The sequence below is a fragment of the Mesorhizobium sp. CA15 genome (assembly GCF_020165215.1).
Taxonomy (GTDB): domain Bacteria; phylum Pseudomonadota; class Alphaproteobacteria; order Rhizobiales; family Rhizobiaceae; genus Mesorhizobium.
This window is the reverse complement of the sequence record NZ_JAIUHQ010000017.1, coordinates 54,210-104,157: the sequence shown is the minus strand read 5'-3', so window position 1 is coordinate 104,157 and position 49,948 is coordinate 54,210. Positions and strand designations below refer to the sequence as shown.

General features: G+C 64.7%; 50 protein-coding genes and 2 pseudogenes (1 of these 52 running past the window's edge). 20 read left to right on the top strand and 32 right to left on the bottom strand.

Annotation, left to right across the window (positions count from 1 at the left end; translation table 11 throughout):
* Positions 1-270 precede the first annotated feature (270 nt).
* The gene (gene rarD, locus LB515_RS23425; protein ID WP_224709108.1) at positions 271-1,200 is read left to right on the top strand and encodes an EamA family transporter RarD; all 930 of its coding nucleotides are present in this window, start codon (positions 271-273) and stop codon (positions 1,198-1,200) included.
* 63 nt (positions 1,201-1,263) lie between these two features.
* Positions 1,264-1,950: a glutathione S-transferase gene (locus LB515_RS23420; protein WP_224709107.1), complete on the top strand. Its 687-nt coding sequence runs from the start codon at positions 1,264-1,266 to the stop codon at positions 1,948-1,950.
* A 3-nt stretch (positions 1,951-1,953) separates the two neighbouring features.
* Here the strand turns inward: LB515_RS23420 and LB515_RS23415 are convergent, their stop codons facing one another.
* The gene (locus LB515_RS23415; RefSeq protein WP_224709106.1) at positions 1,954-2,949 is read right to left on the bottom strand and encodes a transporter; all 996 of its coding nucleotides are present in this window, start codon (positions 2,947-2,949) and stop codon (positions 1,954-1,956) included.
* Positions 2,950-3,146: 197 nt separating this feature from the next.
* Entirely contained in the window at positions 3,147-5,684 is a 2,538-nt protein-coding gene (locus tag LB515_RS23410) for an EAL domain-containing protein (RefSeq protein WP_224709110.1), read from the bottom strand.
* A gap of 422 nt (positions 5,685-6,106) precedes the next feature.
* Between LB515_RS23410 and LB515_RS23405 the strand changes: the two genes are divergently transcribed.
* The 4 genes and pseudogenes from LB515_RS23405 (at position 6,107) to LB515_RS23390 (ending at position 8,804) form a co-directional block, all read left to right on the top strand.
* The gene (locus tag LB515_RS23405; protein ID WP_224709105.1) at positions 6,107-6,328 is read left to right on the top strand and encodes a DUF680 domain-containing protein; all 222 of its coding nucleotides are present in this window, start codon (positions 6,107-6,109) and stop codon (positions 6,326-6,328) included.
* 355 nt (positions 6,329-6,683) lie between these two features.
* Positions 6,684-7,655 carry an MBL fold metallo-hydrolase gene (locus LB515_RS23400; protein WP_224709104.1) on the top strand — a complete coding sequence of 324 codons (972 nt, stop codon included), beginning with the start codon at positions 6,684-6,686 and terminating at the stop codon, positions 7,653-7,655.
* 31 nt (positions 7,656-7,686) lie between these two features.
* Complete coding sequence (locus LB515_RS23395; RefSeq protein ID WP_224627551.1) at positions 7,687-8,148, top strand: tetratricopeptide repeat protein; 462 nt, start codon at positions 7,687-7,689, stop codon at positions 8,146-8,148.
* 174 nt (positions 8,149-8,322) lie between these two features.
* Positions 8,323-8,804, top strand: a pseudogene (locus LB515_RS23390) (DoxX family protein).
* 29 nt (positions 8,805-8,833) lie between these two features.
* Here the strand turns inward: LB515_RS23390 and LB515_RS23385 are convergent.
* Positions 8,834-9,616 carry a glucose 1-dehydrogenase gene (locus LB515_RS23385; protein WP_224544109.1) on the bottom strand — a complete coding sequence of 261 codons (783 nt, stop codon included), beginning with the start codon at positions 9,614-9,616 and terminating at the stop codon, positions 8,834-8,836.
* Positions 9,603-9,746: a hypothetical protein gene (locus LB515_RS23380; RefSeq protein WP_224709111.1), complete on the bottom strand. Its 144-nt coding sequence runs from the start codon at positions 9,744-9,746 to the stop codon at positions 9,603-9,605. The genes LB515_RS23385 and LB515_RS23380 overlap by 14 nt, the downstream gene beginning before the upstream one ends.
* Between LB515_RS23380 and LB515_RS28360 the strand changes: the two are divergent.
* Positions 9,685-10,020 (top strand): annotated as a pseudogene (locus LB515_RS28360) (hypothetical protein); the annotation flags it as partial. The gene LB515_RS23380 and the pseudogene LB515_RS28360 overlap by 62 nt on opposite strands.
* 177 nt (positions 10,021-10,197) lie before the next feature.
* Here the strand turns inward: LB515_RS28360 and LB515_RS23370 are convergent.
* Together LB515_RS23370 and LB515_RS23365 are read right to left on the bottom strand one after the other, a co-directional pair.
* Positions 10,198-11,226 carry an isopenicillin N synthase family dioxygenase gene (locus tag LB515_RS23370; RefSeq protein WP_224709103.1) on the bottom strand — a complete coding sequence of 343 codons (1,029 nt, stop codon included), beginning with the start codon at positions 11,224-11,226 and terminating at the stop codon, positions 10,198-10,200.
* A gap of 199 nt (positions 11,227-11,425) precedes the next feature.
* Positions 11,426-12,196 (bottom strand): pyrroline-5-carboxylate reductase, encoded by a 771-nt coding sequence (locus LB515_RS23365; RefSeq protein ID WP_224709102.1) that lies wholly within the window; start codon positions 12,194-12,196, stop codon positions 11,426-11,428.
* Between the two features lie 152 nt (positions 12,197-12,348).
* Here LB515_RS23365 and LB515_RS23360 point away from each other — a divergent pair, with 152 nt between their 5' ends.
* Positions 12,349-12,729 (top strand): hypothetical protein, encoded by a 381-nt coding sequence (locus LB515_RS23360; protein ID WP_224709101.1) that lies wholly within the window; start codon positions 12,349-12,351, stop codon positions 12,727-12,729.
* Between the two features lie 67 nt (positions 12,730-12,796).
* Entirely contained in the window at positions 12,797-13,648 is an 852-nt protein-coding gene (locus LB515_RS23355; protein WP_224709100.1) for a hypothetical protein, read from the top strand.
* A 27-nt stretch (positions 13,649-13,675) separates the two neighbouring features.
* On the opposite strand, the gene LB515_RS23350 is transcribed toward LB515_RS23355, so the two are convergent.
* The gene (locus LB515_RS23350; protein ID WP_224709099.1) at positions 13,676-13,966 is read right to left on the bottom strand and encodes a muconolactone Delta-isomerase family protein; all 291 of its coding nucleotides are present in this window, start codon (positions 13,964-13,966) and stop codon (positions 13,676-13,678) included.
* A 112-nt stretch (positions 13,967-14,078) separates the two neighbouring features.
* Between LB515_RS23350 and LB515_RS23345 the strand changes: the two genes are divergently transcribed.
* Positions 14,079-14,963: a LysR family transcriptional regulator gene (locus tag LB515_RS23345; protein WP_224709098.1), complete on the top strand. Its 885-nt coding sequence runs from the start codon at positions 14,079-14,081 to the stop codon at positions 14,961-14,963.
* Between the two features lie 163 nt (positions 14,964-15,126).
* Positions 15,127-15,819, top strand: a complete 693-nt coding sequence (gene modA, locus LB515_RS23340; protein WP_224544102.1) for a molybdate ABC transporter substrate-binding protein — start codon at positions 15,127-15,129, stop codon at positions 15,817-15,819.
* 8 nt (positions 15,820-15,827) lie between these two features.
* Here modA and LB515_RS23335 read toward each other — a convergent pair whose 3' ends face one another.
* Positions 15,828-16,439 (bottom strand): TIGR00730 family Rossman fold protein, encoded by a 612-nt coding sequence (locus LB515_RS23335; protein WP_224709097.1) that lies wholly within the window; start codon positions 16,437-16,439, stop codon positions 15,828-15,830.
* Between the two features lie 120 nt (positions 16,440-16,559).
* Between LB515_RS23335 and LB515_RS23330 the strand changes: the two genes are divergently transcribed.
* From LB515_RS23330 to LB515_RS23315, 4 genes are all read left to right on the top strand, one after another.
* The gene (locus LB515_RS23330) at positions 16,560-18,050 is read left to right on the top strand and encodes a LysM peptidoglycan-binding domain-containing protein (protein ID WP_224709096.1); all 1,491 of its coding nucleotides are present in this window, start codon (positions 16,560-16,562) and stop codon (positions 18,048-18,050) included.
* A gap of 269 nt (positions 18,051-18,319) precedes the next feature.
* Positions 18,320-18,655 carry an ArsR/SmtB family transcription factor gene (locus LB515_RS23325; RefSeq protein WP_224525066.1) on the top strand — a complete coding sequence of 112 codons (336 nt, stop codon included), beginning with the start codon at positions 18,320-18,322 and terminating at the stop codon, positions 18,653-18,655.
* Positions 18,655-20,538, top strand: coding sequence for an ABCB family ABC transporter ATP-binding protein/permease (locus LB515_RS23320; protein WP_224709095.1), 1,884 nt, complete (start codon positions 18,655-18,657; stop codon positions 20,536-20,538). The genes LB515_RS23325 and LB515_RS23320 overlap by 1 nt, the downstream gene beginning before the upstream one ends.
* Before the next feature lie 288 nt (positions 20,539-20,826).
* The gene (locus LB515_RS23315) at positions 20,827-21,168 is read left to right on the top strand and encodes an antibiotic biosynthesis monooxygenase (RefSeq protein ID WP_224709094.1); all 342 of its coding nucleotides are present in this window, start codon (positions 20,827-20,829) and stop codon (positions 21,166-21,168) included.
* Here the strand turns inward: LB515_RS23315 and LB515_RS23310 are convergent.
* On the bottom strand, positions 21,144-22,016 hold the full coding sequence (locus LB515_RS23310) for an SMP-30/gluconolactonase/LRE family protein (RefSeq protein ID WP_224709093.1): 873 nt from the start codon (positions 22,014-22,016) through the stop codon (positions 21,144-21,146). The two genes, LB515_RS23315 and LB515_RS23310, sit on opposite strands and share 25 nt — an antisense overlap.
* Before the next feature lie 160 nt (positions 22,017-22,176).
* On the opposite strand from LB515_RS23310, the gene LB515_RS23305 reads away from it, so the two are divergent.
* Together LB515_RS23305 and LB515_RS23300 are read left to right on the top strand one after the other, a co-directional pair.
* Entirely contained in the window at positions 22,177-22,914 is a 738-nt protein-coding gene (locus LB515_RS23305; protein WP_318012644.1) for a phosphatidylserine decarboxylase, read from the top strand.
* Between the two features lie 3 nt (positions 22,915-22,917).
* Entirely contained in the window at positions 22,918-23,733 is an 816-nt protein-coding gene (locus LB515_RS23300) for a CDP-alcohol phosphatidyltransferase family protein (RefSeq protein ID WP_095766986.1), read from the top strand.
* A gap of 9 nt (positions 23,734-23,742) precedes the next feature.
* On the opposite strand, the gene LB515_RS23295 is transcribed toward LB515_RS23300, so the two are convergent.
* Together LB515_RS23295 and LB515_RS23290 are read right to left on the bottom strand one after the other, a co-directional pair.
* A complete protein-coding gene (locus tag LB515_RS23295; protein WP_224709092.1) occupies positions 23,743-25,965 on the bottom strand; it encodes an AMP-binding protein in 2,223 nt (740 codons plus the stop codon).
* A gap of 299 nt (positions 25,966-26,264) precedes the next feature.
* Positions 26,265-26,672 (bottom strand): tautomerase family protein, encoded by a 408-nt coding sequence (locus LB515_RS23290; protein WP_224709091.1) that lies wholly within the window; start codon positions 26,670-26,672, stop codon positions 26,265-26,267.
* Positions 26,673-26,783: 111 nt separating this feature from the next.
* Between LB515_RS23290 and LB515_RS23285 the strand changes: the two genes are divergently transcribed.
* Positions 26,784-27,638: a LysR substrate-binding domain-containing protein gene (locus tag LB515_RS23285; RefSeq protein ID WP_224709090.1), complete on the top strand. Its 855-nt coding sequence runs from the start codon at positions 26,784-26,786 to the stop codon at positions 27,636-27,638.
* Between the two features lie 145 nt (positions 27,639-27,783).
* Here LB515_RS23285 and LB515_RS23280 read toward each other — a convergent pair whose 3' ends face one another.
* The 3 genes from LB515_RS23280 to LB515_RS23270 all read right to left on the bottom strand — a co-directional run bounded on the left by LB515_RS23280 (position 27,784) and on the right by LB515_RS23270 (position 31,271).
* Positions 27,784-28,701, bottom strand: a complete 918-nt coding sequence (locus LB515_RS23280; RefSeq protein WP_224607247.1) for a DMT family transporter — start codon at positions 28,699-28,701, stop codon at positions 27,784-27,786.
* A 37-nt stretch (positions 28,702-28,738) separates the two neighbouring features.
* On the bottom strand, positions 28,739-29,635 hold the full coding sequence (locus LB515_RS23275) for a DMT family transporter (RefSeq protein WP_224709089.1): 897 nt from the start codon (positions 29,633-29,635) through the stop codon (positions 28,739-28,741).
* Positions 29,636-29,774: 139 nt separating this feature from the next.
* On the bottom strand, positions 29,775-31,271 hold the full coding sequence (locus LB515_RS23270) for a S10 family peptidase (RefSeq protein ID WP_224709088.1): 1,497 nt from the start codon (positions 31,269-31,271) through the stop codon (positions 29,775-29,777).
* 319 nt (positions 31,272-31,590) lie between these two features.
* On the opposite strand from LB515_RS23270, the gene LB515_RS23265 reads away from it, so the two are divergent.
* A complete protein-coding gene (locus LB515_RS23265) occupies positions 31,591-32,097 on the top strand; it encodes an OsmC family protein (protein ID WP_224709087.1) in 507 nt (168 codons plus the stop codon).
* 14 nt (positions 32,098-32,111) lie between these two features.
* Here the strand turns inward: LB515_RS23265 and LB515_RS23260 are convergent, their stop codons facing one another.
* From LB515_RS23260 to LB515_RS23175, 18 genes are all read right to left on the bottom strand, one after another.
* Entirely contained in the window at positions 32,112-32,336 is a 225-nt protein-coding gene (locus LB515_RS23260) for a hypothetical protein (RefSeq protein ID WP_041008353.1), read from the bottom strand.
* Between the two features lie 146 nt (positions 32,337-32,482).
* On the bottom strand, positions 32,483-33,226 hold the full coding sequence (locus tag LB515_RS23255; RefSeq protein ID WP_224709086.1) for an SDR family NAD(P)-dependent oxidoreductase: 744 nt from the start codon (positions 33,224-33,226) through the stop codon (positions 32,483-32,485).
* A 59-nt stretch (positions 33,227-33,285) separates the two neighbouring features.
* The gene (gene purF, locus LB515_RS23250) at positions 33,286-34,767 is read right to left on the bottom strand and encodes an amidophosphoribosyltransferase (RefSeq protein ID WP_224544086.1); all 1,482 of its coding nucleotides are present in this window, start codon (positions 34,765-34,767) and stop codon (positions 33,286-33,288) included.
* Positions 34,768-34,868: 101 nt separating this feature from the next.
* The gene (locus LB515_RS23245; protein WP_140636064.1) at positions 34,869-35,546 is read right to left on the bottom strand and encodes a CvpA family protein; all 678 of its coding nucleotides are present in this window, start codon (positions 35,544-35,546) and stop codon (positions 34,869-34,871) included.
* A 42-nt stretch (positions 35,547-35,588) separates the two neighbouring features.
* On the bottom strand, positions 35,589-36,992 hold the full coding sequence (gene radA / locus LB515_RS23240) for a DNA repair protein RadA (RefSeq protein WP_224605532.1): 1,404 nt from the start codon (positions 36,990-36,992) through the stop codon (positions 35,589-35,591).
* Positions 36,992-37,597 (bottom strand): hypothetical protein, encoded by a 606-nt coding sequence (locus LB515_RS23235; RefSeq protein WP_224709085.1) that lies wholly within the window; start codon positions 37,595-37,597, stop codon positions 36,992-36,994. The genes radA and LB515_RS23235 overlap by 1 nt, the downstream gene beginning before the upstream one ends.
* Before the next feature lie 22 nt (positions 37,598-37,619).
* Positions 37,620-39,110: a replicative DNA helicase gene (locus tag LB515_RS23230; RefSeq protein ID WP_095766996.1), complete on the bottom strand. Its 1,491-nt coding sequence runs from the start codon at positions 39,108-39,110 to the stop codon at positions 37,620-37,622.
* Positions 39,111-39,682: 572 nt separating this feature from the next.
* Positions 39,683-40,648, bottom strand: a complete 966-nt coding sequence (locus LB515_RS23225; protein ID WP_224709084.1) for a small ribosomal subunit Rsm22 family protein — start codon at positions 40,646-40,648, stop codon at positions 39,683-39,685.
* Position 40,649: 1 nt separating this feature from the next.
* A complete protein-coding gene (locus LB515_RS23220; protein ID WP_224709083.1) occupies positions 40,650-40,973 on the bottom strand; it encodes a YnfA family protein in 324 nt (107 codons plus the stop codon).
* Positions 40,974-41,041: 68 nt separating this feature from the next.
* Positions 41,042-42,328: an SAM-dependent methyltransferase gene (locus LB515_RS23215; protein WP_224709082.1), complete on the bottom strand. Its 1,287-nt coding sequence runs from the start codon at positions 42,326-42,328 to the stop codon at positions 41,042-41,044.
* Between the two features lie 231 nt (positions 42,329-42,559).
* Positions 42,560-43,144, bottom strand: a complete 585-nt coding sequence (gene rplI, locus LB515_RS23210) for a 50S ribosomal protein L9 (RefSeq protein WP_224709081.1) — start codon at positions 43,142-43,144, stop codon at positions 42,560-42,562.
* A 217-nt stretch (positions 43,145-43,361) separates the two neighbouring features.
* On the bottom strand, positions 43,362-43,610 hold the full coding sequence (rpsR, locus tag LB515_RS23205) for a 30S ribosomal protein S18 (RefSeq protein ID WP_006203718.1): 249 nt from the start codon (positions 43,608-43,610) through the stop codon (positions 43,362-43,364).
* Entirely contained in the window at positions 43,610-44,095 is a 486-nt protein-coding gene (gene rpsF, locus LB515_RS23200) for a 30S ribosomal protein S6 (protein WP_095767001.1), read from the bottom strand. Before rpsF ends, rpsR begins: the two co-directional genes overlap by 1 nt.
* Before the next feature lie 358 nt (positions 44,096-44,453).
* Positions 44,454-45,575: an ABC transporter permease gene (locus tag LB515_RS23195; protein ID WP_224709080.1), complete on the bottom strand. Its 1,122-nt coding sequence runs from the start codon at positions 45,573-45,575 to the stop codon at positions 44,454-44,456.
* Between the two features lie 3 nt (positions 45,576-45,578).
* Complete coding sequence (locus LB515_RS23190; protein WP_224709079.1) at positions 45,579-46,340, bottom strand: ABC transporter ATP-binding protein; 762 nt, start codon at positions 46,338-46,340, stop codon at positions 45,579-45,581.
* Positions 46,309-46,872, bottom strand: coding sequence for an ABC transporter substrate-binding protein (locus tag LB515_RS23185; protein WP_224551531.1), 564 nt, complete (start codon positions 46,870-46,872; stop codon positions 46,309-46,311). Before LB515_RS23185 ends, LB515_RS23190 begins: the two co-directional genes overlap by 32 nt.
* Before the next feature lie 60 nt (positions 46,873-46,932).
* Complete coding sequence (locus LB515_RS23180) at positions 46,933-48,150, bottom strand: sulfotransferase family protein (protein ID WP_224709078.1); 1,218 nt, start codon at positions 48,148-48,150, stop codon at positions 46,933-46,935.
* Entirely contained in the window at positions 48,150-49,166 is a 1,017-nt protein-coding gene (locus tag LB515_RS23175) for a type III polyketide synthase (protein ID WP_318012643.1), read from the bottom strand. Before LB515_RS23175 ends, LB515_RS23180 begins: the two co-directional genes overlap by 1 nt.
* Positions 49,167-49,500: 334 nt before the next feature.
* Here LB515_RS23175 and LB515_RS23170 point away from each other — a divergent pair, with 334 nt between their 5' ends.
* Positions 49,501-49,948: the 5' portion of a class I SAM-dependent methyltransferase gene (locus LB515_RS23170; protein WP_224709076.1), read on the top strand. 257 nt of this gene lie beyond the right edge of the window; the window shows 448 of its 705 coding nt (coding positions 1-448); the start codon lies at positions 49,501-49,503; its stop codon lies beyond the right edge, outside the window.

Sequence of the window (49,948 nt, the reverse complement as noted above, 5' to 3'; positions counted from 1 at the left end):
GGCGCCTTTCCTCTACCCCGTCGATCGGGGGAGAGGTGGCTCGGCGAAGCCGAGACGGAGTGGGGGTCGACCAGCGCCACATTGGACAATGCATGCGCCAAGCTGCCATGCACGGCATCGCCAAGGCCAGCCGTTTGGAAATGTGTGCATGTCGTAGGCTAGGTGGGGCGAGGAACTTGCGCAGCCCGTTTGAACCATCACCAAAACTCCGTTGATCCATCATAATTTTGTGATGGTCTTGGGCGCTCCGCTGGGCCATAGCGTTAGGCCATGGTCACCGCTACAGCCGATCTCGATCAGGATGCCAAAGGCCGCCGCGGCTTCCTCCTGGCGCTTGGCGCCTATTTCCTTTGGGGGCTCTTGCCCTTCTACATGAAGGCGGTGGCGCATCTGCCGCTTGCAGAGGTGATCGCTAACCGCGTCGTCTGGTCGGTGCCGATCGCGGCGGCGGTGCTCATCTGGGCCGGCCGCACCGCCGACTTCAAGGCGGCGATCCGCTCGCCGAAGAGCCTTGCGATGGCGGCGCTGACAGCGGTGCTGATCTCGGTCAACTGGGGCATCTATGTCTGGGCGATCGCGGTCGACCGCACCGTCGAGACGGCGCTCGGCTATTACATCAACCCGCTGGTCAGCGTCGTCGTCGGCGCCGTTCTGCTCGGCGAACGGCTCGACAGGCTGCAGATCGCCGCGGTGGCGCTCGCCACGATCGCGGTGACGGTGCTCACAGTCGAGGCCGGCAAATTGCCATGGGTATCGCTGGCGCTCGCCTTCTCCTTTGCCGCCTATGGCTTTTTCCGCAAGACGCTGCCGATCGGCCCGAGCCAGGGCTTCCTGCTCGAAGTGCTTTTGCTTTCGGTGCCGGCGCTTTGCTACATCGTCTACCTGATCGCCACCGGCCAGGATCATTTCATCTCCAGCACCGGTGCCGACACCGCATTGCTGATCGGCTGCGGTCCGGTCACCGCAGTGCCGCTGCTGCTCTTTGCCTTCGGCGCCAGGCTGCTGCGCCTGTCCACCATCGGCATCATGCAATACATCGCGCCGACCATGGTGTTCCTGATCGCCGTGCTGATCTTCGATGAACCGTTCGGCACCACCCAGGCCATCGCCTTCGCGCTGATCTGGACGGCGCTGGCGATGTATTCATGGTCGATGTTCAGGGGCCGCGAGGTCCGCCAGCCGGCGCCCGCGATAAAGTAACCGTCCAGGGAAAGTTCGAGACGGCTTTCCGTCTAGGGTTGCGTCAAACAGGGCAGGGGACTGATGTACGTTCTGCATATCGGCAACAAGAACTATTCGTCCTGGTCGCTGCGGCCGTGGCTGCTGATGCGCGTCCTCGACATTCCCTTCGAGGAGCGGCTGACGCCGTTCCCGACTGGACCGAGTTTCGGCCTCTATCGACAATTCTCGCCTAACGGCCGGGTGCCCTGCCTGGTCGATGACGGCTGGGCGGTCTGGGATTCGCTCTCGATCGTCGAATACCTGGCCGAACGCCACCAGGGCGTGTGGCCGGCGGAGGCGAAGGCGCGCGCCTGGGCGCGCTCGGCCGCCGCCGAGATGCATTCGAGCTTCACCGCGATGCGCAATGACTGCCCGATGAGCTGCGGCGTCCGCGTCGCGCCAATGCCGATGTCCGGCGCGCTGAAGCACGATATCTTCCGTATGGGAGATTTGTGGAACGACGGCCTTGCGCGTTTCGGCGGACCTTTCCTGGCCGGCGACCGTTTCGGCGCCGTTGATGCCTTCTTTGCTCCCATCGCATTCAGGGCGCAGTCCTATGGCCTGACTTTCGAAGGCGAAGCGGCTAACTATCCGCGGCGGCTGCTCGATCTGCCGGCCATGCGCGAATGGTACGCGGCCGGACTTGCCGAGACGTGGCGCGAGCCTGGCCACGAAGCCGAAGTCCGTGCCGCCGGCACCATCGTCGAGGATTTGCGGGCAACAGCTTGATGGTCAGACCCGCCCGAGCCGTCGCACGAACATATAGATGATGCCGGCGATGACGACCGAGATCGCCGTCACCACCCAGAATCCCAGCGGCGTGCCGACGAGCGGCAATCCGCCGACATTCATGCCGAACAGGCCGGAGATGATGGTCATCGGCAACAGCACCGCCGTCATGACGGAGAGGATATAGAGCAACTGGTTCGACTGCTCGGTCAGCTTGGCCATCAGCTCGTCCTGCAACAGGCGCGTGCGCGCCTGCAACTGCTCGCCGTCGTGATGCAGCGTGTGCGCCCGGTGCGAGAGCCTGGTCGCCATGTCGTTGATGGGGTCGGGCAGTTCGTTGCGATGCGAATGGTCGAGATGGCGGAAGAGACTGGTGAGCGTCGCCATCTGCCGGTGGATCAGCACCAGCTGCCGGCGCGCGTCGACCAGCGCCTGGCGCTCATTGTGCCATGCATCGCACACGATGCGGTCCTCGATGCCGTCGAGCGTGTCGCCCATCTTGTCGAGCTCGGCCGCCATGCCGTCGAGCGACTGGCCCATCACCGCCTCGATCAGCTCGGCCGGCGTGCGGAATTTTCGCGTGCCGCTCTCCACCAGCTTGCGGATCTTGTCGACCGATTCCAGCGGCTGCTTGCGGGCGCCGATCAGCATCCTGTCGTTGAAGGCGAAGCGGAAATGCGTGAGCCCGCGCGCCTCGGCGAAATCGTGCCTGAGGTCGGGCAGGTCGCCATAGAGGAAGTCGTCTTCGAAATCGATCTGGCAGCCATGGCTGGGTGACAGGAAGGCATCGCGCACCGGCGCCGGCAGGGCCTGCTCGGCGCCGATCTCCTGGCGGGCGCGCATGTCGGTGATCTGGTAGCTGCGCCAGCTCCAATGCGCCTCGGCGGGATCCTTGGCGCGGCTACCGTCGGCCTTGAAATGGTAGATGAAGAACAGCCCGTGCTCGTCCGGCAAATAGGGCGAGAGGTCGGTGCCTTCGGCGGGGAGGGCGATGTTCATGGCGGCTTCGCCGGCTCTTGATGCGGTCGGGGTCGCGGGGGCGGCCACGGCAAACCTACCATGGAGGTTGCCGCCTGGTGTGACAGTTCGATGACTTATGACTGCAGCCGCTGTCACTCTCGACAGGGCTGTGCTATCGTTGCTGGACAACCCGCGCGGCCGGCGGCGGTGCTGTCAACGGCGGCTCGCATCGTCCGCTATGCCGTGGCCAGCCATTTGCGCGATATGGCGAAGGTCCTGAAGGATTTTGCGTCCATCGGGCGCCCGAATGCGTAGCCTTGCAGGATGTCGCAGCCGAGGTCCTTCAGGATGCGCGCATGTTCCATCGTCTCGACGCCTTCCGCCACGACGCCAATGCCGAGCGATTTGCCGATCTCGATGATTGACGACACCAGCCGCCGCTGCGCCGCCGAGCCGGTTATCGGCGTGACGAGCTGCCGGTCGATCTTGAGACGGCTCGGTTGCAGTTTGAGCAGGCTGACGACGGATGCATGGCCCGTGCCGAAATCGTCGATCTCGATGTCGATCCCGAGTTCCTTGATGTGCTCGATGTTCCAGGCGACAAGCTCGTCATTTTCGTCCAGGAAAATCGATTCCACGAGCTCGAATGAGACGGTTCCCTCCTTGATCGGCAGCTTGCGCAGGCCGTTGATCAGGTCTTTGTCCTCCAGCCTTCGTGCCGAGACGTTGACGGAAAAGCGCGGGATGTTGAGACCGTCCCGCGACCAGCGCTGGAAATTCTGCAGCGTTTGTTCGAGGATCGTGCGGTCGATCAGCGAGACCACATTCAATTCCTCGGCCACTTTGAGGAAGATGTCGGGGGCGAGGATGCCGCGTCGTGGATGGCGCCAGCGAGCCAGCGCCTCGACGCCGACGATCTCGAGGGTCTTGGCATCGAACTGGGGTTGGTAGTAGGCGATGAATTCGTTGCGCTCCAGCCCGCCCAGGATCTCGTCCGCGGTCTGCTTGGTCCTGACGATCTCGCTCTGCAGCTCTTCGTTGAAGAACTCATAACGATTGCGACCGCGGCTCTTGGCTCGATAGAGCGCGAGATCGGCGTTGACCAGCAGCTGCTTTGCATCGACGCCGCTAAGCGCGGCAATCCCGATGCTGACTCCGAACCAGCATTGGTGGCCTTTATAGTCGACGGGCTGGCGCATCTCTTCGATGATACGGTCCGCGAGCGCGGCGAGCTCATTGTCATCGCGCCCTTGGCACACCACAACGAACTCGTCCCCGCCGATGCGCGCCACGAAGTCGCCTGCGCGGACGTTGGCTTTGATGACCTTCGAGGCATGCATGAGCATGGCATCGCCCGCCGCATGGCCGAGCGTGTCATTGATGTGCTTGAAGCGATCGAGGTCGAGATGCAGCAGCGCAGTGCGATCCTCGGGCGAATTGGCCAGCATCTCGTCGAGGTAACGGCGATTGGGCAGGCCTGTTAGCGAATCGTGCAGCGCAACATGCTCGATGCGCGCCTTGGCGGTCTTGAGTTCGGCATTCTTCGATTCCGACAATTGCCGTTCACGCACCAGATTCTCGTTGAGCAGAACGTCGCTGGTCACGTCCCATTCGGCCCCGACCATCTTCGGCGTGCCGTCGCTGTCCTGGAAGTAGCTTGCACGCGCCCGCACATGGCGGACGGTGCCGTCTGGGCGAAGCAGTCGATACTGCGACGAGTAGGGACCTTTTGCAGCCACGGCAAGGTCAAACTCGCGCTGTGCCCGCGCGATATCCTCGGGGTGGATCGCCAGTGCCCAGTCGTCGTACCCGCGCGGCTTCCCGTCGGCGGGCTTGCTGTAGATCTCATTGACGCGATCGTCCCACAGCAACTCGTCGGTGACGAGGTCTTGCTCCCACACGCCGATGCCTGAAGCCTCCAGAGCCAGTTCCAGCCTCCCGGACAGGCGCCTCAATTCGGCATAGTTTTTCTGCCTTTCGCCGAACAGCCGTCCGGCCACCAGGATGGGCAGCACCACCAGCACAGCGGCGAGCGCCATGAGCGCCTGCAAGACCCGCTCATTCTTCGGCACGGTCGGCCAACCGCCCTTGGGGATTGCCGATATCTGCCAGGAACCGAACGGCAGCTGCACTTCTGCCGTCACCGGATTGTTCTTGACGATGTCGGCGCCACCAAAGAAGCGCTGGCCGCCACCGCCAAGCGCATCCTTTCCGGTAAGCGCCACATCTATGTCGAGACCGGGGTCGGTGAGGCCGCTTGCGGCGTAGAGCCGATCGATGTCGATAGCCGCCGAGACAAGGCCCCAGAAGCGATCGCCGCCCCCCGCTGTCGGCACGAAGACAGGGATCCGGCCGATGAAGGCGCGCCCGCCCTGCCTGAGGTCGACGGGACCGGCAAGCACCGATATGCGCTGGTCGCGCGCCCTAAGCGCCGCCAAGCGTTGCGCCTCGTTCTTGCGGTAGTCGAGCCCGATCGCCTTCTCGTTGCCCTCCATGGGATACATCAGCGAAATGACGAGATCCGGCGCGCCGCCAATGTTGCGCAGCTGCGATTTCTGCTTGAAGAGATTGGCAGCGAGGGAGGCAAATCTCTGCTGCCCCATATAGGGCTCGGTGACGATGGCCGAGACGAGGCCCTGAACCAGCTGGAGATTGCCGTTGATGTTTCCTTCCAGCTTGGCGCGGATGATGTTGACCTTGTAGAGGACGTCGGCGCGCGTGAGTTGATCGGAAACCGTTTTGTTCTGCTGGTCGACGAAGATCGCGCAGATCATGAGCACGACGAAGGCAATCGCCGCCGGCACGTTGGCGGAAGAGAAAACGGCCTGCCTGATACGACCGATGTTGAAATTTGTCGCGGTCAATTCAACCCGAATAGCTTTCCTGGGCGACGCTCCGTCGATCGGAGGACGATGCGCCATCGATCGGAGTTAAAGGAAAGTGCTTAAATTAGAACTTCCATGCCCGCCTCAAGTTGCGCCATTCGCGGCCTGGAGGCTTGCCTTGAGCCAACAAACTCAAGCCATGATTAACGCCGGCTAACCGGGCCGTTCATCGCGCAAAAATCGTGATCTTCCGTTGCCTCCAAAAAATTCTTTCCGCCCCCGGGGAATAAAGCCCGGGCCTTCCGGGTCTTGGCTGTAGCGAGGGCCATCCTCCCAAGGCACGCATCAACCTACCCGGAAGGAATACGCACATGAACAGAACCGCCTTTGCCGCAGTCGCCATCCTGGTTGTCACCGGCAGCGCCTTTGCCTGCAGCGACCACTTCTCCTGGACGAATGGCGGCCAGCAGGCTGCCGTCGTCGACACCACCACCACCGCCTCCATCGCGAGGCCCGAAATGGCCCGCCACGTCACGAAGCCGGCGGCCAGGATTGCTGCGGAAGAGCCCGGCCAGGGCATTTGGCGTCACTGAGCCGGCGGGACCGAAAGGTCCTCGCCCAGGAGTCAGAACCGCAGGTTCTGATCCCAGGCGGGACCGAAGTGTCGTCGCTCCGGAGCCCGGGGCGAAGGGTTCTGACCGCGGCGGGGAAGGCACGCCTCGCCGGATCGGAAACCACAAGTCCTGGTCTCCTCGGCGCCGGGCGGTCTTCAGTCGGACCGGTCGGCGCCGGTTTCCGCAGTCTGGGCGGAGGGCAGCACCGGGCCCTCCGCCATTCCCTGCATGTCGCCCAAAAGTGCGCAGCGGTTTTGGGACAACGACATGCGGCAAACCAATGGACTACCGCCTGAAACCTGAAACAACCCGCAGCCATTAGAGGAGATTTCCGATGTTCAACATGACGCGTCGCATGGTGCTGGGATCCGCCGCCGCCGCTGCCGCCTTCGGCATTGCCGGCAAGCTGGAATTCGCGCCCGCGGCTCACGCCGAAACCCCGGACGAGCCGCTGGTCGGCTTCTACAAATACAAGGTCGGCTCGCTCGAGGTCACCGCCGTCTATGACGGCATTTGGCGTAAGCCCCACGACCCGGCCTTCATTAAGGACGTGTCGGTCGACGATACCAAGGCGGCGCTCGCCAAGGCGGGACTGACCACCGAGTTCATGCCGATCCCGCTCACCGTCGTGGTGCTCAAGATGAATGGCCGCACCATCATGATGGACGCCGGCTCCGGCGTCGGCCAGTGGCAGGCCAACGCCACGCATCTGCCGGCCAACATGAAGGCGGCCGGCATCGACTACAAGGCGATCGACACCATCATGATCTCGCATTTCCATCCGGACCATGTCTGGGGCCTGATGGAAAAGGGCACCAACGATCCGGTGTTCCCGAATGCCGAGCTGATCGTCAACGCCACCGAGTATAATTGGTGGACCGATCCGAGCCGGCTGGCCAAGCTGCCCGAGGGCCGCAAGCCGGCGGGCAAGCGCATCGCTGAGAACTTCCCGAAATGGAAGAACTGGAAGCTGGTCGACGACGGCACTGAAGTGGTGCCCGGCATCCGCATCATGGCGGCGCCCGGCCACACGCCCGGCCATTCCGTCTACCATGTCGATGCCGGCTCCGAGCAGTTCCTCGTCTCGGCCGACACCATGTACGTGCCGGCGCTGCTCGCCCCGCATCCCGAATGGCAGGGCGCCTACGACCAGGACGGGCCGATGGCGATCGCCACGCGCCACAGGATCGTCGACCAGGTGATTGCCGACAATGTCCGCATCTGCGGATCCCACTTCCCGTTCCCCGGCACAGGCAGCTTCGTCAAGGACGGCAACGCCTACGCCTTCACCGCAACCCAGATCTGAATCGGATCCTGAACAGAAAGCGACAGCTACAATGAAACACGCACTTTTCGCGGTGCTCGGTGCGATTGCGGTCTTGACGGCGGCCCCGATCGCCATCGCCGTTCCGGCCTATGCCGTGGACGACATCGAAGGCGCCGACGCGCCGGACCTGACGGCGGTGAAAGCCAAGATCGAGGCCAAGGACTATCAAAGCGCGCTGGCCGACCTGCGCGACCTCGCGCAGGACACGCAGCAGGCCGACGTCTACAACCTGCTCGGCTTCACGCTGCGCAAGACCGGGGACTACCAGACCTCGCTCACCTACTACACCAAGGCGCTGGAGCTTCAGCCCGACCACAAGGCGGCGCATGAATATCTGGGCGAGCTCTATGTCGAGACCGGCGACATAGCCAAGGCCAACGAGCAGCTCGCCTCGCTGCAAAAGCTCTGTCCGGCCGGCTGCGAGGAGCTTGCCGACCTCAAGCAGGCGATCGCCACCAAGGTGACGAAATAGGCGGCTCGCAAGAGCTCGCCACCTTTTGGGCGCCACGGCGGTAGCGCCCGAAAACCGGAGCCGGCGTTCCTCTCCCTCGCGCCGGCTCCGATCTTTCAATCTCAAGCGCACCTGCATGGACGCGGGCGACCGCCCATTTTCCAAACTGCCTGTTTCCAAAGACTGGAGCCGACTATGACACCGATCAGACTTGCCGAAAAACTTCACGCCAGCGACGTCGTCCTGCTTGCCGGCCGGCTGCTGCTGTCGCTGATCTTCGTGCATGAAGGCCTGCAGCTGGCGACCCGTTTCGAGGGCGCTGAGAAGGCGATGGCCGCGCTCGGCGTCGGCACGCCGCTGCTTTTCGCCACCATCGCGTTGCAGCTTGGCGCCGGTCTGTCGGTGGCGCTCGGCATCCTGGCGCGGCTGGGCGCGATCGGGCTCGGCCTGTTCTGCCTGATGACGGCCGGCCTCTTCCACACCAACTTCGCCAGCCAGAACGAATTGCTGCATTCGAGAAGGACCTCGCCATTGCCGGCGGCATGTTCATCCTGGCGCTCGCCGGTTCCGGCAGGCTGTCGATGGACAGGATGCTGACTGGGTTCGCGAAGGACACCAAGATCGATCCGCCCGTCGAGCAGCATCCGTCGGTGGGGGAGACGAGCTTGCCGGTTTGAGACGCGGGTCCGCGTGAGGTGAGGCGGCCTCACAACACGCTCGTGATCCCGCCATCCACCAGCAGCGTCTGTCCCGTCACGAAGCTTGCCGCATCCGACGCCAGGAAAACCGCCGCGCCCGCCAACTCTTCGACATCGCCCCAGCGCCGCATCGGGGTGCGGCCGGCGAGCCAGGTCGAGAATTTCTCGTCGGCGACCAATGCTGCGTTGAGCTCGGTCTTGAAATAGCCGGGTGCGATCGCGTTGACGCGCACGCCATGCTGGCCCCATTCGCCGGCCATCGACTTGGTCAGCATGGTGATGGCGCCCTTGCTCGCCGCGTAAGGCGCGATCGAGGGCCGGGCGAGCGCGCTCTGCACCGACGACACGTTGATGATCACGCCCTTGCGGCGTTGGACCATGCCCTTCACCGCGGCGCGGCTCACCTTGAAGACACCGTCGAGATTGGTCGCCATCAGCGCGTCCCAGTCGGCGTCGGAAAAGGTCTCGAGCGGCGCGCGGCGCTGGATGCCGGCATTGTTGACCAGGATGTCGATCGGCGCGGTGCCGGCTTCGCTCGCCGCGATTGCCGCGTCGACCGACTGCGTGTCGGTCACGTCGATCAATGACTCCGCTACCGTGTAGCCCTCGGCGCGCAAACGGTTGCCGGCGGCCTTCAACTCGTCGGCCTTGCGGCCGCCGATGGTGACGCGTGCGCCCGCGGCAGCCAATGCCTCAGCGAAAGCGAGCCCCAGCCCGCGGCTGGCGCCGGTGACGAAGGCATGCCGGCCTTCAAGGCCGAAGAGACGGCCGAGATAATCAGTCGAACGCAATTTGCACCTTCATCGATTGCGATTTGTCGCTGGCCAGTTTGATCTTGCGGGCCTCGGCGAGCGGCAAAGTGTTGCTGAGCAGGGTGCCGGGATTCTTCCTCGCACAGCTAGCAGCAAAGCCCGGCTCCATTCAACCGATTCATCTGATAAATCGGACTAACAAGCGGGCTGTGCCGCCCTGGCAATTAGTCGGTGCGGTCGATCCCGCACGTGTAACACTCGGCGGCAGACTCGAACGGGCCGGGACAAATGGCAGGCAACCAGACCTCATCGGTGACGATGACATAGCCAACAGTCTTGGCCGCGAGATACTCGGCGGGCTGTTTTCGCCCGGCGCGACGCTGCTTGGCGAGGAAGAGATCTGCGCCCGCTTCGGCGCCAGCCGAAGGGCCGCGCGCGAGGCGGTGAAGATCCTGTCGGCCAAGGGCCTGCTGCTCACCCGCCCCCGGCGCGGGTCGCGCATCCGCCCGCTGAAGCACGGAATTTCCTCGACCCTTCGGTGCTGGGCTGGTTGCGCGCCAGTGCCACCCCGCGCCATTTCATCATCGAGCTTCTGCCGCGCTCTCGGCAGGCATTGGCATTCAGGCGGCGGCCGGCCGCCTTGGCTTGCGCAAAGTCTTGACGCCGGCCATCTCGACGAAGTTGGTCGCCGACTCCCACAGGTAATCGCCATAGAGGAACGGCGCGAAGTCGCTGGCGCCTCTGATCGGCAGCGGCGCGATCTCGGCGTCGACGCGCGGCTCATAGAAGAAGGGAATGGAGTAACGCGCCGTCTTCGGCGCGATCACCCGGTGGCGCGTCGCCTGCACCACGCCGCCCGTCCAGCGTTCCAGCAGCTGGCCGAAATTCACCGCCAGCGAGCCGTCGGCGGGCGGCACGTCGATCCATTCGCCGGCATGGCTCCTGGCCTGCAGGCCTTCGACGCCGTCCTGCGCTAAAAGTGTCACGAAGCCGGAATCGGCATGCTCACGGCCGATGACCAGCCGCCGCTCGCCCTTGTGCATGACCCAATATTCAGGCTTCGACAGGTCGAGCGCGCCGTCCTCGCTGCGCAGCGGATAGCGGATCAGCCTAAGCGTCGAGATGCCGCCCCGGAAATGGCCGTCGAAAATACCGTCCTCAAGCCCGAGGCTGCGCGCGATCGAGCCCATCAGCGCCGCGCCGACCTTCTCCATCGAGCGGTAGTAATGCGCGGCGGCCGCCTTCCATGCTGGAACATCGGCCTCGGCGGGAAGCGGCGTGCGCTCGAGCAGCGGATCGTCGGGCGCGAACGCGGCGTCGGCATGGGCGATGTCCGGCCCCATGTCGATGCCTTCCTTGTAGGACACCGCGGTCGGCTGCAGCGGGAACCAGCCGCGATAATAGTTCGATTTCGACGGGTCGAAATTCCAGCGCAGCAGCTTTCGCTTTTCCGCACCGGGCAAATCGAAGATTTTCAGGAGCTCGCCGCGCCGCTCGCGCGTCAGAAGCTCCGCGCCCGGAAAGCCGCGCGCGGTCATGAAGCCGATGCCGGAGGCAGCAGTGAAGATCTGGCGGTCGGCCTCGTCGCGTACGGGCGAAGTCGGGCCGAACAGCGGCGCGATGTCGATGGCAGGGATAGTGTCACTCATCTCATGATCCTAGCGGTTCTTGGGAGCCGTGTGCCGCAATCGTGGAGAAGCGCATGCGCGATGACAAGCCGCGGCAGAGTTGTCGTTGTTTCAGGAAAAGTGTGAGCGGTCGGGCTCGGCGACCCGGCTCAGCGCGTCGAGGCCGTCGCCGCGGACGCTGCCGGCTGAGTGATCGGCAATCGCCGCTTGGGTCCTCCTGCTACTTCCCCGCAATGCGCCGATGCACCCGCTCCAGGCTGTCCGCCAAGGCATCGAATGTTCCGCGTTCGGTCAGCTCGCGCAGCACCTGCTCGTTGATGCCGCCGCGCGTCGCATAGTCCTGCGCAAGATGCATGAAATCTTCGTCCGGCGCCGTATCCGGCGCATTGGCCAGCGCCTTGAAGATGCTGGTGATGTAGTCGCGTGCCCTGTCGCCCGAAACACCCTGGCTGCGCACCCAGGCGTGGATCGTGTCGAGATATTTGAAATAGCTGGCATAGGTCGCGGTGACGACGCTCAGCGCATCGAACTCGCTTTGGTCCTCGACCTCGATCACGCCGCCAAGCCTGCCGAAGAACGCCGCCGCCATCGGGTCCGGTGGGCAGATGATCGTCGCGCCCTGCAGCCGGGCGATCATCGGCATGGGCAGGGCTTTCGTCACCTGTGCCGCTGGCGCGACAAGCGCGGCGATCTCCTCGCGCGACACGGTGGCGATCAGGCTGACGACGTGATGGTCCGGTCGGAACCGCAGTTCCTTCAGCACCTCGCGCGCGATCTGCGGCCGCACCGCCAGCATCACGGTGTCGCAATCGTCGAGCACGGCCTGGTTGTCGGTAGCGATGCGCACGTCCGGATAGAGCGCGGCAAGCTCGGCGGCGATCGCCTCGTTGCGCGGCGAGACCACCACCGGCGTCGTCTCCCCCGGCAGCGATTTCAGCCCCGCGACAATGGCCGAGCTCAACGCGCCCGTGCCGACAAAGCCAAGTTTCATGGAAGTTTTCGCCTCTGTTTCGGATAGCCGCCGACAATAGCGACGGTTCCGTTGCCGGCAAGGGAGGCCCGTCCGACTGCGCTGGCAAGGATTCCAACTGTTACGCGCAATTAAGGCCAGACTGATAGATTCCGGGGCATTCGATCGGGGGTGTGGCCATGAGCCAGCGCGCGTTCATCACTCTGCTTATCCTGATGGCGGTGCTTGTGGCACTGTCGGCCACATCGTTCCTGGGCGCCATGATCGGCTTCCTGTTCGGCATTGCCATTGCCTTCTTTGTTGCCGGGCCGGTGATGCTGATCGGCAAGGTGCTCGAGAAAAACGGCATTGCGATATCCGGCCAGACAGCCCTGTGGGTGCTCGCCGGCTTTTATGCGCTGCTCATTCTCGCCGCGGCATTCCAGATCTGGCGCCGGCTTCAGCGCCACGAGCCGGACCAAGCGCGATCCGCGGGGATGCGGCTGGCGCTGCTCGTCGCGCTTCCTGCGATGGCGTGGCTGTCGGTGAACGCGATGCAGGACGCCTGGCCGTGAGGCATCTAGGCTGGGTCGCAACAAACTGGCAGGATGGCTCGATCAACGCGATTTTGGGGGCAATCGCATGACTTTGCTTCAATTTCCGGTCACCGGCGAACAGGTCTCGAACGATGAGACGGAAGAGGTCATCCGCGAGGCCGAACCGCATCGCGCCCTGGTACGCTACCGCCCCGATGGCGGCGAGCTCTTCATCCATACGCGGGTGAACATGGCGCTGCTGCGGGCCGCCGCCTCGCTGCCGATCCTGCGCCTGAAGCTCACACCGCGCGCAGACGAATTGACGGCGCGTGACACTCTGCTGACGCCCAAGGGGTCGCAGCGAAACTACGCTTTCCTCGAAAAGCTTTGCCACGATCTGGCTACTGCAAACTGCCCAGCCTGTTATATCGCCGAACAGCATGGCGAGGGCGGCCGCGATTTCTATTTTACGACCGAAGACATTGCCGGTTTCGAACAGATAGCTGGCAAGGCCGCCGAGGCGCTGGCCTTTCCGCTCACACTGGAACAGCAGTCGCTTGCCTCGCTGGCGCCGCTCATCCTTCCCGCCGAGGCGATAGGCGACCTCCGGCTGAAAATCCCCGCGGATGCCCGCATCCGGCCGACACGTTTCGAGTTCTGGGGCGCCGAGCCTTCTCTGGCGAAGCTGCGCGCCGAACTTGAAAAGCGCGGCTACCGCTTCTTGAGTCTGGAGATAGTCTCGCGTGAGCTAAGGATGGCGAAGGACGTGCCGATCGACGGCGAGGGTTTCGGCTCCGTGCTGAAGGAAATCGTTCCGCTGGCAAGGTCGCTGCAATGCAGCTATCGCGGTACCGAGACCGTCGAAGGCCACGAACAGTTCCTGCTCACCCGCCCTCCGCCCGAGCGCTACAGCGGCGCGCGCCCGGGGCTTTTCAATCGTCTTTTCGGTCGCGGTTAGGCTGCCAGGTGGTCCGCCGCAGCGACTTTACCGCTTCGGTCCGAAACCCGGATAAGGGTTGAGCGGCACGATCGCCGCGATGTCCATCATGCCTGCCTCGATCAGCGGCAGCGTGGCAAGGTGGCCGCGCACCTCCTTTTCGTCTGCCGCCTCGAACATCATGCCGCTGCCGGGAACGTCGCCGCGGTTCCAGATCTGGCGCACGGCGCCTTGCGCATAGAGCGTCTTGCGCTGCTCGGACTCGGGCGGCAGCAGCGGCGCGAAATCGGCGTCGCCGAACTTCTGAGTGTTGCGGGTGAGAAGGGCAAAGAACTGCATGGCGGTCTCCTTTCATGGCTGGTTGATGCCGGGAGATATCGCGCCCGCTGGTCAGACTGTCCAAGACAGATTGTGATAAAGTTAAGACCTTTGAGGACTTAGAGGCGAAAGAATGCTCGACCTGCGCCAGATCAGATATTTCGTGGCCGTGGCTGAGGCCGGCAATGTCGGCCGTGCCGCCGAGCAGTTGCACATCTCGCAATCGCCCTTGAGCCGGCAGATCATCCAGCTCGAGGAACAGCTCGGTGTCGCCTTGTTCGAGCGGGCGAAGCAGCGTGTCCATCTCAATGCTGAGGGCAGGGCCTTTCTTGCCGAAGCCCGAGCGCTGCTTGCCAATGCTGCGCGGCTGGAAGAGCTCGGCCGCAACCTTGCTAGCGGCACCACAGGCAGCCTCGCCATCGGCTATGTCGAGGGCGCGGTGCATTCCGGATTGGTCGCCGACATGCTGGGGGATTTCCGCCGCGCGCGGCCGGATTTTCATCTGCAGTTGCGCAGCCGGCGGACGGCTGCGCAATTCGAAGATCTGAGGCAGCGCGTCCTCGACCTGGGTTTCGTCTATGCGCCGGCGCCGCAAGGCGATCCGGATATCGAGAGCATATTGGTGCGGCGCGAGCCGTTGGTTCTGGCAATGCCGGAAGGCGATCCGCTCGCCGATGTCGCCGACATCGCGCCCGGCCATCTCGACGGCCGCGTTTGGATCACAGTCGTGCGCCAGCCCGGCGACACCAACCGCGCGCAGTTCCTGGCGGCCTGCGCCGAATCCGGCTTCATGCCCGATATCGCCTATGAGACGGCCGATCCCTTGACTTCGCTTGGCCTTGTCAGCGCCGGGCTGGGCCTGGCGACGGTACAGGAAAGCCTGCGCTCGACCGCGCCTCCCGGCATCGTCTTCCGGGACCTGTTCTGGTTCAAGCGCAGCGTTGAGATCCACCTTGCCTGGCGGCGCAATGATCGGAGGGCGGCGATTGCGGATTTGAGACGAACCGTAGGACAGTAGGGCAACGGCACGTCAATTCCAGGCATGCTCCAATGGGGCGGAAAGGTGCATTCCGGACATGATTTTGGCGCGATTCAGCGAGTCGATTTGACCAGACGCGGAGCATGTCCGGGCTTAGCTAGGTATTATAAGGGAGGCCGTTCGGCCGATTTCGGGTTAGGCCATGAATAACGCTGTCCGACTATTTGGTGCTATTGCGGTTCGTCCCGCCGTGGTTGCACTCATATCCCAGTTCGAAAAGGCCACAGGATTCACAGTAGCGGCCAAGTGGGAGCTCAATCCGACAGTAAAAAAGCAGATTGAGGCTGGGGAACCTTTTGACCTTGTCATCACCAATCCGAACCTGATCCAGGGTCTGGTCGTCTCGGGAAAGGTCAAGGCCGGAAGCCAGGCGGCGTTCGGACGGGTAGCAATGGGGGTGGCGGCCAAGGCAGGCAGTCGACAGCCCGACATTGGGTCCGTGGAAACATTCGAACATGCGTTGAAGAGCGCCAGATCAGTCGCCTACGCCAGCGAAGGGACCAGCGGTGGCTACTTCTCCGATTTGCTGGAACGCTTGGGAATAGCAGATGAGGTGAAGCCCAAGCTGGTTGCCATATCGGGAGGGCAGACAGCAGCGGCCGTAGGCCGTGGGGAAGCTGAGTTGGGGGTCATTCCCGTGACTTCGATTCTCGCCGCCGCTCCCGAGGTCACGCTTGTCGGTCTGTTTCCAGCGGAACTCGAAAGTTACGTTGAATTCGCCATTGGCCTGAGTACCGATCCAACGCGTGCAGAAGCCGCCAAGCAGCTATCAGGATTTCTGACGTCGATGGCCGTTGACGACATCTTGGCTGCAAAGGGCGTCGAGCGCCGCTAAGCGCGCCCTTACATTCTGTCGATCACCGACTGCACCCCTTCCGTCGGCGCGTCGACCGACGAGCCCGCCACCATGATGGCGGCGACGATCGCTTCCGGGTCGTCGACCACCAGCGGCTTCACCTTATGCGCGGTGTGGATGAAGCCTTCCTCGGACATATGCTCGATCAGTGTCAGCATCGGGTCCCAGAAACCTTTGACGTTGGCGAAGACGATAGGCTTGCGGTGGTGGCCGAGCTGCGCCCAGGTCATAATCTCGACGATTTCCTCGACCGTGCCGATGCCGCCTGGCAGCGCCACAAAGGCGTCGGATTTTTCGAACATGCTGTGCTTGCGCTCGTGCATGTTGTCGGTGATCAAGAGTTCGTCGAGCTTGTCGAGCGCGGTCTCGGTCGCCTCCTTGTTGATCAGGAAGCGCGGGATGATGCCGGTGACCTTGCCGCCGGCCTTGAGCGCGCCGTCGGCGACAGCGCCCATGATGCCCTTGGTGCCGCCGCCATAGATGAGGCGCAACCCGGATTTGGCAAGCGAGCGGCCAAGTGTGTGGCCGGCCTTGATATAGGCCTCGTCGCGGCCCGGAGACGAGCCGCAATAGACGCAGACGGATCGAATCGTGTTCATGGGGATGATTGGTGATGGGGACGGTCGGCCGGGTCAAGCCCGCGGACGGGCTTTTTCTTGTCGGACTCGGGAAAACACGCTAGACCGGGCGTTAGGTGGCTAAGGGGGCAATACGGAATTATGGCGATTAATCCTTCTAAGGCGTTTTTGTTCGCGGCGGGTGGCGTTGTCGCCGTCGCGGCAGTCGCCTACGGCTCGGGCGCGCTCGATCCTTACATCAACGACCAGAAGCCGGCGCAGGTCGCGACGCTGCCGCAGACCGATGCGAAACCGGCTGAATCCTCGAGCACCGGCACAGAGGCGCGCGTGCCCCAGGCTCCGGCAAACACAATGGCTCCGGCGAACACGATGGCGCCAGCCAACACCATGGCGCCCGCCAATAAGATGGCGCCGGCCGCCCAGGCGCCCGCCGCCGCGGGTCCGACGCTGCCGACCTTCGATGTCGTGCGCGTCGAGGGCAATGGCTCGATCGTCGTCGCCGGCAACGCCGCGCCCAACGCGAAGGTCGAGATTTTGAATGGCGGCACGGTGCTCGGCTCGACCGAGTCCGGACCCGACGGCGCCTTCGCCGTCGTGCTCGACGATCCGCTGAAGCCCGGCGACTATACGATCACGCTGCGCCAGACGGTTGGCGGCATTGCCGTTGCCTCGGTCCAGACCGCCGTCGTGTCGGTGCCGCAGAGCCCGACCGGCCAAGTGCTGGCCATGGTGGAGGAGCCAGGCAAGGCCTCGCAACTGATCACCGTTCCTGAGGCCGAGAGCAAGCCGGCCGCGACCGATCAGGCAGCGGCGCCTGCGACCCAGGCACCGACCGCGCCGGCGGCATCGGGCACGGCCTCGGCGCCGGCCGCGACCGCGCCGGCCGCCGCAGACCAGGCGACCGCGCCGGCTGCGGCCGCCGCGGCGGAGCCCAAGATCGCGGTCGAAGCGGTCGAAATCGACGGCAGCAAGATCTTCGTCGCCGGCACGGCCGATCCCGGCCGCAAGGTGCGCGCCTATGCCGACGCCATCCTGCTCGGCGACGCCAAGACTTCGGCCGACGGGCATTTCCTGATCGAAGCGACGCGCGACATTCCGGTCGGCAGCTACACTATCCATGTCGACGGCCTGGACAATGACGGCGTCAAGGTCGTCGCTCGCGCTGCCGTCCCGTTCGAGCGCGAGGCCGGCGCGTCGGTCGCCGCCGTCGCCCCAAGCAAGACAAAGCCAGCCGAGGCCAAGCCGGCCGAGACCAAGACCGCCGAAACCACGACCGACACAGCAACGGCCGAAGCGGCCAAGCCCGCCCCGGCCGCCGGGGGCGCTGCCAAGGTTGCCGAGGCGACGCCCTCGACCGACGTGCCCGAAACGGTCGCGCCAAAGCTCGAGCATGCCGACAGCTCCGTCATCATCCGCCGCAACGACACGCTGTGGCGCATCTCGCGCCGCGTCTACGGCCATGGCACGCGCTTCTCGACGATCTATCTGGCCAACAAGGACCAGATCCGCGATCCCGATCGCATCTGGCCAGGCCAGGTGTTCAAGGTGCCCTCGACTTCGAAGGAAGGCGAGGCCGCCGACATGAAGGCCATGGGCGAGCAGATGACAGCCGCGCCGGCGAAGACGGAGTAGGGCGGCAGCGTAGACGCCATCGTCGCGTTCCTTCACACCCCCCTCTGTCCTGCCGGACATCTCCCCCGCAAGGGGGGAGATTGGCAGTTCTAGCGCCTCGCCAGTTCTGCGACGTTGAAAATTGGCGAAAGCTTACGCGACATCTGATCTCCCCCCTTGCGGGGGAGATGCCCGGCAGGGCAGAGGGGGGTGCTGTCCCGCCAGCACCTCAAATCTACCCATGCGCCTAGCTTGCCCTCTCACCGTTCATCGTCTATCGCCGATGAACGATGTCCGAATCCCCCGAGACCCGCTGCACCGAAAGCCGTGCCATTGCCGCGCGGCTGGCGGCGCTGTCGCATCCGGCGCGCATCGAGATCCTGAAACATCTCTCGGCCAGCCGCTGCTGCTCCTGCCGTGAGGTGGTCGATCACCTCGATCTCGCACAGTCGACCGTTTCGCAGCATCTGAAGATCCTGGTCGAGGCCGGACTCGTCCGCTTCGAGACCGACCGCCAGCGCTCGCGCTACGCGGTCGACCACGACGCCCTCGCGGGCGTCTCCGCTTCGCTCACCCAGCTCGTCAACTCCTGCTGCCCCAGCCTCTCACCCATAAGGCAAGACTAGTGGCCGAAAAGACCGTATCCGCCGAAGCCGGCACCCTCACCACTTTGCGCAATCTGTGGCCCTATATGTGGCCGGCCGACCGCGCCGATCTCAGAGCCCGCGTCACCTGGGCGACGCTGCTTCTGGTCGTCGCCAAGGTCACATTGGTCGCCGGCCCCTATTTCTTCAAATGGGCGACCGATGCGCTGGCCCATGGCTCGAAGCCACCGCCGCCGCTGCCATCCTTCCTGCTGGCGCCGGTGGCGCTGGTCATCGCCTATAACGTGCTGCGCCTGATCCAGCTCGGCTTCAACCAGCTGCGCGACGCGCTGTTCGCCCGTGTCGGCCAGTATGCGGTGCGCCAACTCGCCTTCCGCACCTTCGTTCACATGCATCAGCTGTCGCTGCGCTTCCATCTCGAGCGCCGCACCGGCGGCCTGTCGCGCATCATCGAGCGCGGCACCAAGGGCATCGAGACCATCGTGCGCTTCATCATGCTGAACACGGCGCCGACCATCCTCGAATTCGCGCTGACGGCCGGCATATTTGCCTTCACCTATGGCTGGAAATACGTCGCCGTGGTCGCCGTCACCGTCAGCCTCTATGTCTGGTTCACCGTCAAGGCGAGCGACTGGCGCATCTCGATCCGCCGCGACATGAACGACAGCGACACCGACGCCAACACCAAGGCGATCGACTCGCTGCTCAACTTCGAGACGGTCAAATATTTCACCAATGAGCACATGGAGGCCGAGCGCTTCGACCGCTCGATGGCACGCTACGAGCTCGCCGCGACGAAAACCTGGACATCGCTCGGCTGGCTGAATTTCGGCCAGGGCCTCATCTTCGGCCTCGGCACGGTCATCGTCATGTGCATGTCGGCGCTGGAGGTGCAGGCCGGCAGGCAGACGGTTGGCGATTTCGTCTTCATCAACGCCATGCTGATCCAGCTTTCGGTGCCGCTCAACTTCATCGGCTTCATCTACCGCGAAATAAGGCAGGGGTTGACCGATATCGAGCATATGTTCGACCTGCTCGACGTGCCCCAGGAGATCGTCGACAAGCCGGATGCCAGGCCTTTGAAGGTCGGGCCCGGCAAGGTCGAATTCCGCGACGTCCATTTCTCCTATGACCCCAGCCGCAAGATCCTGAAAGGCGTCTCCTTCGAGGTGCCGGCCGGCAAGACCGTGGCCATCGTCGGCCCGTCCGGCGCCGGCAAGTCGACCATCTCCCGGCTGCTGTTCCGTTTCTACGACGTTCAGGGCGGCCAGGTGCTGATCGACGGCCAGGACATCCGCGACGTCACGCAGGAGAGCCTGCGGGCGGTGCTCGGCATGGTGCCGCAGGACACCGTGCTGTTCAACGACACCATCGCCTACAACATACGCTACGGTCGTGTCGGCGCCGGCGAGGAGGAGGTGCGCAAGGCGGCCGAGCTCGCCCAGATCGGCCCGTTCATCCAGAAGCTGCCCGAGGGCTACAAGTCGATGGTCGGTGAGCGCGGGCTGAAATTGTCGGGCGGCGAGAAGCAGCGCGTGGCGATCGCCCGCACCATCCTCAAGGCGCCGCCGATCCTGATGCTGGACGAGGCGACCTCAGCGCTGGACACCCAGACCGAGCAGGAGATCCAGGCAGCCCTCGACCTGGTCAGCAAGGGCCGCACCACGATCGTGATTGCCCACCGGCTGTCCACGGTGATTTCGGCCGACGAGATCATCGTGCTGAAGGACGGCCAGATCGCCGAGCGCGGCACCCATGCGGCGCTGCTTGCCAAGCACGGCCTCTACGCCTCGATGTGGGACCGCCAGCGCGAGGCGACCGAAGCCGAAGAGCGCCTGCGCATCGCGCGCGAAGGCGACGAGCTTGGGGTGATTGTGAGGAGAAGGACGTCGGAGGTGAGCTAGCGCCTCTTCCCCTTCTCCCCCTGTGGGAGAAGGTGGCCGCGAAGCGGCCGGATGAGGGGTGTTGGAAGGATCGCCGCACGACAAGACTAAACGCTTGAAGCATCTATTCTTTTCTCGCCTCATTCCTTCCAGCACCCCTCATCCGTCTCGGCGCTTCGCGCCGATCCACCTTCTCCCACAAGGGGAGAAGGGAAAGGCGCAAAATCCCGCTTGACCTCAACCTATCTTGAGCTTGCAAACCGTCTCCGAGCCACCGCCAACAACCTTCCAAATCGGAGATGGATGAAAATGACCGCCAACAATCACCGCACCGGTAGCGTGTTCCGGGTCGACAAATTCGTCGTGCCGGCGCAAGCGCGCGACGAAATCCTCAGCAAGGCCAGGATGACGCATGAACTGCTGCGCCAGCAGGAGGGTTTCGTGCAGGACTTCCTGCTTGAGCAATTTTCCGGCCCCGGCGAGTTCAACCTTGTCACCATGGTCGAATGGGAAAGCCAGGCGGCGGTCGACAAGGTGGTGCCGATCGTCAAGGCCGCGCACGAGCGCATCGCCTTCAGCGCGCAGGAAACCATCGCCCGCCTCGGCGTCAAGGCCGACATAGCCAACTATCGGCGCGTGCCCGAACTATAGGAAGGCCACCCGGCTCCGGGCACCGAAACAGCGGCGCTCAGCACCTGGCCGGTGCGGGCGTCGCTCACCATGTTTTCGAAGCCGCGCCATTCGGCAGCGGCGATGAACAATGTCCTGCCGTCGACGCCGCCCAGCATGCAGGCAAAGCAGCCGCGATCGACCTCGACCCTGTCGATTTTCTCGCCGCCTTCGCGAACCCTGACACAGTGGCGGTTCGGCACGTCGGCATAACAGACACAGCCTTCGGCATCGATGCAGATCCCGTCGGGATAGTCGTTGCCGAGATCGGCCCAGACGCGCCGTTTGGAAAGGCTCCCATCTTCGGCGATGTCGAAGGCGGTCAATCGGTTGGCGTGGGACTCGGCGATGATCAGTGTCCGATTGTCCGGCGTCACGGCCATGCCGTTGGCGAAGGCGATATCCTCGGCGACCTGCCGCATAGTGCCGTCCGGCGTGATCAGCACGATGGTGCCCGGCGCGAAATGCTCGCCCGGCGCCGGTGCCGGCCCGCCGCCATTGACATAGATGTTGCCGCGCCCATCGACGACGATCTCGTTCCACGGGTTCTTCGACAGATGCCTCAGATCGGCATGGGTGACGAGCGTCCCGCCTGCCTCCTGCCTCAGCAGCAGGCCTTCCCGGCCCAAGACCACCAGAAGCCTCCCATCCGGCAGCCAGTCGATCGAATAAGGCAGGACAGCCGGGACGGTAAGCATCACCTCGCTCCGGCCATTTTCGTCCACCGCGACGATCTCACCGGTGCCCCAGTTGCAAAGCCAGAGCCGGCTGTCATGCCAGCGCGGCGACTCGCCGAAGGCGAGGCCTGTTGTGACGACCTTGGCACTCATTGCAGACGGTTTCGGCGAAGGCATTGGCGGGCTCTTTGGGTGTCCACTCGCCAAGGACGCGCGACGGAGCCGAGTTCCGACACCCGGAGCAAATTTAGGCTTGCACGCCGGCGTTGCTGCCTCCCCCATTGTTGCGTTGCGGGGAGGGGGGCTTTCCGCTATTGAGGCGCAACCTGAAACAGGGACCGCCCCAAGCCCTATGACGCTTCTCGACTCGGTCAAGAATACGTTCGTTCCGATCCATCGCGAAGGCTACCCCTTCATCGCCGCCTTCGCCGCGGCCACGCTGTTCCTCGGCTATTTCTCCTCGGTCCTGTTCTGGATCGGGCTGATCCTGACAGCGTGGTGCGTCTATTTCTACCGCGACCCCGAGCGCGTCACGCCGGTCGACGACCGGCTGGTGGTGAGCCCGGCCGATGGCGTGATTTCCGCGGTCGGCCCCGCCGTGCCGCCGAGCGAGCTTGGGCTGGGCTCCGGCGAGATGACCCGGATCTCGGTGTTCATGAATGTGTTTTCCTGCCATATCAACCGCGCTCCTGTGCGCGGCCGGATCACGCGCATCGAGCACAAGCCCGGCAAATTCCTCAATGCCGAGCTCGACAAGGCAAGCGCGGAGAACGAGCGCAACGGCCTGGTCATCGACAGCCCGAACGGCACGATTGCCGCCGTGCAGATCGCCGGCCTTGTGGCGCGCCGCATCGTCTGCTGGGCCGAGGCCGGCGGTACGATCGCGATCGGCGAGCGTTTCGGCCTGATCCGCTTCGGCTCGCGCGTCGACGTCTTCCTGCCGTCGGGCGCCGTGCCGCGCGTCGCGGTCGGCCAGACGGCGGTCGGCGGCGAGACCGTGCTTGCCGAATTCGGCGGCACCGCGGTCACGCCCTTGGTCAGGGTTTCCTGAGCGTTGGGCGCGCCGTTCAAGAAATTCGAAGCCCATGCCAGCGGCGGTCCGCGCATCCGCGAGATCCCGATGCGCATGGTGCTGCCCAACCTGGTCACCGTGCTTGCCATCTGCGCCGGCCTTTCCGGCATCCGCTTCGCCTTCGAGAACCGCTTCGAGATCGCTGTGGTCATGGTGTTGCTTGCCGCCTTCCTCGACGGCATCGATGGGCGACTGGCGCGCATGCTGAAGGCGACCTCGAAATTCGGCGCCCAGATGGATTCGCTGGCCGATATCGTCAATTTCGGCGTGGCGCCGGCCCTGGTTCTCTACGCCTTCCTGCTCGACCGCGCCGGCTCGCCGGGCTGGATCGCCGCACTTCTCTTCACCATCGCCTGCGGCATGCGGCTGGCCCGCTTCAACGTTCTGGCCGACGACGCCGAGCAGCCGGCCTGGCAGACCGAATATTTCGTCGGTGTGCCGGCCCCGGCGGGTGCTGTGCTGGTCATGCTGCCGCTCTATCTTTATTTCCTGCGGCTCGGACTGGAGCCCAGCCGGCCGGCCGCCTTCGTCGCCACCGGCTTCACCGTGCTGGTCGCTTTCCTTCTGGTCAGCCGCCTGCCGGTCTATTCGGGCAAGAGCGTCAAGGTGCCGGGCGACAGGGTGCTGCCGGTCATCCTCGGCGTCGTGCTCTACATTCTCTTGCTGATGACCTATCCCTGGTACACGCTGACCGCTTCCGTCGCGGGGTACCTGCTTTTCCTGCCGTTGTCGGTGCGCGCCTATTCCAAGCGGGCTATGCGCGAAGGCGAGAAGGTGCCGCCGTCGGATATCGGGTAGCGCTGCGCCCTAGGCCGCCGCACTCAGCCCCAGCCGGTCGATCGCCAGCTTGCGCGCCGAGATGTAGTCCGTCTTGCCCGAGCCCAGCACCGGGATCTCTTCCACCTTGATGATGTCGTTGGGCACCATCAGCTCGGCCGCGCCGGCCTTCTTGCCGAACTGGCGCAGCTCCTCGGCATTGGCTTCGTCAGCGGTGGTGACCAGCACGATGCGCTCGCCGCGCCTCTTGTCGGGCACTGCCACCGCCGCGTGGCGCTCTTCCGGCCATAGCGACTGCACCAGCATCTCGACGGCGCCCAGCGACACCATCTCGCCGGCGATCTTGGCGAAGCGCTTGGCCCGCCCGCGTATGGTGATGAAGCCCTCGCGGTCGACCGAGACGATATCGCCGGTATCGTGCCAGCCTTCCAGCCGCTGCAATTCGCCGGGACGGTCGGCGGTCATATAGCCCATCATCATGTTCGGCCCGTCGAGCCACAGCCGGCCGCCCTCGGCGATGCCTTCGACCGGCTCCAGCTTCATGCGGATCGCCGGCAGCGGCCGCCCGACTGTGCCGTCGCGGCTGTGGATGGCGGTGTTCACCGCCACCACGGGCGCGGCCTCGGTCAGCCCGAAACCTTCGACGATCGAGGCCTGGAAGCGGTCGCGATAGGTGCGCCGCGTCTCCGGCTTCACCGCTTCGGCGCCGGCCACGACGAAGCGCAGGCTGGAGAAGTCGCCGTCCTTGGCGGTACGGGCGTAGTTAGCCAGAAAAGTGTCGGTGCCGAACATCACGGTCGGCTTCACCTTGCGGGCGATCTCGGGGATGATCTTGTAGTGCAGCGGCGAGGGGTAGAGGAACAGCTTAACGCCGAGCACCAGCGGCAGGATGGTGCCGCCGGTCAACCCGAAGGAATGGAACACCGGCAGCACGTTGAGCAGGATGTCGGCCGGCGAGACGGAGACGCGCGCCTCGGCCTGCATGACATTGGCAAGCAGGTTGCGGTTCGACAGCACCACCGCCTTTGGCGTGCCTTCCGAGCCGGAGGTGAACAGGATGACAGCGGGCTTCGCGGCTTGCTGCCGCTGCAGCGGCAAACGCCACAGAAGCGCGGCGGCAACCTTGTCCAGGGTCGTCACATTGGCACGCACATCTTCCAGCCACAGCATTTTGGCGCCACCCGCCTCGACCGCTGCGACGATGTCGTCGATGCCCGCCTTTTCGATGAAGGCGCGGGAGGAAACCACCGTCCTGATGACGGCAGTGCGGACCGCCGCGGTCACGCTCGCCGGGCCGGCGGTGTAGTTGATCATCGCCGCCACGCGGGCAGCTGAGACCAGGCCGACGAAGGTAAGCACCACGCCATTGGCGTTGGGCAGCAGCACGCCGACCGCTTCGCCGGGCGCGGTCACCGCCTCGAAATGGCGGCCGAGCACGCGCGCGCCGATGAACAGCTTACGGTAGCTGAGCGAACCGGAAATCACATCCTCGATGATCGGGCGCGAAGGTCCGATGCGGTCGGCGGCGTCGCGCATGGCGAGGAAGAGCCCGCGATCGAGATTGGTGCCGTAAAGCCGCGCCTCGGCGAAGCGGTCGAACAGCGCGTTGGTGTTGGATGCCATGTCGGGGTTGCGCGCCACCAGCTCGGCGATGGTCATCGGCTCCAGCACACTCATCGAAAGCCGCGGGAACCAGTGGCGCGGCGCTTTTTCCTTCGGCGTCAGCGACACCGGCAGGTCACGCGTGCCGGCAACGAAGATCGGCACGATGCGTGCGTCGGACTGCATGGCGATGCGGGTGATGGCGCGAAATAGCCTGAAGGACTTGACGTCCGGTTCGACATTGTCCGGCAGGTAGACGGCGAGCCGCCCCTTGCCCTTCAGCACGCGCACCAGCCGGCGGCTGACGAAGATATGCTCGGCGTTGAAGGCGATGGTACGCGCAAGCTCGCGCCACGGCTCCAGCCAGGGCGAGCGCGCCGAAGCCTCGTCCAGGATATGCAGCGTGTCGTCGGGAAGCAGCGACAGCATCAGCGCCGGCTCGATGCGCGACTGGTGCCAGACGACATAGATGACCGGCGTCTTGGCGCTGCGGGCGATGCGCATGCGATTGTCGGCGATGCGGTAGGCGAGCTTGAACGGCACATAGAGCAGCGCCTGGGTGAAGCGCAGGTCGAGCCGGAACCGCTCGATCACGGCAATCAGCAGCCAGGCAAAGACAAGGCCCGCCAGCAGCGCCAGGGTCAGGATCATGCCGCTCTCTCCCAGTCTCCTCCAGGGCGCGGCTCTTGAGCGACCGCTTCGGTGGCAGAGGGTAGCGGAAGTGCGGGCAAGGTCAATGCGGGGTCGGAGAGCTTTCCCTTCTCCCCTTGTGGGAGAAGGTGGATCGGCGCGCAGCGCCGAGACGGATGAGGGGTGTTGGAAGAAATGAGGCGCTGGAAAATCCAGCTCTTGAGGCGCTAGCTTGCGACGCCGCGCTCCGTGCAACACCCCTCATCCGACCGAGCTTCGCTCGGCCACCTTCTCCCACAAGGGAGAAGGGGAAGACGGCGCTACGCCGCCTTCAACCTTCCGCTGATGAAGCGGAACTCCTGGCTTTTGCCGCCATAACCATAGGCCGCCGCCGGCACTTCGTGCACGAAGGCGTAGCTTTCCTCATGCACGCCGCCCAGCAGCCGGCCGAAGGCCCCGAAGATCGCCTTGAGATAGGCTTCGAGCTCGAGCTTTGTGTTGGTGCCGTCGACGACCTTGATGTCGAGCCAAAACGTGTTGGTGCCGTGCTCGGCCAGCGACTTGCCGCCGGAGAACCAGTGCTGCGGATCGATGTAGTTGACGGCGACCGCGGTGATCGTCGGATCCTTGTGCAACAGTTTCGCGGTGATATCGGTGGCCTCCGTGGCGATTGCCGCGGACAGCTTGGCGTCCGGCTTGCCGGTGATGCTGATATTGATGATCGGCATTTCTATCCTCCGAGTTGGGCGCCTCGCGCCGTCGATGGGAGGAACCATGCCATCGGCATAACATCAATAGAATCGAATTGTTTTTGACAAAAGATTCGATATCATTGAAGTATGGAGACGCTCGATCCGGATCTTCTGAAAACCTTCCTTGCCTTTGTCGACGGCGGCTCGCTCGCCAAGGCCGCATCCACCGTCGGCCGCACACCGTCAGCGGTGACCGCGCAGATGCAGCGGCTGGAGGAGATCGTCGGCGAGCCGCTGCTCATCCCGCAGGGCAGGGGACGCGGGCTGACGCCGGCCGGCGAGGATCTTGTCGGCCATGCGCGGCGCATCCTTGCCGTCCACACCGAGGCCTGGCTGGCGCTGAAGGGCGCGCGCGCCGGCGGCCACATTGCCATCGGCACGACGCAGGATTTCGCCGATCAGGGCCTGCCGGACCTGCTCCGGGCCTTCGCTGCCAGCTACCCGCGCGTCAGGGTCGAGCTGCGCGTCGGCCGTTCTATGGAACTCGGGTCGGCCCTGCAGGCAGGCCAGCTCGACCTCGCGATCACCATGCGCCATGCCCCGTCGCCGGATGAAGCGGCCCTGATCAGCGAGCCGATGCTGTGGCTCTGCTCGGAAAAAGGCTTGGCGGCACGGCAGGAGGTGGTGCCGCTGGCCCTGCTCGATCCCTATTGCGGCTTCAGGGAGGCAGCGCTCAATGCGCTCGACGCAGCCTGCCGTCGCTATCGCATCGCCGCCGGCAGCGCCAGTCTTGCCGGCCTGCGCGCCGCAGTCGATGCCGGCATCGCGTTGACGCCGCGCACCCGGCGTTTCGCCCATTCCGGCATCGTCGAGGTATCTGCCGATTTCGACCTCCCGCCGCTGCCGATGGCCGATTTCGCCATCCGGTTCGGCCGCGAAGCCGCCCGCCCGGCGCGGGACTTGGCGGAGCTGCTTGCCGGCGGCCTGGCCCTTCCGTCCTGAGGCCGGTCGCCCAAAGAAAAAGCCGACCTTTTTGAGGGTCGGCTTCTAGTCGGACGGGTCGAGGGGTTTGGGGGGACTTGGGGGGTGACCCGTCGATCCAATAATGCTCCACGGGGATGATGGTTCCGTGACCGGCGAAATATTTTTATGAACCCGCCGATTTCACCTTCAGCCAGTCGCGTCCGGCATGCGCAAAGACCGCGCAAAGCACGATGGCGCCGCCGATGATGCTGGCCATCGGTGGGAGTTCGCCCAGAAACAGCAGGGCAAACAGGATGGCGAACGGCACCTCTGCGGAACCGAGCAGGCCGGCTTCCGCCGACGGGATCAGCCGCGAGCCTTCCGTCCACAGGATCGAGGCGAGCGCGAAAGAGCAGCCGAAGGTGGCAAGCAGCGCCACGTCGCGGGCGGACACGGCCAGCGGATCGGTGACGAACCAGCCGAGCACGAAAAGCAGGAAGGCCGAGACAGCGCCCGCCCAGACGACCGGCGAGTCGCGAAAAGCGCGCACCATGATCATGTAGAGCGCGCTGCCGGCGGTCATCAGCAGCGCCAGGGCATCGCCGAACAGGTGCCCGCTGCCGAGGCCGGCGCCCACCATGATGGCGACGCCGCAAAGCGATACGGCCGCCGCGATCATCGTCTGCAGCCGGAATTTTTCCCGCACCAGAAGGAAGGCGAGCAGTGCGGCGATGAAGGGCGAGGTCGCGTAGATCACCGCGACATTGGCGACATAGGTGAATTTGAAGGCCGAGATGAAGGCGATGCTGGCGGCGGCGCCCTCGACCGCGAGCAGCCAGCCCCGCCAGCCGAGTTTCAGGCTTTCGCGCCCGCCCGAGCGGCGCCGGCGCCACAGCACGTAGAAGCTGATCAGGATCGAGCCAAAAAAACCGCGCCAGCAGGTGATCGTCAGCGGATCGGCATGGATCGACTTGGTCAGCACGCCGGTGAGCGCGAAGGCGATCGCCGATGCCGACACCAGGATGATGCCGAGCGTGCGCTCGGCGGCCACGTCGGCGGCGGCAGGCGCAAGCTTTTCCGGCATGTCGAGCGTGTCCGTCATGGCGCCAGCCTACCCAGTTGCTCCTGACAGCCTTCCGTCATGAGGCCTGCTCCCGTCTGCGGAAATGCTCGTTGCCGACGATGAGCAGGCCGGCGCCGATGATCAGCGCCGCGCCCATGAACACTTCCGTGCGCGGCACGTCGCCCCAGATGGCGTAGCCCAGCGCGAAGGCCCAGACCAGCGAGGTGTATTCGAACGGCGCAATAATCGACACCGGCGCGCGCTTCATGCCTTCGAACAGCGCATATTGCGCCACCCCGCCGAGTGCCCCGACGCTGACAAGCAAAAGAAGCTGCCGCCAATCGGGCATGCGCCACCAAAGCAGCGCCGGCACGGCCGAGAAGAGCAGGAAATAGAAATTGTTGAGCACGAGCTGGATCGTCGTGCGCTCCTGCAGCGCCGTCTTGCGCAGCAGCACCACGGCGATCCCCCAAAGGACGGCCGCTGCCAGCACCAGGAGCACCGGCACGGAGAAGCCGAGCCGGGTCGGATCGCAGGCGATGAAGACGCCGACGAAGCCGATGAACACCGCCAGCCAGCGCAGCAGCGGCACCGTCTCGCCCAGGATCAGCACGGACAGCACGGTGACGATGATCGGCGCGGCGTAATAGATGGTGGTGAGCTCGGCAAGCTGCAGCGAGCGCGCGGCGTTGTAGTAGCAAAGCCAGGCGGCGAGCGTGAAGGCGCTGCGCACCAGCATCGGCCTGACGATCGGCGAATCGATCGTGTCGGCGAACAGCCGCCTGCCGCCGACCGCGCCGCAGGCGACGAGCACGGTGATCGAGCGGACGAACATGATCTGCCAGACCGTCATGCCAGCGACGAGGAGCTTGATCGAGGCATCCTGCGCCGAAAACAGGAAATAGGCCGCGGCCGTGAACAGGATGCCGGCCAGCACCCTTTCGCGGCTTTCCAGGATGACGACATCGGCCATAAGGGCTCAGCGTGTTTGCGTGAGGCGGTTCCGCCCCGGTCGGGACCGTTGCTCCAGCTATAGGGGCGAAAGCTTGCACTGCGCTGCTCCAGCGCAGCGCTTGCGTTGGCGCAGGCCGTTCGCCGGAGGCCGGTCGGGGCTACTGCGTCGCCTGATAGAGCTCCGATGCCGCATCCTTCAGCGCGCGCCGCCCGTCCGGCCGCAGATACATCATATGGCCGCCCTCGACGACGTCGAGCCGGATCGGCTTGGCATCTGACAGCGAAGGAAGCTGGTTCACCAGATAGCGCGAGGCGAGATAGGGGGTGACAAGGTCGGTATAGCCGTTGACGATGACGACACCCAGCGCCGGGTTGAGCGAGCGGGCGCGCTGCAGGTCGTTCATCACACCGGCATAGCCTTGGCCTGATGTGCCGTAATCCCAGCTGCGGCTGACCTCGCCATTGAGCAGCCGGTAGCTGACGTCGGTGCGGTAGTTGAGCTCGTCGCGGGCGTAAGCGACGAAGGCGGAGGTCAGCACCGGAACGCTGCGGTCGAGCACCGGGTCGGGGCCGGCCTCACGGGCGCTTTGCGGCGCGATGTCGGCAGTGCCGATGGTGGCGTCGTAGGGGCTCAGAACCTTGCCGGTGGCGCGCTGGAATTCCTTGGCGAAAAGCCCGATGGGGATGCGGGCGAAATTGTGCTGGACGAGCTCCAGCGGCAGGCCGGTGATCTCCGAAATGCGCCCGCTGGCGAGCTTGCTGCCTTGCTCCAGTCCGCTGTTCAGCGCCGTCAGGTAATCGCCGAGCGCATAATGCTCGACCTCGGCCAGCCTGTCGCGCAACGCGTCGCCGCTCACGCCGTCGCCCTTCAGCCGCGTTGCCGCCAGCGAAGGCAGCTCCAGCGCCCAGTGCAGCTGGTCGAACTGGTCGGGCCGCACCAGCATGAATTCCAGCGCCGGCGAGATCAGCACGATGCCGCTGGGGCTGAGGCCGACATCCTCCTGCAGCGTGCGGGCAAGCAGCGCGGCGCGAAAGCCGCCATAGCTCTCGCCGGCAAGGAACAGCGGCGATCCGGTGCGGCCGTTCTGCGCCAGATAAAGGCGGATGAAGGCGCCGACCGAGCTGGCGTCGGCATCGACGCTCCAGAATTCCTTCGGCTCGTGCCCCGGCGCTTCGCGGCTGTAGCCGGTGCCGACCGGATCGACGAAGACGAGATCGCTTATGTCGAGCCAGCTGTCGGGGTTGTCGATGAGCTTCTGCGGCGGCCGCAGGAACTCGCCGTCGGCAGCGGTCTCGACGATGCGCGGCCCGATCGCGCCGAGATGCAGGTAAGCCGACGCAGCACCGGGCCCGCCGTTGAAGACAAAGGTGATCGGCCGCTCCTTCGCCGGGGCGGGCGACTGCTGCGAGTAGGCGACATAGAAGATCTCGGCCGTCACCTCGCCCTTGCCGGATAGCAGCGACAGCGTGCCGGCCTTGGCCTGGTAATCCAGCTTGCGCCCACCGAGCGTGATCGAATGCTCTGTCACCTGCGGAGGCGGCAACAGCGACAGCACGCCGCCGGTCGGGGCTGGACGCTCGGGTGCTTCGGCGAAGGTGGGCTGAGCGAAGGCGGCGAGCGCCAGCAGGACGAGGGAGACGAGCTTGGATCGCATGTGGGCTCCGGAAATGGTCTCGGAATAGGTATGGCCTGGGCGTGCGAAGTCAAAACAACAATCGCAAACGTTGCGATCCTTCGCGCCCCCTCTGCCCTGCCGGGCATCTCCCCCTCAAGGGGGGAGATCAGATGTCGCGTCGGCCTTCGTCATTCTCCCACGCTCGCTAATCTCCCACGCGCTGCAGAAAGGGCGCCGCCGGAGAAGCTGCCAATCTCCCCCCAGGAGGGGGAGATGTCCGGCAGGACAGAGGGGGGCGCTGTCCCGCCGGCATATCAGTGGTATCAAGGCATCAAAGGCTGATCGGAAGGACAACACAATGGACTCCACCGCCCTCAAGGCCATGCAGGCTCCGCTGAAGGACGCCTATCGCGAGGACGCCGCGCGAGCGCTGATCACGCTGAGAGCCCGTGGCACGCTCGACGACCAGTCGATCGCCTGCAAGGTGGAGACCGGTAGGGCGCTTGCTGTCGCCGGGCTTCATCCGGCCACCGGCGGCTCGGGCCTCGAGCTGTGCTCGGGAGACATGCTGCTGGAAGCGCTGGTCGCCTGCGCCGGCGTGACGCTGAAAGCGGTGGCGACCGCCTTGGAGTTCAAGCTCGGCAACGCTACCGTCGAGGCCGAGGGCGATCTCGATTTTCGCGGCACGCTGGGTGTCGCCCGCGACGCGCCGGTCGGCTTCCGCGAGATAAGACTGAAATTCGATCTCGACACCGACGAGCCGCAAGAGCGCATCGATTCGCTCATCAAACTCACCGAGCGCTACTGCGTGGTGTTCCAGACGATCAACAACAAGCCGGCGTTGAGCGTGAGCGCGCGGCGCTGAAACGACCCCTCGCGCTACTGCGCCGAGGGCGTTTCCGCATCCCCTTCATCGGTAAACGGCGAGGCGCTCGGCACGCATTGCACGGCCCAGCCCTGAGGGGTCGGCTGCTTCTGATATTCGGTGATGGCGTTGGTGCATTGTTCGCGGGTGTCGAAGGTGCTGGGCAGCACCACCATGCCGCCCTGCGGGCCGGCGATCACCAGATACCAGACCAACGCTACGCTGGGAGTAGCAGCCATGGGAATTCCTCGCTTTGAAATGTCGGAGTCGGGCCGATCCTAGCAACTCCCATGGAGCAGCGAAAGCAGCGAGGCGGCACACGCTTTCGCCGCCCCGTTCACAGACCCGTGAATAGAGGGGTCGCGACGCCTCAGGCACCCAGGCTTTATTCCGGCTGCCGGTAGGCGACGAAGCGGTTGTGCTTGGCCTGGAAGATCAGGCCGGTTTCCTTCAGTTCCGGGCTTGCCAGGGGCACGATGCGCTTGGCGATCTCGGACGGATGCGGCAGCGTCTCCGGGTCTTCGCCGGGCATGGCCTGCGCCCGCATTGCGGTGCGGGTTGCGCCCGGATCGGCGGCGTTCACCCTCAGCGGCAGGCTCTCGGTTTCATGTGCCCAGGAACGCATCATCGTTTCGACCGCCGCTTTCGAGGCCGCGTAGGGCGCCCAGAAGGCGCGCGCCGAATGCGCCGCATTGGACGACAGGATGATGGCGCGGCCGGCGTCGGAGAGCCTGAGCAGCGGATCGACCGAGCGGATCAGCCGCCAGGTCGCCGTCACGTTGATGGTCATCACCTTCTCGAAGGTCTTGGCCTCGACATGGCCGATCGGCGAGATGACGCCGAGCACGCCGGCATTGGCGACCAGGATATCGAGCTTGCCCCAGCGCTCATGGATCGCGCCGCCCAGCCGGTCGATGCCGGCCATGTCGGCAAGATCGAGCGGCACCAGCGTCGCCTGGCCGCGGCCATCGGCCTTGATCTGGTCGTCCAGCTCTTCCAGCCCGCCGACCGTGCGCGCCACCGCGATCACATGCGCGCCTGCTGCGGCCAGCTCCCTGGCGATGAAATAGCCGATGCCGCGCGAGGCGCCGGTTACGACCGCCACGCGGCCGGAAAGGTCGAGGGTCATGTGAGAGATTCCATAAGGCGCGAAACAGCTCGGCGAAGGCAATTGATAGTCCGGGCGCCCTACGCCCCGCCGCTCGCCAGCAGCGACAGCGTGCGCACATTGTCGTGGCCTTCGAAGTCGAGCAGGCGGGTGGGGTACTGTCCCGTGAAGCAGGCGTCGCAGAATTGCGGCTGGTCGTTGTCGCGGCCGGCCTCGCCGACGGCGCGGTAGAGCCCGTCGATCGACAGGAAGCCGAGCGAATCGACGCGGATGAACTCCGCCATCTCCTCGACCGACATGCGCGACGCAAGCAGCTTCGACTTCTCCGGCGTGTCGACGCCGTAGAAGCAGGACGCGCTGGTCGGCGGCGAGGCGATGCGCATATGCACTTCCCTGGCGCCGGCGTCGCGCACCATCTGCACGATCTTCTGGCTGGTGGTGCCGCGCACGATCGAATCGTCGACCAGCACCACGCGCTTGCCCTCGATCATGCGGCGGTTGGCGTTGTGCTTGAGCTTCACGCCCATGTGGCGGATGGAATCGCCTGGTTGGATGAAGGTGCGGCCGACATAGTGATTGCGGATGATGCCGAGCTCGAAGGGAATGCCGGCGGCCTGGGAGAAGCCGATCGCGGCCGGCGTGCCGGAATCCGGCACCGGCACGACGATGTCGGCCTCGACCGGGCTTTCCTGCGCGAGTTCCGCGCCAATGCGCTTCCTCACATCATAGACGTTGCGGCCTTCGACCGAGGAATCCGGCCGCGCGAAATAGACATATTCGAAGATGCAGAAGCGCGTCTTCTGCGGCTCGAACGGGAAGATGCTTTCGATGCCCTTCGCGGTGACCACCACCATCTCGCCGGGCTTGATGTCGCGCACGAAGCGGGCGCCGATAATGTCGAGCGCGCAGGTTTCGGAAGCGAGGATCCAGGCGCCGTCGAGGTCGCCAAGCACCAGCGGGCGGATGCCGAGCGGATCGCGGCAGCCGATCATCTTCTTGGCGGTCATCGCCACCAGCGAGAAGGCGCCTTCGACCTGGCGGATCGCATCGATGAAACGCGAATTCAAATCGCGCTCCTTGCTGGTCGCGACCAGATGCAGCAGCGTCTCTGTGTCGGAGGTCGAGGAGAAGATCGAGCCCTGCTTCTGCAGCGCGCGCTGCACGGTGAGCGCGTTGGTGAGGTTGCCGTTGTGGGCCACGGCAAGACCGCCTTCCGCGAGCTCGGCGAAGAAGGGCTGGATGTTGCGCAGCCCGGCGCCGCCGGTGGTGGCGTAGCGCGTGTGGCCGATCGCGCGGTTGCCTTGCAGGCTGTCGATGACGCGCTGTTTGGTGAAGGTATCGCCGATCAGGCCGACATGGCGTTCGACGTGGAACTGGGTGCCGTCATAGGAGACGATGCCGGCCGCTTCCTGGCCACGATGCTGCAGGGCATGAAGGCCGAGTGTGACGATGGCCGCCGCGTCCTGCCGGCCGAAGATGCCGAACACGCCGCATTCGTCATGAAAATGATCGTCGGCCTCGGCGGAAAGGACCTTGCCTTCATCTGCCGTTGAGTCTGCCATCTGGTGCTCAAGCTCCGCTAAAGCCGCCATATAAGGCGATCTCTCGCCGAACGCAACGCACGCTTTTTTGCATTCACAACCGGCGCCAAGCCGGCCCGCAATCAGTTTGCCGGCGCTGGAGCCGGGGCGGGCGCTGGCGTGGCCGGCGCCGGCTCGTTGTCGGCAGGCGCCTCGCCCTCGCTGTCGTCTGGCGCCGGCGCGTTGTCGTCGCCTGCTGGAGGCTCGGCCGCGGGCTGGTCAGTCGTGGCCGGTGCGCCGGCCTGCGGCGTGCCCTTATGGGTGTATTTGTTGACCAGTTCCTCGGTGTTTTCCGGCAGCACGCTTTCGAGCTTGGCGCCGATCGTCTCCAGCAACGGCCGCGACTTGGCGTTGGCGATCCAGGCAGGCGCCTTGGCGCCGGCCAGCCAGTTGAAGAACAGCAGCGCCACCGCGACCACCAGGATGCCGCGCGCCGCGCCATAGAGAAAGCCGAGCGTGCGGTCGAGCGCGCCGATGCGCGAATCGATGATCCAGTCGGCGAGCTTCATGGTGATGACGGAGACGACGATCAGCGCGATGAGGAAGACGATGCCCGCCGAAGCCGCCATCGCGATCTTGTCGTTGTCGACATAGGGCTGAACATAGGGCAGGACCGGCTTGTAGAAGAAGAAAGCCGCCGCCGCCGCCGCCGCCCAGGAAACCACCGAGAGCACTTCGCGGGAGAAGCCGCGCACCATGGCGAGCATTGCTGAGACCAGGGTGAAGCCGACGAGGATTCCGTCTAGCAGCGTAATCGGCATGGTTCTCGCCCCACTTCCTGTCTTACGGCCCGACGAGCCGCATCACTCCCCGTCGTCGGCACGACCGCGCCGTGAGCCGGCTATGCGCGCCACAAGGTCGGCAAGCTCGGTGGGCTGGAAAGCGCCGGCCCCGATCCCCCCGGCAAGTTCCTCGCTGCCGAGCGGCAGCACCGCGCTTCCAAAACCCAGCTTTTCGGCTTCCTTGAGGCGCTGCTGCGCATGCGCAACCGGCCTCACGGCGCCCGATAGGCTGATTTCGCCGAAATAGACGCAATCGGCGGGAAGGGCAAGACCGGTGAGTGACGAAACCAGCGCCGCGGCGACCGCGAGATCGGCCGCCGGCTCCGAGATCCGATAGCCGCCGGCGACGTTGAGATAGACGTCGTGCTGGCCGAAGCGGACGCCGCAATGCGCCTCCAGCACGGCGAGCACCATCGACAGCCGCGCGCCGTCCCAGCCGACGACGGCGCGGCGCGGCGTGCCGAGCGAGGAAGGCGCGACAAGCGCCTGGATCTCGACCAGCACCGGCCTCGTGCCTTCCATGCCGGCGAAAACCGCGGCGCCCGGCGACTTTGCGTGGCGTTCGCCGAGGAAAAGCTCGGATGGATTGGAAACCTCGCGCAGCCCCTTGTCCGACATTTCGAACACGCCGATCTCGTCGGTCGGCCCAAAGCGGTTCTTCACCGTGCGCAGGATGCGGAAGTGGTGATTGCCTTCGCCCTCGAAGTAGAGCACGCCGTCGACCATGTGCTCGACGACGCGAGGGCCGGCGATCTGGCCTTCCTTGGTGACATGGCCAACGAGCACGATCGCCGCGCCTGTGGATTTCGCGTAGCGGATCATCGCCTGGGCGGCGGCGCGCACTTGGGTGACGGTGCCCGGCGCCGAATCGGCAAGGTCCGTCCACAGCGTCTGAATGGAATCGAGGATGACGAGGTCCGGCCGCTTGCCGTCGGCGATGGTCGCCAGGATGTCCTCGACATTGGTTTCGGCCGCAAGCTCGACCGGCGTCGAGGCGACGCCGAGGCGCTGCGCTCTCAGCCTGATCTGCGCCACGGCTTCCTCGCCCGAGACATAGACAATGCGGTGGCCTTTCGAGGCGAGCGCGGCGGCTGCCTGCGTCAAGAGCGTCGACTTGCCGATGCCGGGATCGCCGCCGACCAGAAGGGCCGAGCCGCGCACGAAGCCGCCGCCGGTGGCGCGGTCGAGCTCGCCGATGCCCGACACGATGCGCGGCGCGTCCTCGATGTCGCCCGACAGGCTGGTCAGCACCACGGCACGCCCTTTGCGGGCGTTGCGCGCGTTGGCCGGCCCCGAGCCGATGCCGCCGGACGTGCCTTCCTCGACCAGCGTGTTCCACTCGCCGCAGGCATCGCATTTGCCGGCCCAGCGCTGATGCACCGAGCCGCAATTCTGGCAGATGAACTGAACGCGTGATTTGGCCATTAATTCATCGATTCCAACAAGTATTTCTGGCGATCCCAATAAACCGGCAAGGCCTCTTCAATCGTGTCGAAATGAGTGCGGCGCTGTCCGTTGCTCTGAGCCCAATTGTCGTATGCCGACAAACATGCATACCTGAACAAACCGACCGCCAAATCGTTCTCACGCCTGACTTCTTCGTGCAATGTTTCCAACAAGCGTCCAAGTGCGAAGGAGAGACGCTGATTCTGCAGCAGGTGCATGAGAAGAAATGCACACCCGATCGCGGCGATAGACGTGTCGTACCGAGACTCCACTGACCAAAGCGCCAAAACGCCTAGTAGATCGTCGATGTCCGAGGGGGCTCCCAAGCGCCAGATCCGATATAGGCCGGTCACCGCCGCGGCGCGGGCGTAGTCGTCAGTTTGCTTGGCAAGGAATTTCCTCACCAATTTCACATTCTCGGCTACCGGATCGCTCGAATAGCAGAACACCAGCAAAGCGGCGTGCGACTCCACTTGAGAAGTTGATCCAGCTGATTTCAGATAATCAGTAAGTTGAATGCGCTCCTCTTTAGAGATTTCGTACGCCTTAAACTTCATCCGTTGATAGATATCGCTGAAGTCCAATCAGCTACCCCCAAACAAAACGCTACTCGAACCTCTCCGGCAGATGATGCTCTTCCGCCAGATCCGAGAACCGCGTGAATTCGCCGTGGAAGGCCAGGCTGACGGTACCGGTCGGTCCGTGGCGCTGCTTGGCGATGATGCACTCGGCCTTGCCGCGCGCCTCGTTCATCTCGTTTTCCCACTTGATGTATTCCTCGGTGCCGAGCTTCGGCTCGCGGTTCTTGAGGTAATATTCCTCGCGATAGACGAACAGCACCACGTCGGCGTCCTGCTCGATGGAGCCGGATTCGCGCAGGTCCGAGAGCTGCGGGCGCTTGTCGTCGCGGCTTTCGACCTGACGCGACAGCTGCGACAGCGCGATGATCGGCACGCCGAGCTCCTTGGCCAGAGCCTTCAGGCCCGTGGTGATCTCGGTGATTTCCTGCACGCGGTTCTGCGAGGCGCGCGCGGAGGAGCCCTGCATCAGCTGGATATAGTCGATGACGATGAGGTCGAGGCCGCGCTGGCGCTTCAGACGCCGCGCGCGGGCGGAAAGCTGCGCGATCGAGATACCGCCGGTCTGGTCGATGAACAGCGGGATCTTCTGCATCGTCTGCGAGCAGGCGACCAGTTTTTCGAAATCCATCTCGGTGATCTCGCCGCGGCGGATCTTCGAGGACGAGATCTCGGTCTGCTCGGAGATGATGCGGGTGGCCAGCTGCTCCGACGACATTTCGAGCGAGAAGAAGCCGACGACGCCGCCATTGGCGGCCTTGAAGCTGCCATCGGCTTGCTGCGCCGGAACGTAAGCCTCGGCAATGTTGAAGGCGATGTTGGTGGCCAACGAGGTCTTGCCCATGCCCGGACGTCCGGCGAGCACGATCAGGTCGGAGGGCTGCAGGCCGCCCATGCGGCGATCGAGGTCGCGCAGTCCGGTGGCGATGCCCGACAGGTGGCCGTCACGCATATAGGCGGCGTTGGCCATGTCGACGGCGGTCTTGACCGCATCGTTGAAGCTCTCGAAGCCGCCATCATAGCGGCCGGTTTCGGCAAGCTCGAACAGCCGCCGCTCGGCGTCCTCGATCTGATCGGACGGCGACATGTCGACCGGCGCGTCATAGGCGATATTGACCATGTCCTCGCCGACGGTGATCAGCGCGCGGCGCGTCGCAAGGTCGTAGATGGCGCGGCCATAATCGGTGGCGTTGACGACGGTGACGGCCTCGACGGCGAGGCGCACGACATATTGCGCCACCGTCATGTCGCCGACCTTCTCGTCGGCCGGCAGGAAGGTCTTGAGCGTGATCGGCGTCGCGATCTTGCCCATGCGGATGAGCTCGGCCGCGATCTCGAAGATGCGGCGGTGCAGCGGCTCGTAGAAATGCGCCGGCTTCAAGAAATCGGAGACACGATAGAAGGCGTCGTTGTTGACGAGGATGGCGCCGAGCAGCGCCTGCTCGGCCTCGATGTTGTTCGGTGCCTCGCGATAGAGCGGCGTTTCCGCCGCGCCGAATTTCAGTGCCGCCTCTGCCATGATATCCCCGGTTTCGATCCCGCTGTCCTCGATATCAGAACGGGAAGATTCGATGCTGACCTTTCTGCAACACCCTCGGTCCAACCAGCTTGACGCCCCAGTGTTCACAGGATCGGCAAACCATCCACAGGACAGTATTCCGGGGGCCTGATTCCGGTTGACTCGGCAAGCGGCCATTCTTAGTTGCAAATTTGGAACGAAGCAAGAACATTCGGGCGACCGATTGTCGTCGAACGCTCACTCACAACCGATCCGCCGCATCCGCTCGCGCAGAGAATCGCGGACGCTCGAGATTGGCCGGGGCGCCCGAGCTTCGTCATCCACGGGCGGAGCAAGGAGCGAAGCGACGCGCGCAGACCCGAGGATCCATTCCGTGACCTGTGAGCGTCGCGGCGAGCCAGAACAAGCTCCGTTCTGCGCGGCCTTCATTCTTCGCGCAACGTCACGGAATGGATCTTCGGGTCTACGCGTCCGCTTCGCTCCCGCTCCGCCCGTGGATGACGAAGCTCGGGCGCTTCGGCTAATCGTCGAAGTAGCGACCGGCGCTTCTTCCTCCTCGAGCCTACGCTCCCTCAGCCCAGCGTGTCGCCCCAGTCAGCCCGTCGCGCCGCCTTGAACAACTCGCCGTCGCGCTTGCTGAACAGGCGCTCGCCGGCGCTGCCGTCCGGTTGGCAGAGTTTTAGCACCACCTTGCCGGAGCCCCCCTTTGGCGGCGCGATCACCCGCGCCGAATGCGCCGGCGCCGGCTGCCGGGAGGCGGCGAGGTAGATGAACTTCTCGTCCTCCCATGGCACCTCGGCCTCCTTGACCAGGCGATGCAGGCGCGAACGGGCGACGCGGCGCGCGAAATGGCACCAGTCGGGCGGAGCAAGCGGGCAGGGCGCCGCGTGCGGGCAGGGTGCCGAAACATGCGCGCCGGCCGCAATCAGTTGGCGGCGCGCGGCAAGGATGCGCTGCCAGCCGGCGGGCGTGCCGGGCTCGACGATGAGCAATGTGTCGACCGTGAGCCGCCAGAGGCGGTCGATGAGGCTCGGCAGGGATAAAGGCACGATCTCGTCCAGCACATAGGCGGCGCTGACGAGGTCGGCGGGCATGATGCCGTCGAGATCGATGGTCGCGTCGCCGGCGATCCAGTCGGCGCGGGCCGTGATCGCGCCTTCCGCGAGCGCCTGGCCGATCCTGCGCACGGCAGCGCTTGCCTCGACCAGCACCGCCCGTTCCAGCTCAGGCCAGGCGTCAGTCGTGGCCCAAAGCATGGTGCCAGGTCCAGCGCCGACATCGAGCAGGCTCGCCGGCCGGAAGTCGGGGCGAGCCTCGATCAGGGCATCAAGGCCGGCGCGCACGGCGGCATAAGTGGCGGGCAGCCGCGTCGCCAGATAGGCCTTGACGGCCATGTCTTCGCCCATATGCAGGCGGCCGTCGCGCAGCTCGGCGCGGTAGCGCTCCGAGAGCGTCCGCGCCGCCTGCTTCAGCGCCGGCAATGGTACGTTCTCCAAGAGGCTGTCGACGCCTTGCCGGAGCGGGGCGGGCAGTTCCATCTCAGGCTCCCCTCGGCGCAAGCAGGATGACCGAGGCGCCGACGATGCAGACCGCAGCGCCGGCCAGATCCCAGCGGTCGGGGCGCACGCCTTCGACCAGCCACAGCCAGCCGAGCGAGGCGGCGATGTAGATGCCGCCATAAGCGGCGTAGGCGCGGCCCGCCGCATCCGTGCCGACCAGCGACAGCAGCGTCGCGAACAGCGCCAGCGAGATGAGGCCGGGGAGAAGCCAGAGCGCCGACTTCTCCAACCGCCACCACGCCCAGAACGAAAAGCAGCCGGCGATCTCGGCAAGAGCGGCTGCGGTGTAGATGAGGTAGGTCATGAAAAAAGGTCTCGCGAACGAGACCTTTTTCGTGGCGTCAGGCCGCAATGGCAAGCGGCATTGCGCGGCTACCCCACCTTCTTGCGGCGGGTCGGCTTGGAGGGCGCCGGCGCCGCCGGCTCCTGGTGGCCGATATCGCGCAGCTCCAGCGCCTTCTCGCATTTGGCCATGTAGTCGCGCGTCATCGGCAGCGTGTCGTTCTTCTTGGCGATCTGCAACTGGAAGATCACCAGGTCCTGCCAGCGGAAGGCGGCCTCGGAAGCGGCGAGATAGAACTCCCACATGCGGCAGAAGCGCTCGTCATAGATCGCTTTCGCCTTGTCGCGGTTGGCGGCGAAGCGCTCGCCCCAATGCTTGAGCGTGTCGGCGTAATGCAGCCGCAGGATTTCGATATCGGTGACGACGAGGCCCGACTTCTCGATCGCCGGCATCACCTCCGACATCGCAGGGATGTAGCCGCCCGGGAAAATGTATTTGCGGACGAAGGCGCTGGTCGCCCACGGCACGCCGGAACGGCCGATTGTATGGAGCAGCATCACGCCGTCGGGCTTGAGCAGCGTCGCGGCCTTGTCGAAGAAGGTGCGGTAGTGATTGACGCCGACATGCTCGAACATGCCGACCGAGACGATGCGGTCGAAACGTTCGTTGATGTGGCGATAATCCTTGAGTTCGAAATGCACGCGGTCCTGCAGGCCCTGCGCATGCGCTCGATCGGTGGCGACGCCATGCTGTTCGGTGGAGAGGGTGACGCCCTGCACGTCGACGTCGAAGACCTTGGCGAGATAGAGGCCCAGCCCGCCCCAGCCGGAGCCGATGTCGAGCACCGTCTGGCCGGCCTTGAGCCGCAGCTTGGCGGCGATGTGGCGCTTCTTGGCAAGCTGCGCCTCGTCGAGCGTCATGTCGGGCTGCTCGAAATAGGCGCAGGAATACTGCATGTCCTCGTCGAGGAAGAGCTTGTAGAGCTCGCCCGAGAGATCGTAGTGGCGTTGGACGTTGCGGCGCGAGCGCGCAGCGGTGTTGATCTGCTGTAGCCGGCGGAAGGCATGGCGCAGCCCCTCGATCGCCTTCGACCAGGTCACGTCGATGCCGCTCGATCCCATGTTCTGGAACGCGATGCGCATCAGGCCGAGAACGCCGCCCTCGATCACGTCGAGCTCGCCGTCCATATAGGCTTCGGGCACCGCCAGCATCGGATCGAAGGTGATGGCGCGCTCGGCATGCGTGGTCTTGATGTGGATATGCACCGGCTCGCCGCTGCCGTCGCCGAACTTGTGCGTCGCGCCCTTCGGCCCCGTCACCTTGAGGTCGCCGGCCCGCACCAGGCGTTCGAGAACGTGTTTCAACAGGATATTCATGACCAAATGTCCCCTCAGTCGGATCACCCGGTAATCGGACTGGAATGCCAGATCGAAAATGCCACGGCGCTTCGCCCGCGTCCAATCGACGCGCCACGCTGTAATGTGCACAAGATATGGGGTGTCGAAAAGTTCCTTTTGGCACAAAAAAGCCCGGGTCGAAGACCCGGGCGTTGGTCCAGAAATCCTGGACGTCTGCGAACCGAAGCGACGCTTCGGAGGATATACCGATCAGGCGTTCTCTTCGCCGCCTTCGAATTCGGCGTTCGGGTCGAAGAAATTCTCCGGCCGGGCGTTGTCGTTGATGTCCTCGCCATAGATCGCTTCGGCGGTGGTCAGCGTCTCGCCCTTGGCCTGGCGCTCCGCCTCGTCGGCCGAACGGGCGACGTTGAGCGTCACTGTGACCTCGACTTCCGGATGCAGCGCGATCACCACGTTGGAGAGGCCGATGGTCTTGATCGGCTGGTTGAGCTCGACCTGGTTGCGGTTGACGGTGAAGCCTTCGGCGATCAGCAGATCAGCGATGTCGCGGGTCGACACCGAGCCGTAGAGCTGACCGGTCTCGCCGGCCGAGCGCACCACGATGAAGCTCTTGCCGTCGAGCTTCTCGGCGACCTGCATGGCCTCCGACTTACGCTCCAGGTTGCGGGCTTCGAGCTGGGCGCGCTGGCCCTCGAACTTCTTCTTGTTGGCTTCGTTGGCGCGCAGCGCCTTGCCCTGCGGCAGCAGGAAATTGCGGGCGAATCCGTCCTTGACCTTGACGGTCTCGCCCATCTGGCCGAGGCGGGAAATGCGCTCGAGGAGAATGACTTCCATGGTTTCGTTCCTTCGGTTGGCGCCGGCCGGAAGGCTGGCGCAATGATCTGGAACAGGTCAGGAAGCTCTTTGCGGCGCTCGCCGCTCTTGTCGCTGTCCTGCCTGTCTTGGCAGTTAGAGGCCATCCGGCCCCAACTCGGGATTTGACTTGAACCGCGGCGCCCGTCGCCGTGGGTGGGGATGCGGGCGCCAAGCGCCCGCATCGAACTTTCAGGCCTCAGCGAACCACGTAGGGCAGCAGGCCGAGGAAGCGGGCGCGCTTGATCGCCTTGGCGAGCTCGCGCTGCTTCTTCTGGCTGACGGCGGTGATGCGCGAGGGCACGATCTTGCCGCGTTCGGAAATGTAGCGCTGCAGGAGACGCACGTCCTTGTAGTCGATCTTGGGCGCGTTGGCGCCGGAGAACGGGCAGGTCTTGCGGCGGCGGTGGAAGGGGCGCCGGGTCGGGATCTGGTTGATGTCGACCATTATTCTGCACCTCCTTCAACGCCTTCGCGCGGACGGCGCGGGCCACGGTCGCCGCCGTCACGGTCGCCGAACGAACGCGGGCCGCGGTCACCGCGGTCGCGGTCGCCGAACGAACGCGGGCCACGGTCGCGGTCGCCGAAGCCGCCGCGCTCGGAGCGCTCTTCGCGCTTCTGCATCATCGCCGAGGCGCCTTCCTCATGCGCTTCCACCTTGATGGTGAGGAAGCGAAGGACGTCTTCCGACAGGCCCATCTGGCGCTCCATTTCGTTGAGCGCGGCCGGCGGGCAGGTGATGTCCATCAGCGTATAGTAAGCCTTCCGGTTCTTCTTGACCCGGTAGGTGAGGGACTTCAGTCCCCAGTTCTCGATCCGGCCGACCGAGCCGCCATTCGCCGTGATGACGCCCTTGTACTGTTCGACAAGCGCATCAACCTGCTGTTGCGACAGGTCCTGCCGGGCAAGAAACACATGTTCGTAAAGAGCCATTATGTTTAAGTGCCTTTCTTCGTTTCTCTCACCGGCCCTCGCGGCTAAGCCTCTGCAACTTGTCTGACCCGTTCGCGAAAGAGCGGGGAAGAAAGGAGCATCACGAGACGGTCGAGAGCGGAGACACGGGAGGCTGGAAGCCCTTCCGGCTTCGTGTCGCGACCTTCGAAAAGGCCACGGCCCTCCGTTCAGCCCCCAGCAAGGACCGGCAGATTGCGCGGGTCTATATAGCAATTCGCCAGGAAGGCAAGTCCCGGCCTGCGTCGTCGATGCCGCGGACCTGCGAACCGGCCGTTTCGTTTACACGACAGATCGATGCTTTTGCTGGCATCGGAGCGCTGCCCGGCCGACACGGAATTCAGATCCTGCGGAGTGCTTCAGCGGGGAGAAGGCGCGTGGCGCGCCAAGCCGGGTAGAGCGCGCCGAGCGGCCCGGCGATGAAGACGAAGATCAGCGCCTGCGCGATCGACCAGCCCGACAGATAAGGCACGATCAGACCCGCCGCGACCCTTGTCTTCGCCGCCGCTTCCATGGTCAGGGCGCCGAGAACGATGCCGATAACGCCGCCGGCTGCGCTCATGAAGACGCCTTCGATGAGGATGAGCCGAAGAATCCGCCGCGGCGCCCAGCCAAGCGCCGCCAGAACACCAATCTCGAACGTCCGTTCGTTCACGGCCATCAGCAGCGTGTTGGCGACCGCAACCGAGGCCATCGCCATGACGACCAGCGAAATCGTGCGGGCGATCGCCCGAAGCAGATCGAAGATGCGAATGCTGTTGGCGAACTGCTCGGTGTCGACGACCACGAATCCCGGCGCGGCTGCAACGAGCCGGGTTCGGGCAGCGGCGATGCCGTCGGCGTCGAGCGGGCGCTTCAGTCTTACCTCGAACAAGGTAAAGGCGTCCTCCCGCGACAGGAGCTGCTGCAGCCCCTCGAGCGGAACGATGGCGCTGTTCTGGTTCAGCATGGACGAGAACGACGCGATGCCGACGATCCGATAGGGCTGGAACTGCAGCTCGACGGTATCGCCGACCCGCTTGTCCAATGCGCCGGCGATCGATTGGCCAAGGATCACCGGCCACTGGTCCCCCGGCACAGGGAGCCGCCCCGCCACGAGCGGCACGTCTTTCCAAAGGAAGCTGCCGCTTGGCCAGCCGGCCATGACGATATTGGCGTCCTCGTCGGCGGTGGTGATGTTGAGGAGAACGCCCGACACCGCCTCGACATTCGGCACCGCCGAAAGCGCCGGGCCGAGCGCTCTGGGCACGGTGCTGCTCACCAAATTGAAGGTGCTGCGCTGGCTAACCACCAGATCCGCGCCGTTCTCATCGATTCCCGACGCAAATGAGCGCTGGACGCCGGCGGTCAGGCCTGTAAGCGCCACGAAGCCGGCGACCGCCAAGCCGATGCCGAGCACCGTGAGCAAAGTGCGCAGCGGACGTGCGATGAGACCGCGCAAGGGCAGGGTCAGCTCCGTCATGGGCTAGCCGATCCCCGATGCCGGTGCGGGCGCTAAGATTGCCGCCGCCCGGCTGTCCGAGCGGATGCGGCCATCCGAGATCTCGACCCGGCGTCCGCACAATGCGGCCACGTCCTCGTCATGGGTCACCACGATCACTGCGGTCCCGAACTCGCGATGCGCATTGCCGATAATGTCCATGACGGATTGGCTTGTCTGCACGTCGAGGCTTCCTGTCGGCTCGTCGGCAAGAAGAAGCTTCGGACGGTTGGCCAGCGCCCGCGCAATGGCAAGGCGCTGGCGTTCGCCGCCGGAAAGCTCGGCCGGCCGCAGCGCAGCGCGATCGGCAAGACCGAAATGCGCCAGAAGTTCCAGCGCGCGAGCGCGACGCTGCTGCGCTCCGCCGAGGTTTCCCAGCAGGGCCACCTCGATGTTTTCGCGCGCCGACAAGGAGGGGAGCAGGCAGAAGTTCTGGAAGACGATGCCGATCCTGCTGGCCCGGACTGCTGCCCACGCAGCGCTTCCATTGACGGCCCGGCCTTCGAACCGAACTTCGCCGCGGGTCGGCCGGTCAAGCCCGCAGACCAGGTTCAGGATCGTCGATTTGCCGCTGCCGCTGCGTCCGACAATCGCGACGGTCTCGTCATTCCCGATCGCGAGCGACACGTCGTCGACAGCGACGATGCGGCCGCCGTCAAAATCGCGGCCGACATTGCTCAATTCGACGAGGGAGGACATGAGCGCCGGCGAGGAGTCATACCCGGCCTTTCCTGAGATCGACGACAAGCGCGGGGATCGAGCCGCCATTGCCGGCGAGGATCTGGCCGATGCGGTCCCGCTGCCGCACGGTCACCGACCCGCCGTCGACAAAGACATCGCCGATACAGAGTTGCCCGCGGCAGCGGCGGACACGCCAGTCCACGGACGTTGGGCCGCGGAGCTGCCGGCGGAATTCGCTGCGCACCAGTATGTCGCCGTTGGCCAGGGTCTTTGTGCCGAGCACGGTGAAAGTCTTGTCCTGCGTCCGTTCCAGCTTGTCGGCCAGCCCGTGTGCGATGGCATAAAGAAGCGCATCGACCACCGCGGCGCGGTCGTCCGCGCTCGCGCTGCGCCAGCGCGTCCCGAGCACGGCCTGGGCAATTCCCTTTCCGTCGAAGGCCGCTGAGATCGAGCGGAGCTGCGCCTCGGCGGGCCCGCCGTGCCCGAGCACGAGCGCCGCCTGGCGCACGGTCTCAACCAGCTTGATCGCATCGCCTTGCTCGTCGGCAACCGCCGAGATCGGCGGGGCGCAGATGCTGAGCAACAGAGGGACGAGCAACAGCCGGGCCAAACCTGCCCAGCTTGCGTATGACCATGGGCCCGCCGTCATGATGCCATGTCATCCAATGCGCGGTTGGCTGTCAATATTGACCGTCCCGGGAGGCAGCGCAGGCACATGCCCGAAATTGGAAGCGAGCGGTTCGAGGCGGGCTAGGCGCGCTTTCTGCCCTTCCGTCAGGTCGGGATGGCGGTTGCGCGGCTGTTTGCCGAACGTCGCGGCGACTTGCAGCATGCGCTCCTCGCAGCCTTGGGAGAATGGCAGGCCCAGTTCGCGGTAGATCCGCTTCATCTCGCCCGTCGGATCGGCAATGAGATCCTGTAGCCGCACCTCGGCGAGGTCGGCGGCTGGGATCCGGGTTCTATCAGCCAGATAGTGCATCTCCGTCGCAAGATATTCGCAGGCGATGATCTCTTCCTGCTCGTGCTCGGGCAGGGGCGGCTGCAGGGCGAACGCACGCTGCAACTCGCGCGTCAGAACAAGGTTGGACCGGAACACCGCTTCCGGCGGACGCGAGATGTGGACAAACTTGGCGCCAGGGAACAGCTCCAAAAGGTGGCGGACGCGCGCCGTGTGGCTCGGCGACTTGAGCAGAAGTCGCCGCCCTCCGGCAACGAGCGTGAGCTTCTGGACGAAAGCGAACTGATGTGAGCGCCAGCGGTTCAGCTCTTGCGCCGAAAGCGAGTCGAGATCCTGATACCGATTGAAGAAGGCTTGCCGGCGGGGAAGCACGGCTCGTCCCGCTAGGATCGACATTCCACCCAGATTGTTCAATGCGAAGTCGTCCTCCGCCGGCAGCCTGGCGCCAACCGGCACGACCGCGTCGAGGCGCGTCAACGGCAGCAAGGGCACGAAAAGATAGCGTAGCAGGGCCCAGCCAAGGACGAATGTCTGAGGCGCCAGGACCTGCGGCCAGCCCGGCGATCTCAGGTCCGGGTCCGCCGACAGCAGGTTCTGCAAAAAAGTCGTCCCGGAGCGGAAGTAGCCAAGAACGAACACAGGCGCGTTATCCGGTTCCATCCGGGGAGGTCGCAGCCGCAGCCATGCCCCAAGGATCACGCGCTCCGGCAGGGAGGCGATCGTGTTGATGCCCGAAATCAGGAACAGGAGCATCAGGCGCGGCCAATAAACGGGAGGCAGCCGGCCTTCCGCACGCCATAGGACGCGCAACACGGCGTCAAGAGGTGCCACACACATGAAGTGCGGATACGGCAGGTAGGGCACCAGCCAACGGGCTGCGAAAGCACGGACGCGGTGCCGCATGGCATTCGACTTCATCAGGCAGTCCGGAACATCATGGTCTCGGTGGTCAATCCCGGCCCGAACGCCATGCCGCAGCCGAGCAAGCCCGACGGCTCCTTCAGCATTTCGGCCATCGCGAACATTACGGTGGCCGACGACATGTTGCCGTATTGCCGGAGCACTTCGCGCGATGCGGCGAGCGCGGCCGGCTTCAGTTCGAGCGCCCGCTCGACCGCGTCGAGCACCGAGCGGCCGCCGGGATGCACCGCCCACAAATCGACCTCCTTGGCGGGCCTGCCGCCGAGGATGGCCGGATGCTCGTTGCGCAGCGTCTCACGGACGGCACCGGGAACCTGCCCGGACAGCACCATGTCAAAGCCGTCGTCGCGGATATTCCAGCTCATCAGCTCCTTGCGCTCCGCCGCCACGATCGCGTGGAAGCTTTCGAGCAGGATGCCGTGCGGCTCGGCTGTCACCAGCGAGGCCGCGCACCCGTCGCCCCATAGACAGAACGAGATCAGCTTCTCGAGCTCCGTGGCTTCCTTGAAATGCAGCGTGCACAATTCGATGTTGACGATCAGCACGCGGGCCTTCGGATCCGATCGCACGATGTGGCGCGACAGCTTCAAGGCGTTGATGGCGGCATAGCATCCCATGAAGCCGATGATGGTGCGCTCGACCGACGTCGACAGGCCGCATCGCTGCACCAGCTCGAGGTCGATGCCGGGCGCCGAAAAGCCGGTGCAGCTCGTCACGATCAAATGCGTGATCAGCGAGCGGTCGTCGTTGGCCAGAAGTCTGTCGACGGCCCTTTGCGCGAGCTCCGGTGCGGCGGCTTCGTACATCCGCATACGCATTGCGGTGCTGGCGAACGAGCCTCTGACCGAGGTGCCGTCGCGGTCGATTGCCCCGCCGCGCGGATCGTCGGCAGGCGCAAAGCAGGAATAGCGATGTTCGATCCCGGCCAGAGCGACCATTCGCTCGAAGAGCGCAAGGCGCTGCGCGTCGTTTTCAAGCAGCGAGGCTCCATAGCCGAGGAAGAACCGATGCACGTCATGTTCGGGGACACACGTGGCAATGCCGTTCATATACGCTTGAGGGGACAAAATAGCTCCGAGCATGAGCGCAATCGGGCTCATAAGGTCTGCGAATTAGAGAAGCATTCCTAAGGTAAACGCCTGCATAGAGCATTTTATTGCGCGGTGCCGATATTTCTCATTAGCAAACTGTGATATCAGCCTCCGATCTCGCATGAAGGGGACCGACTTCGCTATCCGGGTTGGGTTCAAATGCGGGTTCCGCGGCCCAGCAGCGCGCGGCCATGAAGATACGAGCGAATTCTATTTGCCGGATTGCCGGCTGAAACCTAGATTTCCGATCCATCGCATGACCGACATAGACATCCGGCATCTGGAGCCAGAACTCCTCGACGGCCTCCCGGCTGACGATCCCCGTGCGATTGCATCCCGTCGCGATCTCGTTCGCATCAATGCATTGATGTTCCAGGCCAGGATCATGGCATCGCTGATGCGGCAAAACGTGCAAAAGCCGCCGCTGCGCATCCTCGAAATAGGCGCCGGCGACGGAAAGTTCATGCTGGCGGTGGCGCGGCTGATGGCGCGCCATTGGCCCGACGTCGAGATCGTCATGGTCGACAGGATCGGCTTGATAGGCGAGGACTTGCGCAGCTCTTTCGCTGAATTGGGCTGGCGGGCGCAGCCCGTGACTGCGGATCTGTTCGATTGGACCCAGGACAGGCCCTTCGACCTTGTTTGCGCCAACCTTATCCTCCACCACTTCGACGACATGCGCCTGCAGGAGCTGTTTTCTCGGA

Excerpts from the sequence above, each read along its gene's own strand:
- LB515_RS23195 (WP_224709080.1), bottom strand. The coding sequence starts at position 45,575 with ATGACGGAGCTGACCCTGCCCTTGCGCGGTCTCATCGCACGTCCGCTG.
- LB515_RS23220 (WP_224709083.1), bottom strand. The coding sequence starts at position 40,973 with ATGACCTACCTCATCTACACCGCAGCCGCTCTTGCCGAGATCGCCGGC.
- rpsR (WP_006203718.1), bottom strand. The coding sequence starts at position 43,610 with ATGGTCGACATCAACCAGATCCCGACCCGGCGCCCCTTCCACCGCCGC.
- LB515_RS23405 (WP_224709105.1), top strand. The coding sequence starts at position 6,107 with ATGAACAGAACCGCCTTTGCCGCAGTCGCCATCCTGGTTGTCACCGGC.
- LB515_RS23275 (WP_224709089.1), bottom strand. The coding sequence starts at position 29,635 with ATGGCCGATGTCGTCATCCTGGAAAGCCGCGAAAGGGTGCTGGCCGGC.
- LB515_RS23420 (WP_224709107.1), top strand. The coding sequence starts at position 1,264 with ATGTACGTTCTGCATATCGGCAACAAGAACTATTCGTCCTGGTCGCTG.
- radA (WP_224605532.1), bottom strand. The coding sequence starts at position 36,992 with ATGGCCAAATCACGCGTTCAGTTCATCTGCCAGAATTGCGGCTCGGTG.
- rpsF (WP_095767001.1), bottom strand. The coding sequence starts at position 44,095 with ATGGCTCTTTACGAACATGTGTTTCTTGCCCGGCAGGACCTGTCGCAA.
- LB515_RS23255 (WP_224709086.1), bottom strand. The coding sequence starts at position 33,226 with ATGACCCTCGACCTTTCCGGCCGCGTGGCGGTCGTAACCGGCGCCTCG.
- LB515_RS23345 (WP_224709098.1), top strand. The coding sequence starts at position 14,079 with ATGCTCGACCTGCGCCAGATCAGATATTTCGTGGCCGTGGCTGAGGCC.
- LB515_RS23355 (WP_224709100.1), top strand. The coding sequence starts at position 12,797 with ATGACTTTGCTTCAATTTCCGGTCACCGGCGAACAGGTCTCGAACGAT.
- LB515_RS23350 (WP_224709099.1), bottom strand. The coding sequence starts at position 13,966 with ATGCAGTTCTTTGCCCTTCTCACCCGCAACACTCAGAAGTTCGGCGAC.
- LB515_RS23395 (WP_224627551.1), top strand. The coding sequence starts at position 7,687 with ATGAAACACGCACTTTTCGCGGTGCTCGGTGCGATTGCGGTCTTGACG.
- LB515_RS23330 (WP_224709096.1), top strand. The coding sequence starts at position 16,560 with ATGGCGATTAATCCTTCTAAGGCGTTTTTGTTCGCGGCGGGTGGCGTT.
- rplI (WP_224709081.1), bottom strand. The coding sequence starts at position 43,144 with ATGGAAGTCATTCTCCTCGAGCGCATTTCCCGCCTCGGCCAGATGGGC.
- LB515_RS23265 (WP_224709087.1), top strand. The coding sequence starts at position 31,591 with ATGGACTCCACCGCCCTCAAGGCCATGCAGGCTCCGCTGAAGGACGCC.
- LB515_RS23270 (WP_224709088.1), bottom strand. The coding sequence starts at position 31,271 with ATGCGATCCAAGCTCGTCTCCCTCGTCCTGCTGGCGCTCGCCGCCTTC.
- purF (WP_224544086.1), bottom strand. The coding sequence starts at position 34,767 with ATGGCAGACTCAACGGCAGATGAAGGCAAGGTCCTTTCCGCCGAGGCC.
- LB515_RS23245 (WP_140636064.1), bottom strand. The coding sequence starts at position 35,546 with ATGCCGATTACGCTGCTAGACGGAATCCTCGTCGGCTTCACCCTGGTC.
- LB515_RS23225 (WP_224709084.1), bottom strand. The coding sequence starts at position 40,648 with ATGGAACTGCCCGCCCCGCTCCGGCAAGGCGTCGACAGCCTCTTGGAG.
- LB515_RS23325 (WP_224525066.1), top strand. The coding sequence starts at position 18,320 with ATGTCCGAATCCCCCGAGACCCGCTGCACCGAAAGCCGTGCCATTGCC.
- LB515_RS23315 (WP_224709094.1), top strand. The coding sequence starts at position 20,827 with ATGACCGCCAACAATCACCGCACCGGTAGCGTGTTCCGGGTCGACAAA.
- LB515_RS23290 (WP_224709091.1), bottom strand. The coding sequence starts at position 26,672 with ATGCCGATCATCAATATCAGCATCACCGGCAAGCCGGACGCCAAGCTG.
- LB515_RS23335 (WP_224709097.1), bottom strand. The coding sequence starts at position 16,439 with ATGAACACGATTCGATCCGTCTGCGTCTATTGCGGCTCGTCTCCGGGC.
- LB515_RS23400 (WP_224709104.1), top strand. The coding sequence starts at position 6,684 with ATGTTCAACATGACGCGTCGCATGGTGCTGGGATCCGCCGCCGCCGCT.
- LB515_RS23365 (WP_224709102.1), bottom strand. The coding sequence starts at position 12,196 with ATGAAACTTGGCTTTGTCGGCACGGGCGCGTTGAGCTCGGCCATTGTC.
- LB515_RS23370 (WP_224709103.1), bottom strand. The coding sequence starts at position 11,226 with ATGAGTGACACTATCCCTGCCATCGACATCGCGCCGCTGTTCGGCCCG.
- LB515_RS23295 (WP_224709092.1), bottom strand. The coding sequence starts at position 25,965 with ATGATCCTGACCCTGGCGCTGCTGGCGGGCCTTGTCTTTGCCTGGCTG.
- LB515_RS23310 (WP_224709093.1), bottom strand. The coding sequence starts at position 22,016 with ATGAGTGCCAAGGTCGTCACAACAGGCCTCGCCTTCGGCGAGTCGCCG.
- LB515_RS23230 (WP_095766996.1), bottom strand. The coding sequence starts at position 39,110 with ATGGCAGAGGCGGCACTGAAATTCGGCGCGGCGGAAACGCCGCTCTAT.
- modA (WP_224544102.1), top strand. The coding sequence starts at position 15,127 with ATGAATAACGCTGTCCGACTATTTGGTGCTATTGCGGTTCGTCCCGCC.
- LB515_RS23260 (WP_041008353.1), bottom strand. The coding sequence starts at position 32,336 with ATGGCTGCTACTCCCAGCGTAGCGTTGGTCTGGTATCTGGTGATCGCC.
- LB515_RS23215 (WP_224709082.1), bottom strand. The coding sequence starts at position 42,328 with ATGAATATCCTGTTGAAACACGTTCTCGAACGCCTGGTGCGGGCCGGC.
- LB515_RS23415 (WP_224709106.1), bottom strand. The coding sequence starts at position 2,949 with ATGAACATCGCCCTCCCCGCCGAAGGCACCGACCTCTCGCCCTATTTG.
- rarD (WP_224709108.1), top strand. The coding sequence starts at position 271 with ATGGTCACCGCTACAGCCGATCTCGATCAGGATGCCAAAGGCCGCCGC.
- LB515_RS23280 (WP_224607247.1), bottom strand. The coding sequence starts at position 28,701 with ATGACGGACACGCTCGACATGCCGGAAAAGCTTGCGCCTGCCGCCGCC.
- LB515_RS23180 (WP_224709078.1), bottom strand. The coding sequence starts at position 48,150 with ATGAAGTCGAATGCCATGCGGCACCGCGTCCGTGCTTTCGCAGCCCGT.
- LB515_RS23285 (WP_224709090.1), top strand. The coding sequence starts at position 26,784 with ATGGAGACGCTCGATCCGGATCTTCTGAAAACCTTCCTTGCCTTTGTC.
- LB515_RS23380 (WP_224709111.1), bottom strand. The coding sequence starts at position 9,746 with ATGGAGCCGGGCTTTGCTGCTAGCTGTGCGAGGAAGAATCCCGGCACC.
- LB515_RS23410 (WP_224709110.1), bottom strand. The coding sequence starts at position 5,684 with ATGATCTGCGCGATCTTCGTCGACCAGCAGAACAAAACGGTTTCCGAT.